At 71.6% G+C, this 56,335-nt stretch carries 49 protein-coding genes and 1 pseudogene (1 of these 50 cut by a window edge); 22 read left to right on the forward strand and 28 right to left on the reverse strand.

Features of this window, described 5'->3' with window-relative positions:
• Positions 1-795 precede the first annotated feature (795 nt).
• The gene (rlmN, locus tag ACS5RC_RS04655; RefSeq protein WP_478342672.1) at positions 796-2,079 is read left to right on the forward strand and encodes a dual-specificity RNA methyltransferase RlmN; all 1,284 of its coding nucleotides are present in this window, start codon (positions 796-798) and stop codon (positions 2,077-2,079) included.
• Positions 2,080-2,089: 10 nt separating this feature from the next.
• Here the strand turns inward: rlmN and ACS5RC_RS04660 are convergent, their stop codons facing one another.
• The 6 genes from ACS5RC_RS04660 to ACS5RC_RS04685 form a co-directional block, all read right to left on the reverse strand.
• On the reverse strand, positions 2,090-2,446 hold the full coding sequence (locus ACS5RC_RS04660) for a VanZ family protein (protein ID WP_478342673.1): 357 nt from the start codon (positions 2,444-2,446) through the stop codon (positions 2,090-2,092).
• Positions 2,447-2,677: 231 nt separating this feature from the next.
• A complete protein-coding gene (locus ACS5RC_RS04665; protein WP_478342674.1) occupies positions 2,678-3,964 on the reverse strand; it encodes a TRAP transporter large permease in 1,287 nt (428 codons plus the stop codon).
• Positions 3,961-4,590 carry a TRAP transporter small permease gene (locus ACS5RC_RS04670; protein ID WP_478342675.1) on the reverse strand — a complete coding sequence of 210 codons (630 nt, stop codon included), beginning with the start codon at positions 4,588-4,590 and terminating at the stop codon, positions 3,961-3,963. Before ACS5RC_RS04670 ends, ACS5RC_RS04665 begins: the two co-directional genes overlap by 4 nt.
• A 295-nt stretch (positions 4,591-4,885) precedes the next feature.
• On the reverse strand, positions 4,886-5,914 hold the full coding sequence (locus ACS5RC_RS04675; RefSeq protein ID WP_478342676.1) for a TRAP transporter substrate-binding protein: 1,029 nt from the start codon (positions 5,912-5,914) through the stop codon (positions 4,886-4,888).
• 87 nt (positions 5,915-6,001) lie between these two features.
• Entirely contained in the window at positions 6,002-7,183 is a 1,182-nt protein-coding gene (locus ACS5RC_RS04680) for a CaiB/BaiF CoA transferase family protein (RefSeq protein ID WP_478342677.1), read from the reverse strand.
• Positions 7,180-8,034: an HTD2 family dehydratase gene (locus ACS5RC_RS04685; protein ID WP_478342678.1), complete on the reverse strand. Its 855-nt coding sequence runs from the start codon at positions 8,032-8,034 to the stop codon at positions 7,180-7,182. The genes ACS5RC_RS04680 and ACS5RC_RS04685 overlap by 4 nt, the downstream gene beginning before the upstream one ends.
• A 144-nt stretch (positions 8,035-8,178) precedes the next feature.
• On the opposite strand from ACS5RC_RS04685, the gene ACS5RC_RS04690 reads away from it, so the two are divergent.
• The 5 genes from ACS5RC_RS04690 (at position 8,179) to ACS5RC_RS04710 (ending at position 15,472) form a co-directional block, all read left to right on the forward strand.
• Positions 8,179-9,117 carry a LysR family transcriptional regulator gene (locus ACS5RC_RS04690; RefSeq protein ID WP_478342679.1) on the forward strand — a complete coding sequence of 313 codons (939 nt, stop codon included), beginning with the start codon at positions 8,179-8,181 and terminating at the stop codon, positions 9,115-9,117.
• A gap of 237 nt (positions 9,118-9,354) precedes the next feature.
• Positions 9,355-11,148 carry a metallophosphoesterase gene (locus ACS5RC_RS04695; protein WP_478342680.1) on the forward strand — a complete coding sequence of 598 codons (1,794 nt, stop codon included), beginning with the start codon at positions 9,355-9,357 and terminating at the stop codon, positions 11,146-11,148.
• Positions 11,149-11,342: 194 nt separating this feature from the next.
• On the forward strand, positions 11,343-12,131 hold the full coding sequence (locus ACS5RC_RS04700; RefSeq protein ID WP_478342681.1) for a spermidine synthase: 789 nt from the start codon (positions 11,343-11,345) through the stop codon (positions 12,129-12,131).
• A 45-nt stretch (positions 12,132-12,176) separates the two neighbouring features.
• The gene (rsgA, locus tag ACS5RC_RS04705) at positions 12,177-13,181 is read left to right on the forward strand and encodes a ribosome small subunit-dependent GTPase A (RefSeq protein ID WP_478343407.1); all 1,005 of its coding nucleotides are present in this window, start codon (positions 12,177-12,179) and stop codon (positions 13,179-13,181) included.
• Between the two features lie 1,007 nt (positions 13,182-14,188).
• The gene (locus ACS5RC_RS04710; RefSeq protein WP_478342682.1) at positions 14,189-15,472 is read left to right on the forward strand and encodes a hemolysin family protein; all 1,284 of its coding nucleotides are present in this window, start codon (positions 14,189-14,191) and stop codon (positions 15,470-15,472) included.
• Between the two features lie 6 nt (positions 15,473-15,478).
• Here the strand turns inward: ACS5RC_RS04710 and gltX are convergent, their stop codons facing one another.
• Positions 15,479-16,846: a glutamate--tRNA ligase gene (gene gltX / locus ACS5RC_RS04715; RefSeq protein WP_478342683.1), complete on the reverse strand. Its 1,368-nt coding sequence runs from the start codon at positions 16,844-16,846 to the stop codon at positions 15,479-15,481.
• A gap of 363 nt (positions 16,847-17,209) precedes the next feature.
• Entirely contained in the window at positions 17,210-17,383 is a 174-nt protein-coding gene (locus tag ACS5RC_RS04720; RefSeq protein WP_478342684.1) for a NepR family anti-sigma factor, read from the reverse strand.
• 422 nt (positions 17,384-17,805) lie between these two features.
• Between ACS5RC_RS04720 and fdnG the strand changes: the two genes are divergently transcribed.
• The 4 genes from fdnG (at position 17,806) to fdhE (ending at position 23,632) form a co-directional block, all read left to right on the forward strand.
• Positions 17,806-20,886: a formate dehydrogenase-N subunit alpha gene (gene fdnG / locus ACS5RC_RS04725; protein WP_478342685.1), complete on the forward strand. Its 3,081-nt coding sequence runs from the start codon at positions 17,806-17,808 to the stop codon at positions 20,884-20,886.
• A gap of 14 nt (positions 20,887-20,900) precedes the next feature.
• Positions 20,901-21,833, forward strand: a complete 933-nt coding sequence (gene fdxH, locus ACS5RC_RS04730; RefSeq protein WP_478342686.1) for a formate dehydrogenase subunit beta — start codon at positions 20,901-20,903, stop codon at positions 21,831-21,833.
• A 104-nt stretch (positions 21,834-21,937) separates the two neighbouring features.
• Entirely contained in the window at positions 21,938-22,660 is a 723-nt protein-coding gene (locus ACS5RC_RS04735; protein ID WP_478342687.1) for a formate dehydrogenase subunit gamma, read from the forward strand.
• A 3-nt stretch (positions 22,661-22,663) separates the two neighbouring features.
• The gene (gene fdhE / locus ACS5RC_RS04740; RefSeq protein WP_478342688.1) at positions 22,664-23,632 is read left to right on the forward strand and encodes a formate dehydrogenase accessory protein FdhE; all 969 of its coding nucleotides are present in this window, start codon (positions 22,664-22,666) and stop codon (positions 23,630-23,632) included.
• A 42-nt stretch (positions 23,633-23,674) separates the two neighbouring features.
• Here fdhE and ACS5RC_RS04745 read toward each other — a convergent pair whose 3' ends face one another.
• The 3 genes from ACS5RC_RS04745 to aptA all read right to left on the reverse strand — a co-directional run bounded on the left by ACS5RC_RS04745 (position 23,675) and on the right by aptA (position 26,062).
• Positions 23,675-24,001 (reverse strand): hypothetical protein, encoded by a 327-nt coding sequence (locus tag ACS5RC_RS04745; protein ID WP_478342689.1) that lies wholly within the window; start codon positions 23,999-24,001, stop codon positions 23,675-23,677.
• 112 nt (positions 24,002-24,113) lie between these two features.
• A complete protein-coding gene (locus ACS5RC_RS04750) occupies positions 24,114-24,599 on the reverse strand; it encodes an SRPBCC family protein (RefSeq protein WP_478342690.1) in 486 nt (161 codons plus the stop codon).
• 131 nt (positions 24,600-24,730) lie between these two features.
• Positions 24,731-26,062, reverse strand: coding sequence for an omega-aminotransferase AptA (gene aptA, locus ACS5RC_RS04755; RefSeq protein ID WP_478342691.1), 1,332 nt, complete (start codon positions 26,060-26,062; stop codon positions 24,731-24,733).
• Positions 26,063-26,217: 155 nt separating this feature from the next.
• Between aptA and ACS5RC_RS04760 the strand changes: the two genes are divergently transcribed.
• The 3 genes from ACS5RC_RS04760 (at position 26,218) to ACS5RC_RS04770 (ending at position 29,113) form a co-directional block, all read left to right on the forward strand.
• Complete coding sequence (locus ACS5RC_RS04760; protein WP_478342692.1) at positions 26,218-26,766, forward strand: cupin domain-containing protein; 549 nt, start codon at positions 26,218-26,220, stop codon at positions 26,764-26,766.
• 152 nt (positions 26,767-26,918) lie between these two features.
• A complete protein-coding gene (locus ACS5RC_RS04765; protein WP_478342693.1) occupies positions 26,919-28,226 on the forward strand; it encodes an MFS transporter in 1,308 nt (435 codons plus the stop codon).
• A 17-nt stretch (positions 28,227-28,243) separates the two neighbouring features.
• Positions 28,244-29,113 (forward strand): amidohydrolase family protein, encoded by an 870-nt coding sequence (locus ACS5RC_RS04770; protein WP_478342694.1) that lies wholly within the window; start codon positions 28,244-28,246, stop codon positions 29,111-29,113.
• 41 nt (positions 29,114-29,154) lie between these two features.
• Here ACS5RC_RS04770 and ACS5RC_RS04775 read toward each other — a convergent pair whose 3' ends face one another.
• Together ACS5RC_RS04775 and ACS5RC_RS04780 are read right to left on the reverse strand one after the other, a co-directional pair.
• Positions 29,155-30,561, reverse strand: coding sequence for an amidase (locus ACS5RC_RS04775; RefSeq protein ID WP_478342695.1), 1,407 nt, complete (start codon positions 30,559-30,561; stop codon positions 29,155-29,157).
• Between the two features lie 105 nt (positions 30,562-30,666).
• Complete coding sequence (locus ACS5RC_RS04780) at positions 30,667-32,307, reverse strand: ABC transporter substrate-binding protein (RefSeq protein WP_478342696.1); 1,641 nt, start codon at positions 32,305-32,307, stop codon at positions 30,667-30,669.
• Between the two features lie 192 nt (positions 32,308-32,499).
• Here ACS5RC_RS04780 and ACS5RC_RS04785 point away from each other — a divergent pair, with 192 nt between their 5' ends.
• On the forward strand, positions 32,500-34,044 hold the full coding sequence (locus tag ACS5RC_RS04785; RefSeq protein WP_478343408.1) for an acetolactate synthase large subunit: 1,545 nt from the start codon (positions 32,500-32,502) through the stop codon (positions 34,042-34,044).
• A gap of 32 nt (positions 34,045-34,076) precedes the next feature.
• Here the strand turns inward: ACS5RC_RS04785 and ACS5RC_RS04790 are convergent, their stop codons facing one another.
• Complete coding sequence (locus ACS5RC_RS04790) at positions 34,077-35,471, reverse strand: amidase family protein (protein WP_478342697.1); 1,395 nt, start codon at positions 35,469-35,471, stop codon at positions 34,077-34,079.
• A 297-nt stretch (positions 35,472-35,768) separates the two neighbouring features.
• Here ACS5RC_RS04790 and ACS5RC_RS04795 point away from each other — a divergent pair, with 297 nt between their 5' ends.
• Positions 35,769-35,927: a hypothetical protein gene (locus ACS5RC_RS04795; protein WP_478342698.1), complete on the forward strand. Its 159-nt coding sequence runs from the start codon at positions 35,769-35,771 to the stop codon at positions 35,925-35,927.
• A gap of 7 nt (positions 35,928-35,934) precedes the next feature.
• Here the strand turns inward: ACS5RC_RS04795 and ACS5RC_RS04800 are convergent, their stop codons facing one another.
• Together ACS5RC_RS04800 and ACS5RC_RS04805 are read right to left on the reverse strand one after the other, a co-directional pair.
• A complete protein-coding gene (locus ACS5RC_RS04800; RefSeq protein ID WP_478342699.1) occupies positions 35,935-36,855 on the reverse strand; it encodes a metallophosphoesterase family protein in 921 nt (306 codons plus the stop codon).
• 61 nt (positions 36,856-36,916) lie between these two features.
• A pseudogene (locus tag ACS5RC_RS04805) lies at positions 36,917-37,462 on the reverse strand (VIT1/CCC1 transporter family protein); the annotation flags it as partial.
• 233 nt (positions 37,463-37,695) lie between these two features.
• Between ACS5RC_RS04805 and ACS5RC_RS04810 the strand changes: the two are divergent.
• Genes ACS5RC_RS04810 through lpxK form a run of 3 tightly spaced genes read left to right on the forward strand, consistent with a single transcriptional unit; the run spans position 37,696 to position 40,717 of the window.
• A complete protein-coding gene (locus ACS5RC_RS04810; RefSeq protein WP_478342700.1) occupies positions 37,696-38,433 on the forward strand; it encodes a lysophospholipid acyltransferase family protein in 738 nt (245 codons plus the stop codon).
• Positions 38,430-39,734, forward strand: a complete 1,305-nt coding sequence (locus tag ACS5RC_RS04815; protein ID WP_478342701.1) for a 3-deoxy-D-manno-octulosonic acid transferase — start codon at positions 38,430-38,432, stop codon at positions 39,732-39,734. The genes ACS5RC_RS04810 and ACS5RC_RS04815 overlap by 4 nt, the downstream gene beginning before the upstream one ends.
• Positions 39,734-40,717 (forward strand): tetraacyldisaccharide 4'-kinase, encoded by a 984-nt coding sequence (gene lpxK, locus ACS5RC_RS04820; protein WP_478342702.1) that lies wholly within the window; start codon positions 39,734-39,736, stop codon positions 40,715-40,717. Before ACS5RC_RS04815 ends, lpxK begins: the two co-directional genes overlap by 1 nt.
• A gap of 51 nt (positions 40,718-40,768) precedes the next feature.
• Here the strand turns inward: lpxK and ACS5RC_RS04825 are convergent, their stop codons facing one another.
• From ACS5RC_RS04825 to ACS5RC_RS04855, 7 genes are all read right to left on the reverse strand, one after another.
• Positions 40,769-41,644: an RNA polymerase factor sigma-32 gene (locus tag ACS5RC_RS04825; protein ID WP_478342703.1), complete on the reverse strand. Its 876-nt coding sequence runs from the start codon at positions 41,642-41,644 to the stop codon at positions 40,769-40,771.
• A 361-nt stretch (positions 41,645-42,005) separates the two neighbouring features.
• Positions 42,006-42,602, reverse strand: a complete 597-nt coding sequence (locus ACS5RC_RS04830) for a CarD family transcriptional regulator (protein ID WP_478342704.1) — start codon at positions 42,600-42,602, stop codon at positions 42,006-42,008.
• 494 nt (positions 42,603-43,096) lie between these two features.
• The gene (gene fdxA / locus ACS5RC_RS04835; protein ID WP_478342705.1) at positions 43,097-43,435 is read right to left on the reverse strand and encodes a ferredoxin FdxA; all 339 of its coding nucleotides are present in this window, start codon (positions 43,433-43,435) and stop codon (positions 43,097-43,099) included.
• A 206-nt stretch (positions 43,436-43,641) separates the two neighbouring features.
• Entirely contained in the window at positions 43,642-43,950 is a 309-nt protein-coding gene (locus ACS5RC_RS04840; RefSeq protein ID WP_478342706.1) for an RNA-binding S4 domain-containing protein, read from the reverse strand.
• Positions 43,951-43,966: 16 nt separating this feature from the next.
• Positions 43,967-47,401: a helicase-related protein gene (locus ACS5RC_RS04845; protein WP_478342707.1), complete on the reverse strand. Its 3,435-nt coding sequence runs from the start codon at positions 47,399-47,401 to the stop codon at positions 43,967-43,969.
• An 84-nt stretch (positions 47,402-47,485) separates the two neighbouring features.
• Entirely contained in the window at positions 47,486-47,875 is a 390-nt protein-coding gene (locus ACS5RC_RS04850; RefSeq protein WP_478342708.1) for a hypothetical protein, read from the reverse strand.
• 5 nt (positions 47,876-47,880) lie between these two features.
• Positions 47,881-48,861, reverse strand: a complete 981-nt coding sequence (locus ACS5RC_RS04855; protein ID WP_478342709.1) for a DUF3108 domain-containing protein — start codon at positions 48,859-48,861, stop codon at positions 47,881-47,883.
• A gap of 325 nt (positions 48,862-49,186) precedes the next feature.
• Here ACS5RC_RS04855 and rpmB point away from each other — a divergent pair, with 325 nt between their 5' ends.
• A complete protein-coding gene (rpmB, locus tag ACS5RC_RS04860) occupies positions 49,187-49,486 on the forward strand; it encodes a 50S ribosomal protein L28 (RefSeq protein WP_478342710.1) in 300 nt (99 codons plus the stop codon).
• 96 nt (positions 49,487-49,582) lie between these two features.
• Here rpmB and cobT read toward each other — a convergent pair whose 3' ends face one another.
• From cobT to ACS5RC_RS04875, 3 genes are all read right to left on the reverse strand, one after another.
• Positions 49,583-51,490, reverse strand: coding sequence for a cobaltochelatase subunit CobT (gene cobT, locus ACS5RC_RS04865; protein WP_478342711.1), 1,908 nt, complete (start codon positions 51,488-51,490; stop codon positions 49,583-49,585).
• 71 nt (positions 51,491-51,561) lie between these two features.
• Positions 51,562-52,545 carry a cobaltochelatase subunit CobS gene (cobS, locus tag ACS5RC_RS04870; RefSeq protein WP_478342712.1) on the reverse strand — a complete coding sequence of 328 codons (984 nt, stop codon included), beginning with the start codon at positions 52,543-52,545 and terminating at the stop codon, positions 51,562-51,564.
• Between the two features lie 259 nt (positions 52,546-52,804).
• Positions 52,805-53,431 (reverse strand): J domain-containing protein, encoded by a 627-nt coding sequence (locus ACS5RC_RS04875; RefSeq protein ID WP_478342713.1) that lies wholly within the window; start codon positions 53,429-53,431, stop codon positions 52,805-52,807.
• 129 nt (positions 53,432-53,560) lie between these two features.
• Between ACS5RC_RS04875 and ACS5RC_RS04880 the strand changes: the two genes are divergently transcribed.
• Both ACS5RC_RS04880 and arfB read left to right on the forward strand, forming a co-directional pair.
• Positions 53,561-53,836 carry a BolA family protein gene (locus tag ACS5RC_RS04880; RefSeq protein ID WP_478343409.1) on the forward strand — a complete coding sequence of 92 codons (276 nt, stop codon included), beginning with the start codon at positions 53,561-53,563 and terminating at the stop codon, positions 53,834-53,836.
• Between the two features lie 80 nt (positions 53,837-53,916).
• The gene (gene arfB / locus ACS5RC_RS04885; protein ID WP_478343410.1) at positions 53,917-54,339 is read left to right on the forward strand and encodes an alternative ribosome rescue aminoacyl-tRNA hydrolase ArfB; all 423 of its coding nucleotides are present in this window, start codon (positions 53,917-53,919) and stop codon (positions 54,337-54,339) included.
• 123 nt (positions 54,340-54,462) lie between these two features.
• Here arfB and ACS5RC_RS04890 read toward each other — a convergent pair whose 3' ends face one another.
• On the reverse strand, positions 54,463-55,221 hold the full coding sequence (locus tag ACS5RC_RS04890; RefSeq protein WP_478342714.1) for a YoaK family protein: 759 nt from the start codon (positions 55,219-55,221) through the stop codon (positions 54,463-54,465).
• Between the two features lie 49 nt (positions 55,222-55,270).
• On the reverse strand, positions 55,271-56,233 hold the full coding sequence (locus ACS5RC_RS04895) for a class I SAM-dependent DNA methyltransferase (RefSeq protein ID WP_478342715.1): 963 nt from the start codon (positions 56,231-56,233) through the stop codon (positions 55,271-55,273).
• A 69-nt stretch (positions 56,234-56,302) separates the two neighbouring features.
• Between ACS5RC_RS04895 and ACS5RC_RS04900 the strand changes: the two genes are divergently transcribed.
• Positions 56,303-56,335, forward strand: the start of a protein-coding gene (locus tag ACS5RC_RS04900; protein ID WP_478343411.1) for a ligase-associated DNA damage response exonuclease. The gene runs 1,032 nt beyond the window's last position; only the first 33 of its 1,065 coding nucleotides appear in the window; it begins with the start codon at positions 56,303-56,305; its stop codon lies off the right edge, out of view.

A 56,335-nucleotide genomic window follows, 5' to 3' on the forward strand; every position in this document is an offset into this window, starting at 1 on the left:
AAGTTGAAGAGCTCGATCTTGGCCGATCACAAATCTCGACGGAAGCACATCGAGCAGCCGTTTCCAGATGCTCGGAGCTTCCAAAGAAGATCGTGTCGGCCTCGTCTCTTGATGCTCCGACCCCGGACCGAAGTCCGAAACCCGGAGCCGCAAGGACAACAACGCCGTCCACGCTTCTCTTTCTCAGATCAACTTGTCAAAGAGCGCCGGGTCACCCCCACGAGGGAGTAAAGTCCCGGATGGAGCCGAAGCCCCGAAACCTATCTCGACGAACATCGATACCGGCTCGAGAGCCTGCACCCGCTTGTCCGTCTGGAGGAACCGTGCTACCGACCGCCCCGAGGGCTGGTCCGTCGCTGCGGTGGTGGGCCGTCTAGAGCCCGCCGCCCTCCGTGTCAACCCGGGGTCCGAACCGCCGAGGCGGGGAAGATCCGGGGTTCACACCCTTCTGGAGACAACAACAGAGGACCGCCCGGCTCTCACCGGAGCATCCCGTCCGTCGTTGTCAGAAGAAGCGTCGGCGCCCGGTCCACTCTCGCGGCCGGCGCCGATGACCAGGGGTATACGGATCCCCACGCCGCCCGTCAACACCCAAAACGACAGCGGGACGAAAAACACGCGACAGGACCGTGACGGGCGCCGGCGCGCAGCCTCGGGCCAAGCACGGCCTTTCCGCGGCGGGAGTATAGCTACGCGCGCGCTGCCGAGCTGCCGGCCGGGTGCCGCATTCGCGTTCCGGGGCCGGATGGACTATATCGGGGCCCACAATCCTCATTCCGGAAGACCACGAGAGCCATGGCGACGGCGTTCGACACCGCCCGGCGCGCGGACAGCGCCGTTCCTGCGATCGAGAAGCTGCCGGAGTTCCGGCCCGAGCCGCTTCCGGGCCAGCGCGTCTCCCTCGTCGGGCTCACCCGCGCCGAACTGAAGGAGCGGCTCCTCGCCATCGGCGTGCCCGAGCGCGAGAGCCGGATGCGGGCGGGCCAGCTCTGGCACTGGGTGAACTTCCGCGGCGCCACCGATTTCTCGGCCATGACCAACGTGGGCAAGGGCCTCAAGGCGCAGCTCGCCGAGGCCTACACCCTCGACCGGCCGGAGGTGGTGAGCCAGCAGGTCTCGCGCGACGGCACCCGCAAGTGGCTGCTGCGCATGGCGCCGACCGGCCGGCACGACCACAATCGCGGGGCCGAGATCGAGTGCGTCTACATCCCGGGCCCGGACCGGGGCACGCTCTGCGTCTCCTCGCAGGTCGGCTGCACCCTGACCTGCTCGTTCTGCCACACCGGCACGCAGCGCCTCGTGCGCAACCTCTCCACGGCCGAGATCGTGGCGCAGCTCGTCACAGCCCGCGACGAGCTCGGCGACTGGCCGGGCCTGATCCCGTCGCGCGACGAATCCGGCGGCGAGGCCGGCCGGCTCGTCACCAACATCGTGTTCATGGGCATGGGCGAGCCCCTCTACAACACCGATGCGGTGATCGACGCCCTCGGGGTGCTATCGGACCCCGAGGGGCTCGGCCTCTCGCGCCGGCGCATCACCGTCTCGACCTCGGGGGTGGTGCCGCAGATCCCGCGGCTCGGCTCCGAGGGCAACGCCATGCTGGCGATCTCGCTGCACGCCGTGCGCGACGAACTCCGCGACGAGCTGGTGCCGCTCAACCGCAAGTACCCGATCGCCGAGTTGCTCCGGGCCTGCCGCGACTATCCGGGCCTCAGCAACGCCCGGCGCATCACCTTCGAGTACGTGATGCTCAAGGGCGTCAACGACACGGATGCGGATGCGCGCGAGCTGGTGCGGCTGCTGAAGGGCATCCCCGCCAAGATCAACCTGATCCCGTTCAACCCCTGGCCGGGCAGCCGCTACGAATGCTCCGATTGGGGTCGGATCGAGCAGTTCTCCGAGATCGTGTTCAACGCCGGCTACGCCTCGCCGGTGCGCACCCCGCGGGGGCGGGACATCCTGGCGGCCTGCGGCCAGCTCAAGAGCGAGACCGAGAAGCTGCGCGCCCGCGCCCGGATGCTGATGGAGGACGGGATGGGCGCCGAGGGCTTCTACGCCGCCCCCGAGGCGAACGACTGAGCCGGCCCGGTCAGGCGGAATCCGGGACGCGGGCCGGACGCCGGCCGATCCGGCCGAGGGCGAAGGCGAGGCAGGCCCCCGCGCAGGCGGCGGCCGACTTCACCAGGAAATCCGGCACGCGCCCGTGCCGCGTCGGCGACAGCACCTGCCCGATCTCGAGCGCGCCCGCGAGAGCCACCACGCCGACGAAGACCAGCAGGCGGTGGCGCGGATAGGCGAGCGCCGCCACGAGACCGAACAGCGCGTAGGCGAGCGAACGATCGAGGCTCGGCGGTCCGAAGGTCGGCCGCAACGCGAGCGGCGACAGGGTGACGACGACCAGCCCGCCGGCCAGGGCCCAGACCGCGAGGCGGAGAACGATGCGCATCGCTCCTGTCTCCACCGCGCCCGGCGCCGGGTCAACGGGCAGCCGGCCCGGTTGCGCGGGAGAATGCGGAGGATGGGGCGGCCCGACGCCCCAGGGTGCCCGACGTGCCGGCGCGCGAGCGCCCGCCATCGCGCGACAGGCCGGGCGCAGCCCTCGGGGCCGAGGGTGCTCGTGGCGCCTCGCCGGGCGTCACCGGATCGGCCCGTTCGCCGAGGGCGTCCGACCTCCTCCCTACGGCATCAATCCGAGATAGCGCGGCAGGAACAGCGACAGGCCGGGCCAGTAGGTCACGAGCAGGAGAAAGCCCAGCATGGTCAGCAGCCAGGGCCAGACCGCGACGGTGAGTTCGGTGATGCCCATCCGGGCGATGCCGCTCGCCACGTAGAGGTTGAGGCCCACCGGCGGGTGGCAGAGGCCGACCTCCATGTTGACCACGATCAGGATGCCGAAATGGATCGGGTTGATCCCGAGCTTCATCGCGATCGGGAACAGGATCGGCGCCATGATCAGCACGATCGAGGACGGCTCCATCACGTTGCCGGCGAGCAGCAGGAGCACGTTGACGGCGAGCAGGAAGGCGATCGGGCCCATGCCGGTGCCGAGCATCCAGTCGGCCATGGTCTGGGGAATCTGCTCCGAGGTCATCAGGAACGAGAACAGGGCCGCGTTGGTGATGATGTAGAGCAGCATCGCCGACATGTTGGCCGAGTCGAGCAGCACCTTGGGCACGCGCGAGAGCGGCATGTCGCGGTAGACGAAGACCGCCACCACGAAGGCGTAGACGGCCGCCACCGCGGCGGATTCTGTCGGCGTGAACAGGCCCGAATAGATCCCGCCGATCACCACCAGGATCAGGAACAGGCCCCAGAAGCTCTTGCGGAAGGTGACGAGGCGCTCGCCCCAGCTCGCCTTCGGCAGGCGCGGGTAATCGAACTTGCGGGCCCGGTACCAGGTCGTCATCCCGAGCAGGAAGGCGAGCAACAGGCCCGGCACCACGCCGGCCATGAACAGGGCGCCGACCGAGGAATTGGTCGAGACCGCGTAGAGCACCATCACGATCGAGGGCGGGATCAGGATGCCGAGCGCGCCGGAGGTGGTGATGACGCCCGCGCCGAAGCGCTTGGGAAAGCCCTGCGCCACCATCGCGGGCATCAGGATCGAGCCGATCGCCACCACGGTGGCGGGCGAGGAGCCCGAGACGGCGGCGAACAGCGCGCAGGCGAACACCGCCGCGAGGCCCAGCCCGCCGTAGTAATGCCCGACCATCGCGGTGGCGAAGTTGATCATCCGCCGCGCCACGCCGCCATGCGTCAGGAAATTCCCGGCCAAGATGAAGAACGGGATCGCCATGATCTCGAACTTCTCGATGCCGGTGAACAGCTTCAGCGCCACCGCCTCGATCGGCACGGTGGTAAGCGTGAACAGGAAGGTCAGCACGGTCAGGCCGAGGGAGATCGAGATCGGCATGCCGGTGAGCATGAGGCCGAAGAGCAGCCCGAAGATGATCGCCGCGTTCATGCCCGGCCTCCCGTGCGGCTGGTGGGCGTCACCGCCCGGGGATGGAGATCGTCCTCCGCGACGTAGTGGGTGATGTCCGAGGGCGTCTCGATGCCCTCGACCGCGCCGTGGTCGTGGCGGGGCAAGGCGCCGGTGCGCCAGAACGCGACGGCGACCTGGAGGAAGCGGAAGCACATCAGGTAGGAGCCGAGCGGCACCGCGAGGTATACCAGCCACATCGGCACCTCGAGATCGGGCGAGGTCTGGTCCGTGTGGGCGATCTTCCAGACGAAGATCGCCCCGAGCGTGCCGACGATGGCGGTGAACAGCGCCCCCGCGAGCAGGCCGAATTCGACGAAGAGCTTGCGGCGCGGCCCGTCGAAGCGGTTGATCAGCACGTCGACGCCGACATGGATGCCGGTGCGCACGCCGTAGGCCGCGCCGAACTTCGCCATCCAGACGAACATGTAGATGCAGAGTTCCTGCGCCCAGGCGAGGTCGAGGGATAGCAGGAAATCCTGCAGTCCCGGGATCGCGAAGCCCGCGAGGTAGCGGTGCAGGACGGCCACGAAGATCAGGAGCGTCGCGCCCCCCATCAGGCTCGCGATCAGCACCTCCTCGAGCCGGTCGAGGATCTTGGACAGCATGGGCGGGACGCTCCGGGGCGAGATCGGTGAGTGGGCGGGAAGGCGGTGCCGGCACGGTCACAGGGCGTGCCGGCATCCCGCACGTCCCCTCCCCCGCGGGGGCGGGAGCGCAGTCCGACGACGGGGGTGCCGGCTCGCCTGAGGACCGCGCGTCACGACAAGGACTTGGGGACGCCGGCCCGATGCGTTCGGGCGCATCCGTCCAGGCAGGTCCGGCCGGGGGGCCGGATCCCCCCTCCCCTCCTGCGGGGGGCGGGCCAGGCCCGGGTCCGGACCGTCCCGGGCCCGCGCGGCCTCAGGACTTGTTCGGGTCGAAGCCGGTGGCTTGGTAGAAGGACTGGATCACGTCCTTGCCGATGCGCGAGGCCATGTCGCGGTGGACGCCCACCAGCGCCTTCTTCCAGGCCGCGACCTGCTCGGGCGTCGGCGTCTGAATCTCGGTCCTGCCGGTCTTGCGGATCGCCTCCAGGGCCTCGGCGTTCTCGGTCGCCGCGATGGTGTTGGCGTAGGCGCTGGCCTCGGTCATCGCCGCCTCGAGCTGGCCGCGGATGTCGGCCGGCAGGCCGTCCCAGAAGCTCTTGTTCACGATCACCGCGTAGCCGATGTAGCCGTGGTTCGACACGGTGAGGTACTTCTGCACCTCGTGCATTTTCTGCGTGTAGATGTTCGAGCTGGTGTTCTCGGTGCCGTCGACGACGCCGGTCTGCAGCGCCTGGTAAACCTCCGAGAAGGCCATCACCTGCGGGATGGCGCCCAGCGCGCGGAACTGCGCGTCGAGCACCTTCGAGGACTGGATCCGCATCTTCTGGCCGCGGAAATCGGCCACGTTCAGCAGCGGCCGGTTGGCCGTCATCTGCTTGAAGCCGTTATCCCAGTAGCCGAGCCCGATGAAGCCCTTGGGCTCGAGCTTCTTCAGCAGGCTGGCGCCGAGCGGGCCGTCGACGACCTTCCGCAGGGCCTCGCGGTCGGGAAGGATGAAGGGCAGGTCGAAGACCTCGAACTCCTTGACGCCGAGGGGCCCGAACTTGGCGAGCGAGGGCGCGAGCATCTGGACCGAGCCGAGCTGGAGCGCCTCGAGCTCCTCCTTGTCCTTGTAGAGCGTCGAGTTCGGGTAGACCTCGATCCGGACCTTGCCGCCGGTCTTCTGCTCGGCAAGCTCCTTGAACTTGTCGGCGGCGCGACCCTTCGGGGTGTCGCTCGCGGTGACGTGGCTGAACTTGATCACGATCGGGCTCTGCGCCTGCGCCGGCGCGAGGCCGAGCGCTGTGCCCAGTGCCAGGGTGAGGCCGAGCACGAGGTGTCCGACAGGGGCCCCGAAGCGCATGACGTTGTCTCCCGATATCTTGATTTGACGTCGCAGTGTTCTGCGTTGTCCGAGGCTTAGGCGGCCGTGGCGTCGGCCGCAACAGGGTCAGACCACCTTGTTCGCCCGAAGATCCGCAATATCGCCCGCGCCGAAGCCCAGCTCGGCCAGGATCGCGTCGGTGTGCTGCCCGAGCCCCGGCACGGGGTCGTGGCGCGGCGGGTAGGATTCGGTCCGGCCCGGCGGCAGCAGGCTTGGCAGCGGGCCCACGGGCGAGCCCATCTCGGCAAACCGCCCGCGAGCGCGGAGCTGCGGGTGCGCCCAGATGTCGGCCATCGCGTTCATGCCCGCATTGGCGATGCCGGCGGCGTCGAGGCGCGCCATCGCCTGCTCGCGCGTCAGGCCCGAGAAGGCCTGGGCGATCAGCGCGGCGAGTTCGGCCCGGGCGGCGCTGCGCCGGGCGTTCGTGGAGAAGCGCGGATCCGCGGCGAGATCGGGCGCCTCGAGCACCCGCTCGCAGAACACCGCCCATTCGCGCTCGTTCTGGAGGCCCAGCAGCACGCTGCGCCCGTCGCCGGTGGGAAACGGGCCGTAGGGGTAGATCGTGGCGTGCGCCGCGCCCGCCCGCGGCGGCGGCTCGGCGCCCTCGAAGGCGTAGTAGAGCGGGTAGCCCATCCACTCGACCATGCATTCGAGCATGGAGACGTCGTAATGCGCGCCCGTACCGGTGCGGCCGCGCTGGATCAGCCCCGCCATGATGCTGTGGAGCGCGTACATGCCGGCGGCGATGTCGGCGATGGAGCAGCCGGCCTTGGCCGGCGCCTCTCCGTCGCCCGTGACCGAGAGGAAGCCGCCCTCGGCCTGGATCAGCAGATCGTAGGCCTTCTTGTCGCGATAGGGCCCGTCCGCGCCGTAGCCCGAGATGTCGCAGGCGACGAGGCGCGGGTTCTTCGCCGAAACCTCGGCGTAGGAGAGTCCGAGGCGGGCGGCGGCGCCGGGGGCGAGATTCTGCACCAGCACGTCGGCCTTCGCCACCAGCCGGTCGAGGATGGCGCGGGCCTGGGGCGCCTTCAGGTCGAGGGTGAGGCTCTCCTTCGAGCGGTTGGTCCAGACGAAGTGCGAGGCGAGGCCCCGCACGCGCTCGTCGTAGGCGCGGGCGAAATCCCCGACGCCCGGGCGCTCGATCTTGATCACGCGCGCGCCGAGGTCGGCGAGGTGGCGGGTGCAATAGGGGGCGGCGATGGCGTGCTCCAGGGAGAGCACGGTGATGCCGTCGAGGGGGCGCATCATGAGAAGCTCGCCTGCATGCCGACGCGCCCGTCCGCCGTCAGGGTCCAGCCCTCGCCGCCCGCCTCGGTCAGGCGGCCCGCGATCGTCAGCGGCGCCCCGTCGAAGACGGGCCCGAGGCCGCGGAAGCGGAAGCGCTCGGGCGCCCGCCCGTCCCGGAGCCGCGCCGCGAGATGGAGGAGCCAGGTCGCCTGGAGGGGTCCGTGCACCACGAGGCCCGGATAGCCCTCGGTGCCGGTGGCGTAGGAGCGGTCGTAGTGGATGCGGTGGCCGTTGAAGGTCAGCGCCGAGTAGCGGAACAGCAGCGTCGGGGTCGGGTCGACGCTGTGGGCGAGCGCGGCCTCGGGCAGCCCGCCCGCGGCCTCCGGCGGCGGACCGCTGCGGCCCGGCGTCATCGCGCGGTAGACGATGTCGTGGCGCTCCGAGAGCGCGAGGCCGCGCTCGGTCTCGAAATCGTGGTGGACGGCCACGAAGCAGAGCGGCCCAGTGCTGCCGTGCTTCAGGCTGACGTCGCCGATGCGCGAGCGCCGGATCACCCGGTCGCCGACGCGGAGCGGATCGTGGTGGCGGATCTCGCCGCCCGCCCACATCCGCCGCGGCAGGGGCACGGGCGGCAGGAAACCGCCGCGGGCGGGGTGGCCGTCGGGCCCGAGCGCGCGCATCGGCGCGATCGCGGGCGACAGGCACCAGTGGATCGCGAGCGGCGCCGCCTCCCCGGGCTCGGGCTCGCCCGGATCGAGGTCGAGCGTCGCCCGGAAGGCCTGGACCATCCGGGCCGAGACGACGTCCTCGGCGCTCTCGGCGCGGCCGATCCAGCCGCGCAGGTGGTCGAGGTCGAGGGGCGTGTCGGGCATCGGGTCGGCGCTCTCCGGCCGCCGAACTATGTCAGCGGTTCGGGCGCCCGCCCAAGACAGCTTTCTTCTCGCCCCCATAAGCGGATGCTATGCGGGGGCCCCTCCCCTGCCGGCGCCGGCATCGCCCGCGAACGAGCCCGCCCCTTGGACCTTCGCCAGCTTCGCTACTTCGTCGCCATCGTCGAGCACGGCTCGTTCTCCCGCGCCGCCGAGGCGCTGCGCGTGGCCCAGCCGGCGCTGAGCCAGCACATGCGGCACATGGAGGGCGAGCTCGGCCTCGCCCTGCTCCATCGCGGCCCGCGCGGCGCCGTGCCGACGGAGGCGGGCGAGCGCCTGCTCGGGCATGCCCGCGCCATCCTGGAGCGCTTCGCCGAGATCCCCGACAGCGTGCGCGGCGCCGACCGGCCGATGGTCGGGGACGTGCGCATCGGCCTGCCCGGCACGGTGAGCGAGATCCTGAGCGTGCCGCTGATCGAGCGGGCGCGGGCCGAGCATCCGGGCATCCGCCTGCGCATCGCCGAGGCGATGAGCGGCTTCATCCTCGACTGGCTGCACCGCGACGCCATCGACCTCGCGGTGCTCTACAACCCGGCCTCGCCCAAGGGCCTCGTCCTGCGCCACGCGCTCACCGAGGACCTCTGCCTGTTCGCCACGCCCGCGCTCGCCGGGCCCCGCGCCGAGGGCCCGGTGCCGCTCGGCGAGGCCGCCGGGCTCGACCTGATCCTGCCCGGCCTCTCGCACGGGCTGCGCGATCTGATCGAGGAGGCCGCGCTCGCCGAGGGCGTCGCGGTCGGCCCCGGCATCGAGATCGACAGCTACGCCCGCATCAAGGAACTCGCCGCGCGCGGGCACGGCTTCGGCATCCTGCCCCGCGTCGCGGTGGCGGCCGAGATCGCGGCGGGCCGCTTCCGCGCCTGGCCGATCGCCGACCCGCCGCTCCGGCGCCGGATCTACCTCGCCCACGCGGCCGAGCGCCCGCTCTCGGCGGCCGCCGAGGCGGTTTCGCGCCTCGCCTGGGACCTGCTCGGCGAGCTGGTCCGGTCCGGGCGCTGGCCGGCGGAGCTCGCCGAGGGCGGGGCCTGACCCGAAGCCGGGCTTTCCGCGGGCCTCGTGCTCGGCGCCGTCGCCGAGCTGTCGCGCCGATCCGACCCCCTGCGGGCCGCGGTGCAGGCTTTCCTCGCGCGCGTCCGCGCCGCCTGATCCGGCCCCCGGCCGCTCCGGGCGGAGGCAGCCGGGCCGGGCCTCCCGCCCGACCGTGAATTGACACCCGAAAGTCGATTTCCGATACTGTCTACCCGAACGCCTGTTGGGTCTTCGCGCATGGGTGAGCTTCCGGATCTCGGCGCGTTCCCATCGATGACGCGGTGGTTCAACCCAATTCTGCTGTGCAAGCTGCTGCTGCGCGTCGTCGTCAGCGGCCTGTTCGGGCAATATGCCGACCGCCGCCTGATCATCGCCGCCCTCGACACGGTCCCGCCGGAGGAACACCTCCGCCGGGCCGACCTGCGGCCGGTCCTCCGGCCCGACCCGGACGGCGCCATCTGGATCGATTACGTCTCCGATCTCGGCGACGGCTTCGACGCCACCTACGCCATCGCGTATTTCCTGGCCCAGCCCGCTCTGGAGGCGGAGGGCGTCCCGCTGCCGCGGGGCCAGATGCTGATCATGGGCGGCGACCAGGTCTACCCGACCTCGAGCCTGAAGGATTACAAGACGCGCCTGCGCGAGCCCTACGGCCTCGCCTTCCCGTCCCACGCGGAGAAGCCGCGACCGCCGGTCTACATGGTGCCCGGCAACCACGACTGGTACGACGGGCTGACCGCGTTCCTCGCCCTGTTCTGCCGCGAGAAGCCGTCGAAGCTCGGCCATTGGCGGACGCGGCAGCGGCGCAGCTACTTCGCCCTCGCGCTGACCGAGGATTGGTGGGTCTGGGCGATCGACATCGCGCTCACGGAGGACATGGACCAGCCGCAGGCCGAGTATTTCGTCGCGATGGCCCGGCAGATGCCGGACAACGCCAAGGTCATCCTCTGCACCGCCGAGCCGGGCTGGTACGAGGGCGACCGCAAGGCGGCCTCGTTCAAGTGCCTCGACTACGCCGCCTGGCTCGCCCACAACGCCAAGAGCGCCCAGGATCCGGAGCGCTCGAAGAACCTCAGGATCGTCGCCTGCCTGTCCGGCGACACGCACCATTACGCCCGCTACACCAGCAGCTTCGCGACCCAGTTCGTGACGTCGGGCGGCGGCGGCGCCTTCCTGCACGGCACCCAGAGCCTCAAACCCACGATCAGCCTCGACTGGCTGCAGGACAAGCACGCGACCCTCGAACTCGCGGCCTGCTACCCCTCGGTCGACCAGAGCCGCGCGCTGCTGGCGGGCAACGCGCGCTTCGCCCTGACGAACGCCGATTTCTCGATCGTGCTCGGAGTCGTCTACTGGGTGCTCGGCTATTGCCTGGCGATCCGGCTCCGGCCGGACAGCGTCGTGATCAGCTTCGCCATCCTGGCGGCCGGGTTCTGCGCCTACGCCGCGCATCAGGCGAAGGCCCGGCGCGGCCGGGCGATCGGCTTCGCGCTGCTGCACGCGGCCTGCCACTGGCTCGCCATCCTGCTCACCAGCGTCGTGGCGCTGCGCCTCGCCGGCCTCGGGCCCGGTGCGGCGGATTACGGCTGGCGCACGCTCTTCGGCATGATGATCCCCGGCCTCGCCACCGGCTGGCTCGTCGGCGGCACCCTGTTCGGCCTGAACCTGTGGCTCACGGCCCGGTACGCCGACATGAACCACAACGACGCCTTCAGCGCGATGCGCCTCGACGGCTACCGGCATTTCCTGCGCATCCGGATCAAGGGCGACGCCTTGACGATCTACCCGCTCGGGATCGACCGGGTGCCGAGCCGGGCCGAGCTGAGGCCGAACCCGGCCGCCGCCGCGACGCCCGGCGCCGCGCTCTTCACCCCGCCGCCCGGCACCCGGATGAGGCTGATCGAGCCCCCGATCGTGATCCGGGCCGCGGAGGTCCCGGCCGTCGCCGGTGTGGTCGATCCGCGGGAATTGGGCACCGCGACCCCCGGGGAGACGCCCTCGGGTCCGCACGCGACCCCTGCGAGCCCGTGAAGGTCTGCGCGGGGCGGCTTCCGGCCCGTCCGGGTTCGGCTGGCCCAACCGGACAGCCGACGCTCCCCCCGGGGAAAGCGGCCGGACGCTTTGCGCCGAGGGCCGACCTCGGGCATCGCGGGCCGGGCATCCGCCCCTCGTCCGGCGGCGGGGTGCTATAAGACCGTCCCCTCGGTCCCATCCTCAGGAAGTCCATGGCACCCTCTTGGGTCGAAATCGATTCCGGTTCTGTCCCGGGAGAAAGCGTCACCCTCCGCCTGATGCGGCGCGGCGAGGCGTTCGCCATTCTGGTCGGGACCGCCGAGCTGATGCACAATCACGAGCGGGAATCGGAACGGGCTCTCGCAAGCCTCGCTTGCGCGCGGCTCCAGGCTCGCCCGCAGGCCACGATTCTCATCGGGGGGCTCGGGATGGGCTTCACCTTGCGGGCGGCCCTGGACGCGCTCGGCCCCGATGCGCAGGTCGTGGTCGCGGAGCTGGTGCCGGCCGTGACGGCCTGGGCGCGCGGCCCTCTGGCCCATCTGTTCGCAGGAAGCCTCGACGATCCGCGGGTCCGATTGGTCGAGACCGACGTGAACCGCCTCATTCAGTCGGGTCCAGCCCGGTACGACGCCATCCTGCTCGATGTCGACAATGGCCCCGAAGGCATGATGCGGCGCGCCAACGACCGCCTTTACGACGTGTGGGGTCTGAAGCGGGCGCATTATGCCCTTCGCCCGGGCGGCATCCTCGGGGTCTGGTCGGGCCGACCCGATCGCAAGTTCAAGGCGCGCCTGAGACGGGTAGGCTTTGCCGTCGATGAGGTGCGTGTCCGGGCCGGCGGAGGCACGACGGGCCCCCGCCACGTGGTCTGGATCGCGACCCGCTCGAACGCGGATGCGCGGCCGCATGACCGGCAGGCCATCGCAGCGACGCCGGGCTCGACGAGGCCGCCGGGACCGGTCCCGGGCGAGGCCAACGAGGCAGCGCCGTCTTTCGCGTGAACCGGCGCGCTGGCCATGCAAGCGGCGGCGTGTCAAGCCGCAGGGATGATCGCCGCATCGCTCCCGCCTGCGCCGCCCGCGAGTTTCGGGTGGTCCGATTTCTTCGAGGCCCAGCGCGAGCCCGGCGACGCCGGTCGGGTTCCCATGCGGGTCGCCCGGGTTCACCGGTCCCGCCTGACGGCCCTGTCCCTGGACGGGTCCGTCGACCTGTCGCTCCCGCCCCATAGCGGCACCGGCGACTATGCCGTCGGCGATTGGGTGCTGGTCGATCCGCACACGCGGACGCTGCAGCGCCGCCTGGCCCGCAGGACCGTGCTGGAGCGGCGGACCGAAGGCAGTCAGACCCCGCAACCCGCGGCAGCCAATATCGATACGCTCTTCATCGTCACGTCCTGCAATGCGGAGTTCAACCTGGCACGGCTGGAGCGGTATCTGGCTCTGGCCAATCAGGGCGGCACGCGACCCGTCATCCTGCTGACCAAGGCCGACGAAGCGGCCGATCTCGACGCCTACCGGCGCGGAGCGGCCGGATTGCAGCGCGGGCTCGACGTCGTGCCCGTCAATCCGCGTCTGCCGGAGGCGGTGATCGCCTTAGGCCCCTGGTGCGGCACGGGACAGACCGTGGCACTGGTCGGCTCCTCGGGCGTCGGCAAATCGACCCTGGTCAACACCCTGGTCGGCCCGGGCGCGGACCTCGCTCAGGCGACCGGCGGAATCCGCCAGCACGATGCCAAGGGCCGTCACACCACGACGTCGCGCTCGATGCACGCCATCGCGGGCGGCGGCTGGGTGATCGACACGCCCGGGATGCGAACGTTGCAGGTCAGCGACGCCACGGACGGGATCGCGACCCTGTTCGCCGAGATCACCGAGCGCGCCCCCGCCTGCCGGTTCCGGGACTGCACGCACGCCCATGAACCCGGCTGCGCGGTGCAGGCCGCCGTCGCCAGCGGGGCGCTGGACCCCGAGCGCCTGCTCCGCTGGCGCAAGCTCGTCAGCGAGAACCGGGACCACGCCGGCCCTGGATCGCGCATGCGGCGAAAACACTAGCCTGCGCGACGGGCGGTCGGTGCCGCTTCACACCGTCCACGAAGAGGCGATCGGCCGGGTCCGCACCGACGAGTCCGGGGCCTCCCCTCCCCGCACCGCAGGCGACCGGAGCCGGGGATCGTCATGAGCGACCGTGCCACTCTCCGCCCCCTCGCATTCATCCCGCGCGGAGGGGGACCGCCCGTCCCCTCCCCTGCGGAGCGGCTGGAAAGATCCTGCGCCTCGACAGGACAGGCCCGCGTGCCCCTGAACGATAACCCGGCCCCGTCGGCCCTTCGACGCGAGAGGACGGCCCTCCCGGAGGTCCGGGAGACCGGCCATCCTAAGACATTATTCTTGACATAGGGGAACAAAGGGGGTACAGGTTTCTCCGCGCGCTGTCCCGTCGGCGCGGCGGGTCTCCCATCCGCCGCGCCGGCGCGCCGGGAGCCTGGACCGGATGACCGCCGGGGCGGGTGCGAGGACAGCGCGGCGGTTCCCGCGTCGCCGGCCGGTCAGCCGGCGCCCCGGGCGCCTCTGCGCGACGCCGAGCCGCGCTCGGCCTGGAAGCCCCGGATCAACACGGGCGCGGGGCCGATAGTGCGGAGCCCAGGTCGTAGGAACCGATGCCGGGTCCAATACGGGGCCCGGTGCACGACGCGTCAAGTCTGCCGAGGATGAGGCTACGATCGCCGGACAACGGCGATACCAGGCCGTCCGAGATCGGGGTCGATGCAGGCGGGTAGAGTAAGAAGCCGCGACGCCAAGACGGACCGGACCGGGCGGGATGCCCCTCCGGCCCGCGGGGCGCCGGGGGATCGGTTCACGCGCGACACATGGATTTCGGGTTCCCCGGCGTCCCGCGTCTCCCATCCAGCCAAGCCTCCGGCGCAGCCCCGCGCGCGGAGACGATGTTGCGTGGGGCGACCCGTTGACCGCGGGATCGGGCGACGCCATCTCGGGGTCGCCCGTTCCCGTCGAGAGGAAGCCCGGGTCGCCGCGGCGGCTCCGGCTCTACGTGTCCCCGCTTGTTCGAGCTTGCCATCGCCGTCGCCCTCATCGCGCTGAACGGCGTCTTCGCGCTCTCCGAACTCGCGGTCGTGTCGGCCCGGAAGAGCCGGCTGCGCGCCTTTGCCGAGGCGCGGCGGCCGGGCGCCGCCGCCGCGCTGGCGCTCGCCGAGGAGCCCGGGCGCTTCCTCTCCACCGTGCAGATCGGCATCACCCTGATCGGCATCCTCTCGGGCGTGGTCTCGGGCGCGGCGCTGGGCGACCGGGCGGCCCTCGTCCTGATCGATCTCGGCATGGCCAAGGGCTGGGCCGAGACGCTGGGCTACGGGATCGTCATCGGCATCATCACCTACCTATCGGTGATCATCGGCGAGCTGGTGCCCAAGCATCTGGCGCTGCGCGATCCCGAGGGCATCGCCTGCCTCGTGGCGCCGGGGATGCGGCTGGTGGCGCTCGCGGGCAAGCCCGCCGTCTGGCTGCTCGACGCCTCGACCCGGGCGGTGTTCCGCCTGCTCGGCCAGGAGACCGAGAGCGCGAGCGCGGTGACCGAGGAGGAGATCCGCAGCCTCGTGGCCGAGGCCGAGACCGCGGGCGTGATCGAGACCGACGAGCGCCGGATGATCGCGGGCGTGCTGCGCCTCGGCGACCGGGCGGTGCGGGGGGTGATGACGCCGCGCACCGACGTGCACTGGATCGACCTCGCCGACGACCCCGAGGCGATCCGGGCCCAGATCCTGGCGAGCCCCCATTCCCGCCTGCCGGTGGCGGAGGGCAGCCCCGACGGCATGATCGGCGTGGTGCAGCTGCGCGACCTCATCGGCACCTTCGCGGCCGGCGCCCCGCTCGACCTGCGCCGCCACGTCCGCGCGGTGCCGGTGCTGCCCGACACCCTCGACGCCCTCGACGCCCTGGGCCGGCTGCAGGATTCGCCGGTGCCGATGGCCCTCGTCCACGACGAGTACGGCCATTTCGACGGGCTGGTGACCCCCGCCGACATCCTCGACGCCATCGCGGGGGCGTTCCGCTCGGAGACGGCGGAGCAGGACGCGGTGCGCCGGGCCGACGGCTCCTGGCTGATCGCCGGCTCGATGCCCGCCGACGAGATGGCCGACCAGCTCGGCCTGCGCCTGGAGCCCTCGCGCGACTACGAGACGGCCGCGGGCCTCGTCATCGCCACCCTGCAGCGCCTGCCGGAGACGGGCGAGACCTGCGAGATCGCCGGATGGCGCTTCGAGGTCGTGGACCTCGACGGGCGCCGCATCGACAAGCTGCTGGCGACGAAGCTGGAGAACGTCGCGGCCTGAGCGGGTTCAGGCCGCCTCGCCCGCGAGCCGCCGGGCGGCGCGCGCCCGCCCGATCAGCGGGAGCAGGCCGGCAAGGTCGGGCCCGTGGTCGAGCCCGGTCAGCGCGAGGCGCAGCGGCATGAACAGCGCCTTGCCCTTGGCCCCCGTGCGCTCGCGGATCAGGGCGGTCCAGGCCTTCCAGGTCTCCGGGCCGTAGGGCTCGGGCGGGAGGGTCTCGATCGCGGCGGCGATCAGGCCCGCATCGGTGAGCACCGGGGCCACCGGTCCGGCCACCACGGCCCACCACGCGGCGGCCTCGCCGACCCGGCCGAGATTGGCCCGCACCGCCAGCCAGAACGGCTCGACCTCGGCCTCGGGGATCCCGAGGGCGGCAAGGCGCGGGGCGGCCTCGGCATAGGGCATGGCGTGGACGAGGCGGGCGTTGATCCCGTCGAGCTCGTGGGGATCGAACCGGGCCGGGGCGCGGGAGATCTGGGCGAGGTCGACGAGGGCGGCCAGCGCGTCGAGATCCGCCACCGGGCGCACCGCCTCGGCCGAGCCCGTGAGCACGGCGAGCGAGCGCACGGCGGCGGGCTCGTAGCCGGCCTCCCGCAGGGAGCGCAGCGAGAGGTGGCCGAGGCGCTTCGACAGCCCCTCCCCGTCGGCCGTGGTCAGCAGGTTGTGGTGGCCGAAGACCGGCACGGGTGCGCCGAGCGCCTGGAAGATCTGCACCTGCACGCCCGTGTTGGTGACGTGGTCCTCGCCCCGGATGACGTGGGTGATCCCCATCTCGGCATCGTCCACCACGGAGGGCAGCGTGTAGAGGTAGCTGCCGTCGGCCCGGATCAGCACCGGGTCGGAGAGCGAGGCGCAATCGACGTGCGCCGGCCCGCGCACGAGATCCTCCCAGGCGACGCTGCGGGGCTCGAGCTTGAAGCGCCAGTGCGGCCGGCGGCCCTCCGCCTCCAGGGCGGCGCGCTCCGTCTCCGTGAGCGCGAGGGCGGCCCGGTCGTAGATCGGCGGCAGGCCGCGGGCGAGCTGGCGCTTGCGCCGCCGCTCAAGCTCCTCGGCGGTCTCGTAGCAGGGATAGAGCCGCCCCTCGGCCCGCAGCCGCGCCGCCGCCGCGTCGTAGAGCGCCACGCGGTCCGATTGACGGGCGAACAGGTCGGGCACGATGCCGAGCCAGGCGAGGTCCGTCTCGATCGCCGCGGCGAAGTCGGCGGTCGAGCGCTCGCGGTCGGTGTCGTCGAGGCGCAGCAGCAGGCGCCCGCCTCGGGCCCGCGCGAAGAGCGCGTTCAGCAGGGCGGGCCGGGCGTTGCCGATATGCAGGAAGCCGGTCGGCGACGGGGCGAAGCGCACTAGGGGCGCGGGGTGGGACGAGTCGGGGGGAATCATGCCCGACCCTCTACGCAGCAACGGCGCTCGTGTCACATGCCGGGTCGCCCCGGTGGCCGGACTCGGGATCAGCGGAAGCGCGCGGCCGGCGCCCCGCTCCCGCGGCGTGCCCCCGCTGCATCAGCCCGCGAAATCCCCGCGCCGCGCCGCCCTGCGCGGCCAGAAAACCGACCGCTGTGGCCGGGTCGGCGGGTACAGCGGCGGGCGCCGACAGGCCGTCGGCCGTGCGCCGACCGATGCGTCCCGCATCGGCGAGCCCTCATCCGAGACAGAGACCCATGACCGTGATCGCCCTGGTGCTTGTCGGCAATCTCCTGTTGGCCGGTCTGTTCTCTCTCGTCGCGGTGGCGCTCGATTGACGGGTCAGGACCGGGGCTTGTCGAGCTGGGCGATCAGCGCTTCGAGGCGCTGGCTCACCGGCGCCGCGAGCGTGTCCGCGTAGAGGCTGCGCAGATTCTGGCCGAGATGGCGCCGCACGCTCGGGCTGAGCGGCGCGGCCGGAGGCGGTTCGGGGGTGAGACTCGGCTGCTTCGGCATGGCGATGGGACGCTCCGGCGCTGCGCAGCCCCAGGTGTCGCAAAGCTTGGTTAAGACTGCGTCACCGGCGCCGGCCGAAGGGGATGCAGGGGGCCTGCCGGACACGCCGAGGGGCGAGGGTCAGGAGCGGCTCGCACAGCGGAGCGAGCCCGGCGCCGCCGGGTCGAGCCCGGCATTTCCCGGGACAGGCCGGGATGTCCGCAAGGTGGTGCGACGACGCCCCTGCTCTTGCCGGATAGTCGCTACGCTGCGACGCACAATCGGACGATCGTTTTCCTAGTGGATTGAAAGCGTTGATAAAACGTAGCCCTCGGCCGCGACAGAAAACGGCGCTGTGTCATGCAACCGCACTTGCCTCGGGGAGCGGATCCTGGGACAGGTTGGAATTAGACTAGCTCGTCCTATTCGGGGAAACAGACACGATGACGGTCCAGGTCTCCAGACGCGGCCTGCTTAAGGGGGTCGGTTCCGGCCTCGCGGGCGGCACGCTGGGCGCCCTCGGCTTCGGCGGCCTCGAGCCGGCGATGGCTGCGGCGGTGCGCCCGTTCAAGCTCGCGCAGATGCGCGAGACCCGCAACACCTGCCCCTACTGCTCGGTGGCGTGCGGCGTCATCCTCTACAGTCTGGGCGACAAGTCGAAGAACGCCCGCTCGGCCGTGATGCATGTCGAGGGCGATCCCGACCATCCGGTCAACCGCGGCACGCTCTGCCCGAAGGGGTCGGCGCTGCTCGACTTCGTGCAGTCCGAGACCCGCACCAAGTACCCGCTCTACCGCGCCCCCGGCACCGCCGAGTTCAAGCGCGTCTCCTGGGACTTCGCCCTCGACCGGATCACGAAGCTCCTGAAGGAGGACCGGGACCGGAACTTCGTCGCCAAGAACGGCGATCTCACGGTCAACCGCTGGATCACCACCGGCTTCCTGGGCGCCTCGGCCACGACCAACGAGACGGCCTGGGCGACCTACAAGGTCGTCCGAAGCATGGGGGCCCTGGTCTTCGACAACCAGGCACGCGTTTGACACGGTCCGTCGGTCGCCAGTTTGGCGCCCTCCTTCGGACGCGGTGCGATGACCAACCTCTGGATGGACATCAAGCACGCGGACGTGATTACCGTGATGGGCGGAAACTCCGCCGAAGCGCATCCGTGCGGATTCAAGTGGGTCGTCGAGGCAAAGGCGCATAACAACGCCAAGCTCATCGTCATCGATCCGCGCTTCACCCGCACCGCGTCGGTGGCCGATCTCTACTGCCCGATCCGGCAGGGGACGGACATCGCATTCCTGTCGGGCGTGACCAAGTACCTGCTCGACAACGACAAGCTGCAGCACCGCTACGTCTCGGCCTATTCCAACGCCGGCTACGTCGTCCGCGAGGGCTACGCCTTCGAGGAAGGCCTGTTCGCGGGCTACGACGCCGACAAGCGGGACTACGACAAGTCGACCTGGGACTACGAGATCGGTCCCGACGGCTACGCCGTGGTCGACGAGACGATGCAGCATCCCCGCTGCGTCATGCAGCTCCTGAAGAAGCACGTCGCGATCTACACGCCCGAGATGGTCGAGCGGATCTGCGGCTCGCCCAAGGAGACCTTCCTGAAGGTCTGCGAGCTGATCGCCACGACGTCCTCGCCCGATCGGGTGATGACCTCGCTCTACGCGCTCGGCTGGACGCACCATTCCAAGGGGTCGCAGAACATCCGCGCGATGTGCATCGTGCAGACGCTGCTGGGCAACATCGGCATGCTGGGCGGCGGCATGAACGCGCTGCGCGGCCATTCCAACATCCAGGGGCTGACGGATGTCGGGCTGATGAGCAATCTCATCCCCGGCTACCTGAACATCCCGGTGGAGAAGGAGCCGACCTACGCCGACTACGCGGCCAAGCGGCAGTTCAAGCCGCTGCGCCCCGGGCAGACGAGCTACTGGCAGAACTACAACAAGTTCTTCGTCTCGTTCCAGAAGGCAATGTGGGGCGACAAGGCCACCAAAGAGACCGACTGGGCCTACGACTACCTGCCCAAGCTCGACGTTCCGACCTACGACGTCATCCGCGGCTTCGAGCTTGCCAAGCAGGGCAAGATGACCGGCTACGTCATCCAGGGCTTCAACCCCCTGATGTCGTTCCCGAACCGCGCGAAGATGGCCGAAGCGCTGGCCAAGCTGAAGTTCGTCGTGGTGATGGACCCGCTCAAGACCGAGACCGCTCGGTTCTGGGAGAACCACGGCGAGTACAACGACGTCGATCCGTCCAAGATCCAGACCGAGGTCTTCGAGCTGCCGACCACCCTCTTCGCCGAGGAGGAGGGCTCGCTCTCGAATTCCAGCCGCTGGCTCCAATGGCACTGGCAGGCGCAGGATCCGCCGGGCGAGTGCCGCTCCGACATCGAGATCATGGCGGCGATCCACCTGCGCATGAAGGAGATGTATCGGAAGGAGGGCGGCGCCTTCCCGGATCCGATCGTCAACCTGACTTGGAACTACGCCATCGCGGATTCGCCCACGCCGGTCGAACTCGCGCGCGAGCTCAACGGCTACACGCTTGCCCCGACGCAGGACCTCAACGGCCAGACCCTTCCCGCCGGGCGCCAGCTCGACGGGTTCGCCCAGATCAAGGACGACGGCACCACCGCCTGCGGCTGCTGGATCTACTCGGGCTGCTACACCGAGAAGGGCAACACCATGGCCCGCCGGGACAACACCGATCCGGGCAACCGCGGCATCGCGCCGAACTGGGCCTTTGCCTGGCCGGCCAATCGCCGCGTGCTCTACAACCGCGCCTCGTGCGACCCCGAGGGGAAGCCCTGGTCGGAGAAGAAGAAGCTCATCGAGTGGAACGGCAAGCAATGGGTCGGGTTCGACGTGCCGGATTACGGCGCGACGGTCGCTCCGAGCCAGGGCGTCGGTCCGTTCATCCTGAACCAGGAGGGCGTCGCCCGCCTGTGGACCCGCGGCCTGATGCGCGACGGGCCGTTCCCGACGCATTACGAACCGTTCGAGTCCCCGGTGCAGAACGTCGCCTTCCCGAAGATCAAGGGGGCTCCCGCCGCCCGCATCTTCAAGGACGACCTCGCCGATCTCGGCACCTCGGAGGAGTTCCCCTACGCGGCGACGAGCTACCGGCTCACCGAGCACTTCCACCAATGGACCAAGCATTCCCGGATCAACGCGATCCTCCAGCCGGAGGCCTTCGTGGAGATCTCGGAGCAGCTGGCCCAGGAGAAGGGCATCCAGAAGGGTGGCTGGGTCCGGGTCTGGTCGAAGCGCGGCTCGCTGAAGGCGAAGGCCGTGGTGACGAAGCGCATCAAGCCGTTGATCTGCGACGGCAAGACCGTCCACGTCGTCGGCATCCCGCAGCACTGGGGCTTCATGGGCCTCACCAAGAAAGGATGGCACCCGAACTCGCTCACACCGGTGGTCGGCGACGCCAACACCGAGACGCCCGAGTTCAAGGCCTGGCTCGTCAACATTGAGGCGACGACGCCTCCGGCCGACGCCGTAGCCTGAGGGGAGCATGAATCATGGCTGACTACAGCTCCCTCGACCTCCGGCAGCGCTCCGCCTCCACGGAGACGCCGCCGGCCATCCGCGCCCACATGGAGGTCGCCAAGCTCATCGACGTGTCGAAGTGCATCGGCTGCAAGGCCTGCCAATCGGCCTGCGAGGAGTGGAACGACCTGCGCGACGACATCGGTGTCAACACCGGTGTCTACGACAACCCGCACGACCTCACGCCCAAGACGTGGACCCTGATGCGGTTCACCGAGTACGAGAACCCCGAGACCAACAATCTCGAGTGGCTGATCCGCAAGGACGGCTGCATGCACTGCACCGAGCCGGGCTGCCTCAAGGCCTGCCCGTCGCCCGGCGCGATCGTTCAGTACTCGAACGGCATCGTGGACTTCATCGAGGAGAACTGCATCGGCTGCGGCTATTGCGTGAAGGGTTGCCCCTTCAACATCCCGCGGCTCTCCGAGAAGGACCACAAGGCCTACAAGTGCACCCTGTGCTCGGACCGGGTCGCGGTCGGTCAGGCTCCGGCCTGCGCCAAGGCCTGTCCGACGGGGGCGATCATGTTCGGCACCAAGCAGGCCATGATCGAGCAGGCGCACGACCGGGTCGAGGACCTGCAGTCGCGCGGCTTCAAGAATGCCGGCCTCTACGATCCGGCCGGCGTCGGCGGCACGCACGTGATGTACGTGCTCCACCACAACGACAAGCCGAGCCTCTATGCCGGCCTGCCGAACGACCCGAAGATCTCGCCCCTCGTCGCCTTCTGGAAGGGCGGCGCCAAGGTGTTCGGCCTCGCCGCGATGGGCTTCGCGGCGGTCGCGGGCTTCTTCCACTACGTCACCGCCGGCCCGAACGAGGTGGTGCCGGAGGAAGAGGAAGAGGCGGTCGAGATCGACCGGGAGAAGCGGCGGAACGGGCACGACGAGGCCCGGCCGCACTGAGCGAGACGGGGCCGGGCATTCGCGTGCCCGGCCCGAACGTTCGAGCCCGAATACGGCCCCGTGCCACCGCGCCCCATTCCCCGCACCCTGCCGAAGCGGAAGCGATGACGATCCACACAGACGTCCGGGACGGCGAGACCCGCCCCCTCCGGGAAGCCCGCACCGAGGCCCCCGAGATCCTCTACGTGCCGCGCTACACCGGGCTGCAGCGGGTGAACCACTGGATCACCGCGATCCTGTTCAGCCTGCTGACGCTGTCGGGGCTGGCGATGTTCACGCCCTACCTGGCCTTCCTCACGGGCCTGTTCGGCGGTGGGCAGGCGACGCGGGCGTTCCATCCCTGGCTCGGGGTCGCCCTGGTGGTGAGCTTCGCGCTGCTGTTCATCCGGTTCTGGCGGCTCAACATCCCGAACCGGGACGATGTCGAGTGGTCGAAGCACATCGGCGACGTGGTCACCAACCGCGAGGACCGGTTGCCGGAGCTCGGCAAGTACAATGCCGGGCAGAAGGGCGTGTTCTGGGGGCAGACGGCCCTGATCGGGATCATGTTCGTCACGGGCTTGGCGATCTGGTACCAGTACTTCGCAAACTGGACCACGATCGAGACCCAGCGCTGGGCGCTGCTGATCCACTCGCTGGCAGCCGTCATCGCCATCGCCATCATCGTCGTGCACATCTACGCCGGCATCTGGGTCCGCGGCACCGGCCGGGCGATGGTGCGCGGCAGCGTCACCGGCGGTTGGGCCTACCGGCACCACCGCAAGTGGTTCCGGCAGATCGCCGGCAGCAAGATCGAGCACGGCCCGGTCGACAAGCGCGGATCGTAGATCTTGGCCCGTTTCTTCAAGCGCGCGTCCAAGGCCGACGAGGGCCCCGAGGCGGCGGCACCGAAGCCGCCGCGCGAGATCCAGCCGCAGCCCGAGAAGATCGGCATCGCGGGCTCGGTCCCGTTCGTGAAGCTGCCCGATCCCGCGACCCTGTTCGCGAACCGCGCGAAGCGCCTGCGCACGGTGGCGCCCGAGAACCCGCTCGGCGCCTACTTGGCCTTCCTGGCCCAGATCGCCGAGGCGCAGGCCGCGGTCGCCGCCGAGCGTGCCGGCGCGCCGGCGCGCGAGCCCGTGGCCGACACGGCGATGCGGATCGAGCACGGCATGCCGCCGCTCTCGCGCCACGTCCTCGACACCACGTTTCCGGACTGCCTCTCGGCACTCCTGGCGCGGCTGCATCTCGGCACGGCGCCCGAAGCCGCTCGCGCTGCGCTCGAGGCTCTGCGCGGCGCGTCCCCGGAGGAACGCCTGGATCTCGCCGTGCAGGTCTTCGAGGGGGCGATACCGGTCGAGCGCATCGCGGAATGCGTCTACGTGGCCGCGGCGCTGCAGATCGGTCTGGCCGAGGAGGCCGCGCGCCTCGACGCCAAGGCGCTCAAGCCCGTCGCCGACGGGGTCTGCCCCTGCTGCGGCGGCGCTCCGGTCGCCAGCCTGATCGTCGGCTGGACGCCGGCCGACAAGGCGCGCTACCTCGCCTGCTCGCTCTGCGCTACGCAGTGGAACCACGTCCGCATCCGCTGCACCGCCTGCGGTGCGGGCGAGGGCGTCAGCTATTACGGCCTCGACGAGGTCTCGAAGGATGTCCAGGTCGAGACCTGCTCGACCTGCCACAGCTACATCAAGCACCTGCACCAGCACCGCGACCCGACGCTCGATCCGATCGCCGACGACGTCGCCTCCTACGGCCTGGATCTCAAGATCGCCGAGGAGGGCTTTCGCAGGGCCGGCCTGAACCTGCTGTTCGTGACCTGACGGGGGCGAGGCCGACCGCTCGTCGCGGCCGGCCGAGGCGGCTCAGGGATAGCCGTAGCGGCTCTTGGCGGCGGCGAGCAGATGCAGCGCCTCGCCGTCCCGACCGGCGGCGCAGGCCGCGGAGGCCTTGGCCAGATCGGCGCGGAAGCGGTCGCCGACGGGCGTGTTGAGATTGCCGGTCGCGACATCGCTGTCGACCACGGCCTGGGTCCGGGCGATGGCGGGGCCGCAGCCCGAGCCCGGCGGCAGGACGAGCGGAGGCGGGCTCGCGGCCGCGACGACCGGCGGGGCGACCGCCTTGGGCTGACAGGCGCCGATCCCCGTGGCGGCGAGGAGTGCGAGCGTGAGGCGGAGACGTTGCGTCGACACGGCACGGGTTCCCTGAAACGGCGCAGCTTGGCGCCGCCAGGGTTTTGAGCCGCGCCGCCGCACCGGTCAACCGGAGCGCCGGCGCGATCGAGACCGCTCTGCTTCGACCGGCCTACTTCGCCTTGTCGGCGAGCGCCGTCAGCCCAGACTCGTAGATGCCGGAGATCACGTCGGTGGCCACGCTGTCCGGCACGCCCTTGGGCGTGAAGCTGCCCTGCCAGCTCACCGTCGAGCCGGAGCCGGACGGCGCGACCGCGAGGGTCGAGCGGTAATCCTGCACCGGCAGCGGGCCTTCGAGGATGGTGTAGGTGTAGCTCATCACCTTGTCGTCGCGGGAGACCTGCTGCTCGACGAGCGTGCCGCCGCCCTTGAGGCTGAGGGTGCGGACCTTCTGGCCCTCCTTCTCCGAGGGCACGCACTTCTCGACTGCCGGATGCCACTGGGCAATGCCGCAGAAATCGCCGATCGTCTGCCAGACCTTGTCCGGTGCTGCGGCGATGGCGGCCGACTTCTGCACCTCGAGCGCTTGGCCGGACACGGTGCCGGCGAGCAGGACGAGGGTCGGCAGGGCGAGGCGCAGCATCGTGGGAGTCTCCATCCGTTGGCATTCCGCGCGGGGACGGGCCCCGCGCCGGCTCTCTGGCCGCGGGGGAGCTAGGCCTGAAGACGCGGCCTGGCAATGGCTCGCCCGGACACGTGTCGGACACCCGTGCGGGCGAGATTGGCCGGTCAGGCCGCCCGGTCGATCGCCGCACCCAGGATCTGCACCATCTCGCCGATCTGCGCGCGCTCGAGGATGAGGGGGGGCGACAGGGCGATGATGTCGCCGGTCACCCGAATCAGCAGGCCGCGCGCGAAGCAATCGACGAAGATCTCGTAGGCCCGGCGTCCCGGCGCGTCGGGCCGCGGGGCCAGCTCGATCCCGGCGATGAGGCCGATCGTGCGGATATCGGTGACATGGGCGCGCCCGCGCAGGTCGTGCATGGCCTGCGCCCAGTCCTCCGACAGATCCGCGGCTCGCGTGAGGAGCCCCTCCTGCTGGTAGATATCCAGGGTCGCGAGCCCGGCCGCGCAGGCCACCGGATGGCCCGAATAGGTGTAGCCGTGGAACAGTTCGATCCCGTCGGGCCCCTGCATCAGGGCATCGTGGATCCGCCGGCTCGCGAAGACGGCCCCCATCGGGATGGTGCCGTTGGTGATGCCCTTGGCGGTGGTCACGAGATCCGGCACCACGCCGAAGAAATCCGTGGCGAAGGGCGCGCCCAGGCGCCCGAAGCCGGTGATGACCTCGTCGAAGATGAGCAGGATGCCGTGGCGGGTGCAGATCTCGCGCAGGCGCTCGAGGTAGCCCTTCGGGGGGATCAGCACGCCGGTCGAACCCGCGACCGGCTCGACGATGCAGGCCGCGATGGTCTCGGCCCCGTGGAGCGCCACCAGGCGCTCGAGGTCGTCGGCGAGGTCCATCCCGTGCTCGGGCTGTCCCTTCACGAAGCCGTTGCGGACGGGATCGTGGGTGTGGCGCAGATGGTCCGTCCCGGGAAGCTGCGGGAAGGCGCGCCGGTTCGAGACGATGCCGCCGACCGAGATGCCGCCGAAACCGACGCCGTGATAGCCCCGCTCGCGCCCGATCAGCCGGGTGCGGCTGCCCTGTCCGACCGCCCGCTGGTAGGCGAGCGCGATCTTGAGCGCGGTGTCGACCGATTCCGAGCCGGAGCCGGTGAAGAAGATCCGGTCGAGGCCGGCCTCGGGACCACCGGGCGCGATGGCGGCGAGCCGCTCGGCGAAGGCAAAGGCGACCGGGTGGCCCATCTGGAAGGTGGGCGCGAAATCGAGCGTGCCGAGCTGGCGCTCCACGGCCCCGGCGATGGCGCGACGCCCGTGGCCCGCGTTCACGCACCAGAGCCCGGCGGTGCCGTCGAGGACGCGGCGCCCGTCGTCGGCGGTGTAGTGCATGCCCTCGGCCGCGACGAGCATGCGCGGTGCCGCCTTGAACTGGCGGTTCGCCGTGAAGGGCATCCAGAAGGCGTCGAGCGCCGGGGAGTTGCGCAGGGGCTCGGACATGCGGACGCTCTCGGGTGCGATCGGGACGGCGCCGAGGAGAGGCTTTTCGGGAGCCCGCAACAAGTCCTTTTCTGGCCCGGGCCAAGCTCTTGAAGACGCGGGTTCGCACGGCACGGTGTTGCGCTATCTTCAACACCCGCAACAGGGGTGGGCCGATGAGCGTCGATGTCGGGGAGCGGCTGCGCTTCGTGCGGATCCGGCACGGGCTGTCGCAGAGGGCCCTTGCCAAGCGCGCGGGCGTCACGAATTCGGCGATCTCGCTGATCGAGTCGAACCGGGTGAATCCCTCGGTCGGCGCCCTGAAGCGCATCCTCGACGGGGTGCCGATCGGCCTGGCCGACTTCTTCGCCGTCGAGCCCGAGCAGGACCGCAAGGCCTTCTACGCGAGCGACGACCTCACCGAGATCGGCCGGGGCGGCATCTCCTATCGGCAGGTCGGCGAGACCCTGTTCGGCCGCGCCCTTCAGATCCTGAAGGAGCGCTACGAGCCGGGCACCGATACCGGGCGCATCCTGCTCTCGCACGAGGGCGAGGAGGGCGGCATCGTGCTCTCAGGGCGGCTGGAGGTGACGGTGGGGGAGGAGCGGCGCATCCTCGGCCCCGGCGACGCCTACGCCTTCGACAGCCGGCGCCCGCACCGCTTCCGCTGCGTCGGGCCGCAGCCCTGCGAGGTGGTGAGCGCCTGCACCCCGCCGAGCTTCTGATCGCGGCGACGGCCTCGCCCGCCGACGCGGATCCAGGTTCGGCGGCATGCAGGGCCGCCGGAATGTCCCGCCCGATCCCGCCCGGACCCGGTAGGCCGCATCCCGAGCCCATGCTACCGAGGACTGGGCAGGATGATCCTTGCGGAGGCGGCATGAGTTCGGCGGCGGGGCCCGACGGGGCGGCGGGGCTTGAGCGGGTCGCGATCGCGGATGCGAGTCTCGGGGCCTTCTACGGCAGCATGACGCCGCGGGAGCGCCACACCTTCTGGGCCTGTGCCGCGGGCTGGGCGCTCGACGGCATGGACTTCATGATCTACCCGCTGGTGATCGGCACGATCATCACCCTGTGGAAGGTCGATCCGGGCACGGCGGGGCTCGCCGCCACGGTGACGCTGCTGGCCTCGGCGCTCGGCGGCTGGATCGCCGGCTTCATGGCCGACCGCATCGGCCGCGTGCTGACGCTGCAGATCACCATTCTGTGGTTCTCGGTCTTCTCGCTGATCTGTGCCTTCGTGCAGAATTTCGAGCAGTTGCTGGTGGCGCGCGCCCTGCTCGGGCTCGGCTTCGGCGGCGAGTGGGCGGCGGGCGCCGTGCTGATCGGCGAGACGATCCGCGCCGAGTTCCGCGGGCGCGCGGTCGGGTCGGTCCAGTCCGGCTGGGCGGTCGGCTGGGGGGCCGCGGTCCTGTCCCAGGCGGTCCTGTTCTCCTGGCTGCCGCCCGAGAGCGCGTGGCGCTGGATGTTCGTGATCGGTGCGCTGCCCGCGCTGCTGGTGTTCTACCTCCGCCGCTACGTCGAGGAGCCGCAGGTCGCGGCCGAGTCGCGGGCCCGGGCCGCCGCGGCGGGCGATTCCCCGCGCATCTGGGAGATCTTCTCCGGGCCGCTCCTGCGCACCACCATCCTCGCCTCCCTGGCCTCGGCCGGCTGCCAGGGCGGCTACTACGCGGTGACCACGTGGCTGCCGCGCTTCCTCACCACCGAGCGCGGCCTCTCCGTCGTATCCTCCACGGGCTATCTCGCCGCCCTGATCCTCGGGTCGTTCACGGGCTACCTCGTCGGCGCATGGCTCGCCGACCGGCTCGGACGTCGCCCGCTCTTCCTGATCTTCTCGCTCGGTGCCATCGCGGTGATCGCCGCCTACACGCAGCTGCCGCTCTCGAACAATGTCCTGTGGGTGCTGGGCTTCCCGCTCGGCTTCTTCGCCTCCGGCTACTTCTCGGGCATGGGCGCCTTCCTGACCGAACTCTACCCGACGCGCCTGCGCGGCTCGGGCCAGGGCTTCTGCTACAATTTCGGCCGCGGCCTGGGAGCCCTGTTCCCGGCCCTCGTCGGCTATCTCGCGGCGCGCACGGGGCTCGCCTCCGCCATCGCGATCTTCGCGGCCATCGCCTACGGGGTGTTCTTCGTCGCCGCCTTCGCGCTGCCCGAGACGCGCGGCCGCGTGCTCCACGCCGACACCTGAGCCGGGAGGATCGCGCCATGCCGGACATCCGCGACTGCCCGCCCCCCGATCCACACCCCTCGGGGCCGACCCGCTACCGGGTCCCCGCCGGGGCGGTCGATACCCACGCGCACGTGATCGGCGCGCCGCCCGCCTACCCGCTGGTGGCCGAGCGCAGCTACACGCCCCCGGAGGCCGGCGCCGCGCGCTACCTCGCGATGCTCGACGCCACCGGCATGGCCAACGGCGTGCTGATCCAGGTCAGCGTGCACGGGACCGACAACCGGCTTCTGCTGGAGACCCTGCGGGCGCATCGCGAGCGCCTGCGCGGCGTCGCCGTGATCCCGCCCGACCTGCCGGAGCACGACCTCGCCGATCTCAAGGCCGCGGGCATCGTGGGCCTGCGCCTGAACGTGCTGTTCGGCGGCGGCGTCGGTTTCGCCGACCTCGAGCGCTACGGCGCGCTCGCCCGAGAGATGGGCTGGCATCTGCAGTTCCTGCTCGATGCCCGGCAGCTGCCGGAGCTGGCACCGCGCCTGTCGCGCCTGCCGGTCCCCTTCGTGGTCGACCATATGGGCCACATGCCGACCTCGGCCGGGCTCGCCGATCCGGGCTTCGAGACCCTCGTGGGCCTCGTGCGCGACGGGGCCTGGGTGAAGCTCTCGGGCGCCTTCCGCACCTCCGTGACGGGACACCCCTACGCCGACACGATCCCGTTCGCCCGCGCCCTCCAGGCGGCGGCGCCCGGGCGCTGCCTCTGGGGCTCGGACTGGCCGCACGTGGCCGCCTGGGACGGCCCGCCGCGCATCGCCGACCTCCTCGACCGCGTCGCCGATTGGGTGCCCGAGGAGGCCGACCGGCACCGCCTGTTCGTCGACAACCCGCGCGCCCTTTACGGTTTCGTCTGAGCGCGAGCCCGTGGTCTTCGGGCCGCGGCTCGTCCCGCCCGTCAGCCCGCGAGCAGGGGCGGCAGATTGAGGTGCCAGTCGGTCGCCCCCTGGAAGGCTTGGCCGATGCGCAGAGCCGTGGCCTCGTCGTAGCCGCGGCAGGTGATGAGGAGCGAGGTCGGCAGGCCTTGGGCCGAGAGGCCGTTCGGCAGGGCGAGGCCGCAGAGGTCGAGAAGGTTGCCGAAGCGGCAGAAGCGGGACGGCAGGTGGTTCTCGTCCACCGCATCGAGGGGAATCGCGGGCGTCTCGGTGGTCGGGGTCAGCAGCGCGTCCACGTCCGCCCAGGCCTCGGCGAGGGCCCGCTTCATCGCCTCGCGCTGCCGGATCGTGGCGAGGTAATCCTGCGCGGAGAGCCGCGCCCCCGCGAGGATCCGGGCGCGCACGGCCTCGCCCAGCGGCGAGGCCGGGTCCTCGGCGAGGGCGCCGTTCGTGAGGTAGGCCTCGGCGTTGGTGATCGCGCTGAGGGCGAACAGGTCGGCGAAGCGGAACGGCAGGTGGATCGCCACGATCTCGGCGCCGAGCCGGGCGAGGTCGTCCAGCGACCGGTCGTAGGCCGCGAGCACCGCGGCATCGACGCCCTCGCGCTCCGAGAGGGGCATGCGGGCGAGGCGCAGGCCGCGGATCCCGCGGTTCAGGACCGGCATCGGATCGGCCGGCTCGATCCCGCGCGTCGCGGGGTCGAGCGGGTCGGGCCCGGAGATCGCCCGGTAGAGCAGCGCCACGTCCGCGACGGTGCGGGCCATCGGGCCGGGCGTGTCGAGGGTGGTCGAGAGCGGGACGATGCCGTGGGTCGAGACGCGCCCCACCGTGACCTTGAGGCCGGTGAGCCCGCAGAACGAGGCCGGCAGGCGAACGGAGCCGCCGGTATCGGTGCCGATGCCCCACGGCGCCATCCGGGCCGCGACGGCGACGCCCGTACCGCTGCTCGATCCGCCGGGCGTGCGCGCCACCTGCGGGTCCCACGGATTCCAGGGCGTGCCGAGATGGGGGTTGGTGCCCCAGCCGCCATAGGCGAACTCGACTGTGTGTGTCTTGCCCAGGACGATCATGCCCTGCGCGATCAGGCGACGGGCGATCGTGGCGGTGCGGGTGGCGCGGCGCGTCCGGTGCGCGGCCGAACCGCCCATGGTGATGCGGCCCTCGAGGTCGATCAAGTCCTTGAGCACCACCGGCACGCCGTGCAGGGGGCCGACCGCATGGCCGGAGCGGATCGCCCGGCAGGCCCCCTCGGCGGCCAGCCGGGCGTCGTCGGCGAAGACCTCGGTGAAGGCCCGGAGCGTCGGTTCCTGGGCGGCGATGCGTCGGAGATGGGCCTCGACAGCGTCGACGGGCGAGACCTTGCGGGCGGCGATGGCCTCGGCGAGCGCCCCGGCCGGGAGGAGCGAGAGGTCGTCGGTGCTGTCCGTCATCGCCTTACGCCTTTGCCAGATCGGGCCGGAATGCGGGGGGAAGGCCGCTCTGTTCGAGCGTCGATCCGCCGTCGTCCCGTCGGGCCGGGACCGCACGGGGCCGGATCACGGCATGCTCACGAGGGTCAGGTCCACGAACCAGGATTGGGGCGAGACGAAGCCCGTGACCTTGCGGGACATCGCCCGCGCATTCAGATCGTGCACGACATAGAGCCAGGGCGGATCGTCGACGAGACGCTCGTGCGCCCTGCGCGTGGCCGCGGCGATCACCGCGGCGTCCGTGGATCCCGCGAGCTGCCGCATCGCGCCGTCGAAGGCCTCGTCCTTCCAGTTCGGGAAGTTGAAGCCGTTGGGCGGGAAACGGTCGGAGGCGAAATAGCGCGCCATCACGCCCGCATCCGAGGAGGGCGAGGAGATGTTGAGCGCCATCGCGCCCTGGAGGCTCGGGCTGTCGGGGGCCGCCCGGCCGGCGGTGAGCAGCACCTGCCACTCGACCACGTTGAAGCGCACATCGACGTCGCAGGCCTGCTTGAGGTTCTCCTGCAGGAACTCGTTCATCGGCATCGGCAGCATCTGGCCGGAGCCCGAGGTCGAGACCATCACCGGGAAGGCGAGGGGTTTGCGCGCGTCGTAACCCGCCTCCTTCAGCAACGCCCTGCCCTTGTCGGGATCGAAGCCGTAGCGATTCTCCGGCGCGCCGAAATCGGGATCGCCCGGCTTCAGCCAGCCCACGGCCGGCTCGGCGGTGCCGTTCAGCAGGGTGACGATCCCGGCCCGGTCGATGCAGTAGTTCAGCGCCCGGCGCACCCGCGCATCCCGGAACGGGCTCTGGGCGGCACCGATGTTGTACATCCAGGGCCAAACATGCGGGTAGGAGCCGGTGGTCACGCTGAAGCCCGCCTGCTTCAGGGACGGGATGCCGTCGGCGGCCGGCACCTCGATCCAGTCGACTTGGCCCGAGCGGAGGGCCGCCAGCCGCGCATTCGCCTCCGGGATCGGCATCAGCCGCACCCGGTCGACCTTGGCGCGCTTGGCCTCGTCCCAGTAGGCGGGGTTGCGGGCGAGATCGACCGCCTCGCGCGGGCTGACGGCGGTGATCCGGAACGGGCCGGTCCCGGCCGCCGGAAGGGCTGCGACCCGGCCCCAGTTGCGGCCCGCCGTCTCGAACGAGGCGGGCGCGGTGAACAGGATGTAGGTCGCCATGTAGGGGAAGTAGGAGGCGGGCTGCGTCGTGGTCAGCGCGACGGTCCGGTCGTCGATCTTGCGGTAGCTCGCCAGGATCGGTACCCGCGCCTTGGTGATGCCCGAGGCCGGCGCCTCGAATTGCGGGCTGTCGCTCCTGAAATAGCGATCGAGGTTCCAGATCACCGCGTCGGCGTCGAAGGGCGTGCCGTCGTGGAAGCGGACGCCCTCGCGCAGGTGGAAGATCCAGGTCTTCGGATCGTCCGACGCCTGCTCCCAGCGCGTGGCGAGGCCCGGCCTCAGGGTCGCGGGCCGGTCGGTGCGGGTGAGGTCCCACAGCACCAAGCCCTCGAAGATCGGGTAGCCCAGGAAGCGCATGCCCTCGAAGCCGTTGTTCGGCAGGCCGGTGGTGGTGGGGATGTCGGCCGCCGTCATCGCGATGCGCAGGGTGCTCTCGGCCCGCACGGATACCGGGACCAGGGCGCAGAACAGCGCGGCCAGGGGCAGCACAGCCGAGGACAGGGCGGCAGAGCGAAGAGCGGCCAGGGCGGATCTGATCGTCATCGGCGTTCACACAGGCGTTGCGCGGGCCGCGGCGCGGACGCCGCCCCGACCGCAAGACCCGCGCCACGGCGCGTTGCGGCGCGTGCAGGCCCGGCGCGGCACCGGGGGCTTGCCGCGGCGCGCGGCTGCATCACCATGAGGCCTGAGGCCGGCGCGACCCGGCGAGGGAGGATCATAGCCTTGGCCGACGCGATGAACGGCGCCGAGAGCCTCGTGCGCACCCTTGTGGCGGGCGGCGTCGAGGTCTGCTTCACCAATCCGGGCACCTCCGAGATGCATTTCGTGGCGGCCCTCGACCGGGTCGACGGCATGGCCTGCGTGTTGTTCCTGTTCGAGGGCGGCGCGACGGGGGCGGCCGACGGCTACAGCCGGATGGCCGACAAGCCGGGCTCGACGCTGCTGCATCTCGGGCCCGGCCTCGCCAACGGCTGGGCCAACCTGCACAACGCTCGGCGCGCGCGCTCGCAGATCGTCAACATCGTCGGCGAGCACGCGACCTATCACCGGGCCTACGACGCGCCGCTGACCTCGGACATCGAGACGCTCGCCGGCACGGTCTCGGCCTGGGTGCGGACCGGCCGCAGCGCGGCAGCGGTAGCCGAGGACGGCGCGGCGGCGATCGCGGCCGCCCGGACCGCGCCGGGGCGGATCGCGACCCTGATCCTGCCCGCCGATACGGCGTGGGAACCGGGGCGCGGGATCGCGCCGGTGCCGCCGGTCCCCGAGCGGGCGCGGGCGAGCGAGGACGCGGTGGCGCGGGCCGCTGCAGCCCTGACGGCGGGCGAGCCGGCGCTCCTCCATCTCGGCGACCGGGCCGTGCGGGGCGAGGGCAAGCGCATCGCGGCCCGGATCGCGCGCAAGACCGGGGCGCGGCTCCTCGCCATGCAGGCCAACGCCCGCATCGACCGCGGCGCCGGCAGCGTGCCGATCGAGCGCCTGCCCTACCCGATCGATCAGGCGATCGAGACCCTGAAGCCCTATCGCCGTGTGGTCCTGGTCGGGGCGACGGAGCCGGTCGGCTTCTTCGCCTATCCGGGCAAGCCGAGCGTGCTGACTCATCCCGATTGCGAGACGCTGACGCTCGCGAGCCCCGACGAGGATCAAATCGAGGCCCTGGAGCGCCTGGCCGAGGCGGTGGGCGCCGCCGGGACGGTCGCCGTGCCCGAGCCGGCACGCCCGACCCTGCCCGGCCGCGGCCCGCTCGCGGACGACGCGATCGGGCAGGTGCTCGGCGCGCTGATCCCCGAGGGCGCGATCGTCTGCGACGAGTCGCTCACCACCGGCCGGAATTTCTTCGCCGCCACGCACGGCGCGGCGCCCCACAGCTGGCTCCAGCTCTCGGGCGGCGCGATCGGCGTCGGCATCCCGATGGCCACCGGTGCGGCCATCGCCGCCCGCGACCGGCCGGTGATCAACCTGCAGGCCGACGGCAGCGCGCTCTACACCGCACAGGCGCTGTGGACCCAGGCGCGCGAGCGGCTGAACGTCGTCACGCTGATCTGGTCGAACCGGGCCTACGCGATCCTGCGCGGCGAACTCGCCAATGTCGGCGCCAGGAACCCCGGGCCGAAGGCGCTCGGCATGCTCTCCCTCGACGAGCCGCCGGTGGACTGGGTCTCGCTGGCACGGGGCTACGGCGTCGAGGGCCGCCGGATCGAGACCCTGGAGGCGCTGGCGGATGTGCTCGGCCACGCTCTCGGTCGGCGCGGACCCTTCCTGATCGAGGTGGCGCTCTGACGCCGCCGGCCTGAGGCCCAGAACGGATCGGCTCAGGCCGGATCGACCGGCATCGGCGGGGCGCCACCCGCCTCGATCGCCTCGGCCGCGGCGAGGCAGAGATCCTCGCGGAAGCGCGCGGCCACGAGTTGCACGCCGACGGGCGCCGTGCCCGCGAGCCCGGTGCTGACGGTCAGCGCCGGCATCCCGATCAGCGGCAGGCCGACCTGCAGCAGGTTGGCCTCGAAGGCATGGGCGACCGCTGCCGGCCCCTGCCGGTCGAGGCCGTCCGGGAAGGGCAGCGCGCCCGAGACCGGCACCAGCAGGACGGGATGCGCCTCGAGGAAGAGCGACCAAGCGCGCGCGAGGGTGAGGCGCCGGGTGAGCGCCCGCGGGATCGCGTCGGCGGGCAGGGACTCGGCCATCGGCTCGAAGGCCTCGAGCAGCGCCAGCGCGCCGGGATCGTCCTCGCGCTCGGCCGCCCCCTTGAGCGCCGCGTAGCCGTCGCCGAGCCAGAGCTGCAGCTGAAGCGCGCTCGCCTCGCGCACCGGCGGCGTGTCGGCGATCTCCTCGACGATCCATCCGGCCGCTTCGAGGCGGCAGGCCGCATCGCGCAGCGCCGCCTCGACCTCCGGCACGATCGCGAGTCCGTTGGGCCGCAGGCACAGGGCGGCACGGCGCGGGCGCGGCGGTCCGTCGAGCGGGGCCGGGACCCAACCGGGGTCGCGGGGATCGGGCGCGCTCATGGCCGCGAGCGCGAGCCGGAGGTCTGCCACCGTGCGGGCGAGCGGGCCCGAGACCGCCATCAGTTGCGGACCGATGCCGCGCTCGGGCGAGGACGCGTTCCAGGCCGGCACCCGGCCGAGGCTCGGCCTCAAGCCGTGCACGCCGCAGGCATAGGCAGGATAGCGGATCGAGCCGGCGATGTCGGTGCCGTGCGCGATCGCCCCGATCCCGGACGCGACCGCGGCGCCCGCCCCGCCGGAGGATCCGCCCGGCGTCAGCACCGGATCGCGCGGGTTGCGGGTGTCGCCGTGCAGGAGGTTGGTGGTGAACCAGCGCAGGGAGAAGGCCGGCGTATTGGTACGCCCGAGGATCACCGCCCCGGCGCGCCGGAGATTGGCGACCACGGGGCTGTCGGCCTCGGCCACGAGGTCGCGCTGCAGCCGGACCCCGTTGGTGGTGGCGTGGCCGCGCTGGTCGACGTTGACCTTCACGGTGACGGGTACGCCCGCGAGGGGTCCGGGATCGACGCCGTCGGCGAGCGCCGCGTCGATCGCGTCCGCCTCGGCCAGAACCGCGTCGGGCCGGGACTCGACCACCGCGTTGATCCGGTCGTTCACCGCAGCGCAGCGCGCGAGCGCGGCCTCCGCCGCCGCGCGGGCGCTGACGTCGCGCGCCCGGATCCGGGCGGCCAGATCGGCGGCGGAGAGGCGCCAGAGGTCCATGGATCGCTCAATCGTGGTCCGCGCGGGCACGCGCCGGGCCCCATCCTGGCTCCGACGCGCCGAACCGGCAAATCGGGGGCACCGGGCAACCGTCTCCCGCACGCCCATTCCATGCTGCGCTGCAACGGAAATACTTAGGTATGCCAGCCGCGAATCACTTGCCTTGCTAATCCTTTTGGGTAACGTCTCGATCTCGCCACAATCTCACCCGGACCGAGAGGAGAAATTTTCTTCGGAAAGCTTCAGGTCGAGAAAATTATACGCCCCGATCACCGCTCGAAACGCAGGATGGCTCCGATGTCACAGATGATCCGCGTACAACCGACCCAGGACGGAACCTACACCGTGTACCGCGGCAGCACGGCGCTGATCTCGGGCCTGACCCGCCTGCAGGCCGAGCGCTACGAGGCGAGCATCGCCCGCATGCAGGGCAACATCCCGGCCGCCGTCGCCTGAGCCCGCCTCAGCCGAGCGTCAGCGGACCGAAATCGCCGACGCTCCCGCTCGCATCGAGCCCGCGCTGGCGGGCCGAGATCGCGTAGCGATCCCCCACCCGTTCGAAGCTGTAGACGAGGTAGGCCGCGCGCCTGGCCGGCGCCGGGCCATGCGCACCCGGCCGCGCCGAGGCCGAGGCGGCGCCGACCACCGGCACATGGCTCCCGCGCGGGCCCGCGACCCGCGTGCTGCTCAGGACATGGTTGTGGCCGTGCAGGATCAACTCGGCGCCGGCGCGGGCGATCATCGCGGTGAACGCCGCCGCGTCCTTGAGCTCCCGCCCCGCCGAGGCGCCCCCCGGATGGGGCGGATGGTGGATCATCACCACTCGGCACGGACGCCCGGGCTCAGTCCCGAGCGCGCCGAGGAGCGCTTCCGCCGCCGCGATCTGGGCCGGGCCGAGCCGGCCGCTGGCCACGAAGGGCTTCGTCGGGATCGCCGTCGAGAGGCCGACGAGGGCGAGCGGGCCGCGCCGCCGCAGGTAGGGGAAGCGTCCGGTCTGCCCGTCATCGCCCGCGGTCCAGCCGCGGCAGGCGGCGAGTAGGCCTTCGAGGGAGCCGCGCACGTAGGCGTCGTGGTTGCCCGGCACGAAACTCACCGCCTCCGGCGCGCCCAGCGCCTCGAGGAAGACCCGGGCGGTCTCCCACTCGCTCGGCAGGCCGATGTTGCAGAGGTCGCCGGTGCAGGCGATGTGATCCGGCGCCTGCGCGCGCAGATCCGCCACCAGGGCGGCCAGGACCGCCATGTCGTGGCTGCGCGAGCGCCCGCGCTTCCAGTTGGCGTAGCCGGTGGCGCGCTTGCCGAGAAGCTGGTGCAGGCGCGGGCGCGAGAGCGGCCCGACATGCGGGTCGCTGAGGTGGCCGAGTCGGAAGGGGCTGGCGTCCGGCATCGGGCGCAGCGCATCGCGGCTCGGAGGCCGCGCGTCAAGCCGTCGCCGCGGGCCCGTCGCCTCAGGCGCTGCCGATCAGCATGCCGGTGGCCAGCACGAGGGCGCCGCCGAGCAGGATCTGCAGCGCCGCGCGCCCGAACGGCGTCGCCATGTAGCGCGTGCGGACGGCCGCGATCACCACGAGCTCCACCACCACCACGAGGATCGCCAGGGCCGTCGCCAGCGCGAAGGCGTTCGGCCAGGAATCGGGAATCGCATAGGGCAGCGTGTGGCCGAGGCCGCCGAGCGCCGTCATCGCGCCGCAGACGAGGCCGCGCACCCACGGATCGCCCCGCCCCGTCACCTGCCCGTCGTCGGACAGGGCTTCGGTGAAGCCCATGCTGATGCCCGCGCCGATCGAGGCGGCCAGGCCGACCAGGAAGGTCGCCCCGTTGTGATGGGTTGCGAAGGCGGCGGCGAAGATCGGCGCCAGCGTCGAGACGGACCCGTCGATCAGGCCGGCCAATCCCGGCTGGACGTATTGCAGCACGTAGGCGCGATGCCGCTCGGTGGTGCCGTCGTCCATGAGGGGTCCGCTCGCTCCTATCGCCATGCCGGCCTCCTGTTTGTATCGATTCCAATCTATAGACTGGAATCGATACAAACAAGGCGCTTTCTGCAGGGTGAGGGCCTTCCGCTCCGCCGGCCCGCGCCCGGATCGTCCCCGGCTCGGTTGCGTGCCGGTCGGCCCCGGGGGTAGATGGCGACCGCCGGGCCGCGCCGGTCTCCGCTCGTCGCGTATCCCCTCCCCGGCCACCGCCCTCCGGGCCGTCCCGAAGGTCCGGGCCTCAGAAGCGAGACATGAGCGTCCTCAAACGCATCAGCCGGCATCCGGCCGTCCAGAACGTCCTCGGTACCCTCGCTGCCGCCTATCTCGGGCTGGTGCGGCGCACGAACCGCTTCACGGTCGAGCCGGCCGAGTCCGCCGCGTGGCTCGACCCGCACACGCCTTTCGTCGCCGGGATGTGGCACGGCCAGCACATCATGGTGTCCTTCGCCCGGCGCCCCGGCGAGCGCGTCGCCACCATCATCTCGCGCAACCCCGACGGGAACATCAACACCATCGCCCTGACCCGCATGGGCGTGCGGGTGATCCGCGCCTCGGGGGCTCGCGGCCGAGAGGTGCGGGACGCGCGCGCCAAGGGCGGCGCCGAGGGCCTGCGGGCGATGATCAAGGCGCTCAGGGCCGGCGAGACGGTGGCCTTCAGCGCCGACGTGCCCAAGGTCTCGCGCCGGGCGGACGCCGGCATTCTCACCCTGGCGCGCTTCTCCGGCCGGCCGATCGTGCCGGTGGCGGTGGTGACGAGCCGCCATCTGCGCTTCCGGAGCTGGGACCGGGCCTGCCTCGGCCTGCCCTTCGGCCGCGCGGCGGTGGTGTTCGGCGAGGCGATCTACGTGCCGCGCGAGGTCGAGCCGGAGGTATTCGAGAGCCTGCGCGCCCGGCTCGAGGCCGAGATGAACCGGGTCCATGACCGCGCCTACACGCTGGTCGGGCGGCCCGACCGGGTCGGCGCCAACTGGTTCGGACAGCCGGCATGAGGGCGCCCCCGCTGACCCTGCCGCTGCGCGCCTACCGGGTCGGACTGCGCCTCGGCGAGCCGGCCGTCGCCGGGCTGCTAGCGTGGCGGGCCCATCGCGGCAAGGAGGATCGCCGCCGCCTCGCCGAGCGCCGCGGCCTGCCCGGCCGGGCGCGGCCGATCGGCCCGCTGGCCTGGATGCACGGGGCGAGCGTCGGCGAGGCGCTCTCGCTCGTCGGCCTCGTCGAGGGCATGATCGCCCGGGGCTTCTCGGTGCTCGTCACCACGGGCACGCGCTCGGCCGCCGAGCTCATCGGCACCCGCCTTCCGTCGGGCGCCGTGCACCAGTACATGCCCCTCGACGCGCCGCGCTGGGTCGCGCGCTTCCTCGACCATTGGCAGCCCGATCTGGCGCTCGTCGCCGAATCCGAGATCTGGCCGAACGTCATCGTCGACCTGCACGCCCGCGGGGTGCCGCTGCTTCTGGTCAACGGGCGGATGTCGGAACGCTCGTTCCGGAGCTGGGCGCGCACGCCCCGCACCGCGAGGGCCCTGCTCTCGCGCATCGCCGTCTGCCTCGCACAGACCCGGGACGATGCCGACCGCTTCATCGGGCTCGGGGCGCCCCGGGTGAGCGTGGCGGGGAACCTCAAGTACGATTCCGCGGTGCCGCCCGCCGACCGGCAGCAGCTCGGCTATCTCGGCGCGATGATCGGCACGCGCCCGGTCTGGATCGCGGCGAGCACCCATGCGGGCGAGGACGCGGTGACCGCGGACGTCCATGCCCGGCTGCGCGACCGCTTCCCCGACCTCCTCACCATCGTGGCGCCGCGCCATCCGCGCCGCGGGCCGGAGATCGCCGCCTGCGCCGAGGCCGCGGGCCTGCGCAGCGCGCGCCGGGCGGCCGGTGGACGCCCGCATCCGGGTATCGACCTCTACGTGGCCGACACGGTGGGCGAGCTCGGGCTGTTCTACCGCCTCAGCGCGCTGGCCTTCCTCGGCGGCTCGCTGGTGCCTCACGGCGGCCAGAACCCGATCGAGCCCGTGCGGCTCGACACGGCCGTGCTGCACGGCCCCCATGTCCAGAACTTCACCGAGGTCTACCGCGCCCTCGACGCCGCCGGCGGCGCCCTGGCCATCACCGACACGGCCGAACTCGCCGCCACGGTCGGCGATCTCCTGGGCACGCCGGCCCGGCGCGATGCCGTCGCCGAGGCCGGGCAGCGGGCGCTGCAGCCCTTCGAGGGCGCGGTGGAGCGCACGCTGGCGGTCCTCGACCCCTTCGTGGCGCAGATGAAGCTCGCGGCCCTGCAGCAATCCTGATGCGGCCGCCTGGCTTCTGGGCGCGGTCCCCGAACCACCCGGCGGCGCGGCTGCTGCGCCCGCTCGGGGCGCTCTACGGCAACCGCACCGCCGCACGGATGGACCGCCCCGGTGCAGCGCCCCCCTGCCCCGTGCTCTGTGTCGGCAACGTCACCCTCGGCGGCGCCGGCAAGACCCCGGCGGCCCTGGCGCTCGCCGGGATCCTGCGCGAGCTCGGGGCACGGCCGGCCTTCCTCAGCCGGGGCTATGGCGGGCGCCTCACCGGTCCGATCCGGGTCGACGCCGCGCGACACGGGGCCCGCGAGGTCGGCGACGAGCCGCTGCTCCTCGCCCGCCAAGCCCCCACCGTCGTCGCCCGCGACCGGGTCGCCGGGGCGACGCTCTGCCGCGCAGCGGGCGCGGACGTGATCGTGATGGATGACGGGTTGCAGAACCCGAGCCTCACCAAGACGCTCGCACTCGCGGTTGTGGATGCGGGCGCGGGCCTAGGCAACGGGTTGCCCTTCCCGGCGGGCCCGCTGCGGGCTCCGCTGGAGCGCCATTGGCGCCATCTCGGCGGCCTGATCCTGATCGGCGGGACCGGCCCCGGCGAGGCGGTGGCCGAGCAGGCCGCACGGCGCGGGCTGCCGGTGCACCGGGCGCGGCTGGTGCCGGACGGGGACGACGTCGCGGGGCGTCACCTCCTGGCCTTCGCGGGGATCGGCCGTCCGGAGAAATTCTTCGCCACGCTCCGGGAGAGCGGGGCCGAGCTCGTCGGAACGCGGAGCTTCCCCGATCATCACCCCTACGGCTCGCGGGCGATCGCCGCGCTGCTGCAGGCGGCGGAGCGGCTCGGAGCGGAGCCGATCACCACGGAGAAGGACGCGGTCCGCCTGCCGCCGGACCTCGCCGGGCGCGTGCGGGTGCTGCCGGTACGACTCCGCTTCGATGATGTGGACACGATCCGGGGGCAGCTCGCACCGCTCGTCGCGGGCCGCGCATAAAAAACCCGGCCTGTCGGCCGGGTCTCGATGCCGTCGGATGCGTGAGGCTATTCAGCCGACATAGGGGCTGCCGGTGGCGGCCGGGAATTTCTCGGCCAGGGCGCGGCGCAGCTTCTCCAGCGCCCGGTTCTCGATCTGGCGCACGCGCTCCTTCGAGATGCCGAGCCGGTGCCCGAGGGCCTCCAGCGTCGCCTGATCCTCGGCCAGACGCCGCTCGCGCAGGATGCGCAGCTCGCGCTCGGACAGGACCCCGAGAGCCTGCTGCAGCCAGCTCAGACGGCGCTCGCCATCCACGGTGGCGGTCACGGTCTCGTCGGGCAGCGCCGCGCCATCGACCAGGAAGTCCATTCGCTCGGAGGAGACCTCGCTCTCCTCGCCCACGGGGGCGTTGAGCGACATGTCGGGTCCGGAGAGCCGCGCGTCCATCAGGGCCACGTCCTCGCGGGAGACGCCGATGGCGGTGGCGATCCGGCGATGGATCTCGTCGCCGACCCGCTCCTCGGTCGATTGCATCAGCCGGGCGCGCAGGCGCCGCAGGTTGAAGAACAGCGCCTTCTGGGCCGAGGAGGTCCCGCCGCGCACGATCGACCAGTTGCGCAGGATGTAGTCCTGGATCGAGGCGCGGATCCACCACGTGGCGTAGGTCGAGAAGCGCACGTCCCGCTCCGGCTCGAAGCGGGCGGCGGCCTCCATCAGGCCGACATGCCCTTCCTGGACCAGATCGGCCATGGGCAGGCCGTAATGACGAAAACGCCCCGCCAGGGCGATGACGAGGCGCATATGGGCCGAGATCAGACGGTGCAGCGCGCGCTCGTCGCGATTTTCCTTCCAACGGACAGCGAGGCCACGCTCCTCTTCCCGTGCCAGGAAGGGTGCCTCCATGGCGGTTCGAATGAATTGCCGCCGGATACCCGCGATTTCCGCCATCCCCGCCCGCCTCTTGTGTCGAGTGCTGATACGGCGTCGACGGAGCGTGGCGGAACGCACGGAACCGCCTTTGCCGACACCAGGCACAGGCTCAACGGAATGGCGCAGACGAAGGTTCCGCATGCACGAGATGTTTGCGTGCAAGCGCAGAGAGGCTCCGTTTTCCCCGAAACCTCAGGGCAGACGGAGCGCGCGTCGCCGGCGGCGAACCCGGTGCGACCGCCTTATCACCAACATGTGTTCGCGATCGGATCCTGCCAGTCCCCCGAAGGTAAAACCTGTGGCCAATCGCGACCGGGCATGAAAAAGGCCCGGCAGCGGCTGCCGGGCCTCGACGATCGCGATGTTGGGACGGACCGCCTCAGGCGGCCTCCTCCTGGATGTCGTCACCCTCGGCTTCGGCCTCCGGCTCCGCCTCAGCTTCGTTCTTGGCCCGGCGCGGCGACTTGGAGAGGCTCTGCTCGATGAGCTTGAGCGCCTCGGTCTCGGTGATGCGGTTCACCGAGGAGATCTCGCGCACGACGCGGTCGAGGGCAGCCTCGTAGAGCTGGCGCTCGCTGTAGGATTGCTCGGGCTGGGCCTCGGAGCGGAACAGGTCGCGGACCACCTCGGTCACCGAGAGCAGGTCGCCCGAATTGATCTTGGCCTCGTATTCCTGCGCGCGGCGCGACCACATGGTGCGCTTGACCCGGGCGCGGCCGGTCAGAACGTCGAGGGCCTTCTTGACGGTCTCGGGCTCGGAGAGCTTGCGCATGCCGACGCTGTTGGCCTTCGCGGTGGGGACGCGCAGGACCATCTTGTCCTTCTCGAAGGAAACGACGAACAGCTCGAGCTTGTAGCCCGCGATTTCCTGCTCCTCGATCGCGACGATGCGACCGACACCGTGAGCCGGATACACTACGGCCTCGCCGGTCTTGAACCCCTGGCGGCCTGCCGTGGTCTTCTTGGCTGTCGTCATGCGAGAAGGGCCTCCGAACAACGCACGGGCTCGTCTGGGCCCGCGCCGAACCGTTTCACCCGGGGTGGGACACCGGGTATCCACCACCGTCGCCGGACCGTCCCCATGGAACGGACCCGGCATTCCCAGGTGCGGCCGGCGCACGGCAAGAGGGAACGACCACCGAAGGCGCGCCTTCAGGGGTCGATCGCATGCACCCTCATTCCAAGTCGGTTCGGAATTGCGTCAGAGCGCGGAGGAAGCACGTCAGGCACGAGCGACGGCAGGCCGATTGTGTACCACAATCGACCCGACAAATCAAAGCGCGCTCGTGGGTTTCGGACACGCGCTCCGCGGCGCCGTCCGACTTGTGCATGTCCCCGTCACTGTGTCGTGCGAGGGATTCGCGACCCTGCCACGCATCCGACGCAGAGCAGCGCCGCTCGTCGCAGCGCCCCTCCCACGCTCAAGCTTCGATCGGGCTCGGGGATCCCAGCCGATGCCCGGCCGCGGGATCAGTCGCCGGAGCCGGGGTTGGGCGAGAAATGCGCCTCGAACTTGCCCGCGACCCCGTCCCACTCCTTGGCGTCGCCCGGAGCGTCCTTCTTCTGGGTGATGTTCGGCCAGGTCTTGGCATAGTCGGCGTTGAGCTTGAGCCAGGTCTCGAGGCTCGGCTCGGTGTCCGGCTTGATCGCTTCCGCCGGGCATTCCGGCTCGCACACGCCGCAATCGATGCACTCGTCGGGGTGGATGACGAGCATGTTCTCGCCCTCGTAGAAGCAGTCCACAGGACAGACTTCCACGCAGTCCATGTACTTGCACTTGATGCAGTTGTCGGTGACGACGTAGGTCATGGGCCGATTTTCGTCCTCGATCCGCGCGCTCCCGTGAGAGCGATGCCGGGGGCTCGAACAGCCTCCCGATCCGGCGGGTTTCGTTCACGCAGGGCTATGGCAGGCCACGGTGAGGCCCGAGTGGGAGAAGGCTCTAGCGGCTGCCCGGAGGGCTGACAAGCGCGGCCCGATGCGTCCTGCGCGCGCTGGCCCACCCTGTGGCCCGCTTACACCGATTCCAGGGGGGAGCCGGGCTCCGGCGGCGTGCCGGGGGCCAGCAGGTCGGCGTAGAGGCGGCGCGCCTCCGGGGCCGGGCCGCGGCGCTCGCCGAGGTCCAGAACCCGGATGCTCGCGGTGACGTGCGCGGCGGCGACGGTGACGACGTCGCCCACGGCGAGGCCTTTCGCGGGTGCGTCGACCCGCCGGCCGTTGATCCGGACATGGCCGTCGCTGACGAGTCGTGCGGCGAGCGAGCGCGTCTTGGCGAAGCGCGCGAACCACAGCCACTTGTCGACCCGGCACTGCCCGACCTTCATGCCGCGGAGGGCCTCCTCACCGCTTGTTGCCCTCGCCCTCCAGCTGCGCCTTCAGAGCGGCGAGCTTGGCGAAGGGGGAATCCGGGTCCGGAGCCCGCTCGCGCCGGGGTGGGCGTGCGTCGGGCCGCGGACCGGCCGGCCGGTTGTCGTCGCGCCGGTCCGGGCGGGGCCCCTCGAAGCGCTCGCGCCGGAAGTTGCCGTGGCGCTCCGCGCGCCCGCCCTCGGGCCGGTCGCCGCGCGGCGGACGCTCGCCGCCTTGCGGGCGCTCGCCGCCCTCGGCCTGGACGCGGTTCTGCTGGCCGTGATCGGGGCGGTTGCGCTGTCCCTGCGGCCGTCCCTCCTGCTGTCCCTCGCGGCCCCGGCCCTGGCCGCCGCGCGGCCTCTGCCGGGCATGGGCGGGACGCTGATGGCGCTGAAGATGCCAGACCTCGACCAGGACCGGCTCGGCGCTCTCCTCACCGGCCTCGGGCACGGACTCGGGCGCGGCGGAAACGGCAGCGGCGACCGCGGGCTCCTCGGCCGGCTCGGATGCCGCCTCCGCGGCTTCGGGCCGCGGCTCGGCGGCGGTCGCGTCGTCCTGGGCTCCGGTGTCCACCGGCATCTCGGCGGCGGCCTCGGTCAGCGGCTCAGTGCCGGATTCGGGCTGCGCATCGGCGGACGGAGCCGAGTCGGATCCGGTCTCGGCGGCCGAAGCCTCCGACGCAACCGGCTCGGCCGAGGCAGCCTCGGGCTCCTCGGCCGGCACGGAAGCGGCCTGGGCGGCCTCGATCGCGGCCGTCTCGGCCGGTGCGGTCTCACCAGGCTGGGTCTCGGCGGAGACTGCCTCGTCGGGGTGGGTGGCAGCTTCGTCCGCGGGCTGGGCTGCGGCCTCGCCGACGGGCTGGGCCTCGTCCGCGGGCTGGGTGGCAGCCTCGCCGGCGGGCTGGGTGGCGGGGCGCGCCGCCGGCACGGTGGCGGCGGCGGGGATGAGCGGCACGGTGATGGCCGGGCCCGGGCGGCTCTCGGCGACGTAGCCGAGGGATTTCAGGATCGAGGCGAAATCCTCGCCCGAGCAGCCGACGAGGGAGGTCATGCCGACGGTCGCGACGAAGCCCTCGCCGTCCGCGGTGCCGGGCGGCGGCTCGCCCGCCGTGGTGCCGGGCCGGTAGGCCACTGCCGGCCGGATCAGGTCGGCGAGGCGCTCCAGGATGTCGACGCGCACGGCCCGCTCGCCGCAGACGCGGAATCCCGCGGCGCGGTAGAGGCCCTTGGCGATCTCGGGATCGACCTTGATCGAGGTGCGGCCGGAGCCGGCCAGATGGGCGATCTCGTCGAGGCCGCGCTGGTCGAGGCCGCCGTTGCGCAGGGCCCAGAGCTGGGCCGCGAGCGTCCGGGGCGCCGGCTTGAGCAGGGCCGGCAGGAAGATGTGATAGGCACCGAAGCGCACCCCGTGGCGGCGCAGCGCCCCGCGGCCTTCCTGGTCCAGGGTGCGCATCTCCTGCGCCACCTTCGCGCGCTCGAGCACGCCCAGCGCCTCGACCACCTGGAAGCCGATGCCCTTGGCGAGCCCGGTGAGGTCGGCCGCGGTCTCGATCTCGATCAGCGGGCCGAGAAGACGCACCACGTAGGCCTTGAGCCACGCGTTCAGCCGGGCCTCGACCTTCTCGCGGGCAGGGCCAGCGAGGCTCTCGTCGGCCAGGAGCCGCACCTGCGGTGCGAACAATTTGTCGCCGGCGGCGAGCTTGGCCACCGGCGCGCCGGTCCAGCGGATGATCCCGTCATGCGCGAGCACCAGCGAGGCGTCGGCCGCGGCCGAGAAGCGCTCGGCCCGGGCCTCGATCTCCCCGGCGAGCCCCTTCTCGGCGGCGCTGCGGAGCGTCTTGGCCTCGTGGCCCTCCGCGTTGGCATCGGGCACGAACAGGAATCCGTGCAGGTGGCCGACGTGTTGACCCTCGACGGTGACGTCACCGTCGGCGGTGATCTGGGCTTCCAGCATCGTGTTCTCTCTCAGGCGCCGCATCAGGACGCTGGTGCGCCTGTCCACGAAGCGGCTCGCGAGGCGTTCGTGCAGGGCGTCGGACAGCCTGTCCTCTACCCGACGCGTCTCGCCCTGCCAATGTTCAGGATCGCGCAACCAATCGGGCCTGTTGGCGACGAACGTCCAGGTGCGCCCCTGGGCGATCCGGCGCGAGAGGGTCTCGATGTCGCCGTCGGTGCGGTCGATCATCGCCACCTGCTCGGCGAACCACGTGTCGGGGATGCGCCCGGCCATGCCCTTCATCAGGAAGCGGTAGAGCTGCGCCACGAGCTCCGCGTGGGTCTGCGGGTGGACCTTGCGGTAATCGGGCACGCCGCAGACGTCCCAGAGCCGGCGCACGCCCGCCGCGGAGCGGGCGAGGTCGCGCACGTCCTCCTCCCGCATCAGGATCTCCAGCGCCTGCTGGTCCTCGCCCATCGGCGCGCGGGTGAGGCCCGCCTCGCGCGGATGGGTGTCGAGGCTCGCCTGAAGAGCCTCGGGCGAATCGAAGACGAGATCCGGGTTGCGCCATTGCAGGATGCGCAACGGGTCGAAATCGTGGGCTTCCAGCCGCTCGACCAGTTCCGGCTCGAAGGCCGGGCAGCGGCCCGTGGAGCCGAAGGTCCCGTCCGCGAGGTGGCGCCCGGCGCGGCCCGCGATCTGGCCCATCTCGGCGGGCGTCAGCTTGCGGAAGCGCGTGCCGTCGTACTTCCAGTTCGCCGCGAAGGCGACGTGGTCGACGTCGAGGTTGAGGCCCATCCCGACGGCGTCGGTCGCCACGAGGTAATCCACGTCGCCCGACTGGTAGAGCTCGACCTGCGCGTTGCGGGTGCGGGGCGAGAGCGCGCCGAGCACCACCGCCGCGCCGCCGCGCTGGCGCCGGATCAGCTCGGCGATGGCGTAGACCTCCTCGGCCGAGAAGGCGACGATCGCCGTGCGCCGCGGCAGGCGCGAGAGCTTCTTCTCGCCCGCGAAGGTGAGCTTCGACAGGCGCGGCCGCGTGGTGGTGTGGACGTTCGGGATCAGCGATTGCACCAGCGGCAGCATGGTGCCGGAGCCGATCAGCAGGGTCTCCTCGCGGCCGCGCTGGTAGAGCAGCCGGTCGGTGAAGACGTGGCCGCGGTCCATGTCTGCGGCGAGCTGGATCTCGTCGATCGCCACGAAGGCGACGTCGAGGTCGCGCGGCATCGCCTCGATGGTGGCGATCCAGTAGCGTGGCCGGTCGGGCTTGATCTTCTCCTCGCCGGTGACGAGCGCCACCTTGTCGGCCCCGACGCGGGCGACGACGCGGAGATAGACCTCGCGGGCGAGCAGCCGCAGCGGCAGCCCGATCATGCCGGTCGGGTGGGCCAGCATGCGCTCAATGGCGAGATGGGTCTTGCCGGTATTGGTCGGGCCGAGAACCGCCGTGACCCCGCGGGCGCGGTCGTGCGGGGGGAGTGAGCGGCGAGGCATCAGGGGGCGGATGGTCCCTTCGGCGGTGGGCCGGCTGATGCGCGGCGCGCAAAAAGCCCTGTGCGGACGGTCCCTGCGGCGCTGTCAGTCGCTCGAGAGCGGAGGCGCCCGCCTGCCGCGCCGGAACCGGTCCCCATATGGGGTGCCGGCCGGGCCCGCGCCACTCTCCCGGGCGGATTCGCCCGACACGCCCGGCAGGCCGTAGATCTCGACCCGCACCGGCGGGTGCGGGGCCGCGAGGTCGGCGCAGAGCGTGTCGGGAACCGCTGTCAGCGGCCCGCGCCGCGCCGGCCGGCCTTCCACCACGGTAGCGGAGGAATAGGCGTCGCCCCCGCAGGCGCTGCCGGCCTCGAGCGGCGCGGCCCGGACGGCCGCGCCCGGGATGGCGGCGAGGGTCAGGGCGACGCAGACGGCCCGGATGACCGGGAGGATGCGGCGGGCGAGGCCGCCCCAGGCGCCGGCGCGGATCCGCACGGGCCCTAGCGCGCGTCGAGGCTCGCCACCGAGGCAGCGGCCGGCGCGCTCGCGGTCGCCGCCTGGACGGGCGCCTCGGCGGCGCCGGTGCGGGTCCAGCGCGTCGCCTCGATGATGTTGGTGCCGATGCTGGTGCGCACCGAGATCCGCAGGGGCACCAGCACCCGCGTCCCCTCGACCGGCGCGAGCCAGACCGACATGTCGCGGTTCTCCTCCATGAAGCGCACGCCCGGCCGGTCCGGCCGGTGCCCGGCGATCGCTTGGTAGCGCGCGTTGCAGACAAGGACGGGACCCGCGTAGCCGGGCTTCTCGACGGAGCGCGTCTCGGCGTAGCTCAGCACCACGTTGAACCGGGTGGCCCCGTCGAAGACCGGCAGGGTGCGGTTGCAATTCTCCGGGTCGATCAGGTCGCCGCGGGCGTGGGCAGGCATCATCAGCGCGCTCACCGGATCCATGATGCCGCGCTTGTTGGCGGCCGTGACCGGAACCCGGTCCTGCATGTCGATCAGCGGGGGGGTCACCTCGGCCTGGGTGACGTTGCCGCGGCTCAGGGCCATGCGCACGGCGATGCCGGAATTCGCCGTCTTGGTGGCGATGGCGAAGGCGCTGGGCTGCGGGCCGGCGGCGAGGGTGCCGGACGCCTGGGCCGAGCCCTGTCCGCCGGTGATCGCCCCGACGAGTCCGGTCAGCGTCGCCGAGACGTCGGTGCGGTAGCGGGCGCCGTCGATCGCGCTGGAGAGCCGCGCGGTGCCGATCGGCAGGCCGGCGAGGTTGATGCCGTAATCGACCGCGAGGGTGGTGCCGCCCGCGCGGGCGGGGCGTGGGCGCGCCTCGGCGGGCGCCAGGGCCAGAACGGCCGCGCCGGCGAGAGCGATCCCCAGGAAGGGCCGCCGCGTCGGCGAAACGGTCGGCCGATCGGTCTGCCTGTCAATCGGCCGGTCGGTCAGCCGGTCGGTCGGCGCAGTGCGGAAGGGCTGGGCGCACATGGTCCGAAACGATCCTCAACGCTCGCGACGGGCATCGTCGGCCGCCCGCGGGACAGGGAGCCTTTATCTCCAACCCATGGTTAACAGACCGTTGGGCCGGAGGTGAGGGCCTGCCGGCCACAGCGCCGGGCTTCCGGCATCAGCGGGGGCCGGACGGGCACGGGAGCAGCTTGACGAAGGACGCCCCCGTCCCCTATAGGCTCGCGCCTTCAACAGGACTCCGCTGGACCTGGAATCACGCTTGGGCGAGGCCCGCGGCGGTGCTGCGATGCCGTCATGGTCCGGGTTCTGACAGCCCACGGAACGAGACGGGATATTTGAGACAATGGCGCGCCGCTGCGAACTCACCGGCAAGGCTGTTCAGGTCGGCCACCTCGTGAGCCACTCGAACCGCAAGACCAAGTGCCGGTTCCTGCCGAACCTGTGCAACGTCACCCTGCAATCCGACGCCCTGAATAAGAGCGTCCGCCTGCGCATCACCGCGCACGCGCTCCGCTCGGTCGAGCACCGCGGCGGCCTCGACGCCTTCCTGGTCAAGGCCGGCGAGAGCGACCTGTCGCAGACGGCCAAGCTCCTGAAGCGCGAGATTCACAAGAAGCTCGCCGAGGCCCCGGTCGCCGCCTGATCGGCGCCTAGCGGTCCATCCGACAAAGCCGCCGTCGCGGGAGCCCGCGACGGCGGCTTTGTCGTGCGTGGATATGGGTGCGGGCCGGCCTCGCTCTCAGCGGCGCCCGCCCGCGGCCCGCATCGGCGCCCGCACGGGCGCGGCGCCGCCATCCTCCTCGAACAGCTCGGCGAGCTTCTCCGTCATGGCGCCGCCGAGTTCCTCGGCGTCGATGATGGTCACGGCGCGGCGGTAGTAGCGCGTGACGTCGTGGCCGATGCCGATCGCCAGGAGCTCGACCGGCGAGCGGGTCTCGATGTCCTCGATCATCCAGCGCAGGTGCCGCTCGAGGTAGTTCCCGGCATTGACCGAGAGGGTCGAGTCGTCGACCGGCGCGCCGTCCGAGATCACCATCATGATCTTGCGCTGCTCGGGCCGGCCGAGCAGGCGCTTGTGCGCCCAGTCGAGGGCCTCGCCGTCGATGTTCTCCTTCAGCAGCCCCTCGCGCATCATCAGCCCGAGGTTCTTGCGCGCCCGCCGCCAAGGTGCGTCGGCCGCCTTGTAGACGATGTGGCGCAGGTCGTTCAGGCGGCCGGGCGCGGCGGGCTTGCCGGCCGCGAGCCAGGCCTCCCGCGACTGCCCGCCCTTCCAGGCCCGGGTGGTGAAGCCGAGGATCTCGACCTTCACGCCGCAGCGCTCCAGCGTGCGCGCCAGAATGTCGGCGCAGGTCGCCGCCACCGTGATCGGCCGGCCGCGCATCGAGCCGGAATTGTCGAGGAGCAGCGTCACCACCGTGTCGCGGAAGTTCGTGTCCTTCTCGTGCTTGAACGAGAGCGGCTGGAACGGGTCCGTCACCACGCGCACGAGGCGGGCGGGGTCGAGCTGGCCCTCCTCGAGGTCGAACTCCCAGGCGCGGTTCTGCTGCGCCAGGAGGCGGCGCTGCAGCCGGTTGGCGAGGCGCCCGACCACGCCCTGGAGGTGGGAGAGCTGCTTGTCGAGGTAGCTGCGCAGGCGCGCCAGCTCGTCCGGGTCGCAGAGGTCCTCGGCGTGGACGACCTCGTCGAAGCGGGCATTGAAGACCCGGTAATCGGGTCCGCGCATCTCGTTGCCGCCCCGCTGCGGCGGCCGCCAGGATTCCGAGGCCTCCTCGGATTCGGATTCCTCCGCCTCGTCGGGAAGCTCGCCCGACGGCGCGTCGGCAGCCTCCTGGGCGCCCTCCTCGATCTCGTCGGAGGCTTCCTCCGAGGTCTCGATCTCGGCGCGGTCGCCCTGCGACTGCTCCTCGGCCTCGCCCTCGCTGGGGCTCTGCTCGTCGTCCTGGGCCTCGCCCTCGTCGTCGTTCTCGTCGTCCTCCGGGTCGAACGGCGTCTCGTCGGCCATGTCGAGGGAGGAGAGCAGGTCGCGCACCGAGCGGGCGAAGCTGCGCTGGTCCTCGATCGCGCCGAGCAGCCCGTCGAGGTTGGGCCCGGCCTTGGCTTCGATGTGGTCGCGCCAGAGATCGACGATCCGCTGCGCGGCGGCCGGCGGCCGCTGGCCGGTCAGGCGCTCACGCACCATCAGGGCGACCGCGTCCTCCATCGGTGCGTCGGCCCGGTCGGTGATCGACTCGTACTTGCCGCCGCGATGGTAGCGGTCCTCGAGCATGGCCGAGATGTTGGCGGCCACGCCCGACATCCGGCGCGAGCCGATGGCCTCGACGCGGGCCTGCTCGACGGCGTCGTAGACGGCGCGCGCCGCCGCATTCTCGGGGGCGAGGCGGCGATGCACCCCGACATCGTGACAGCCGAGCCGCAGCGCCATGGAATCGGCGTTGCCGCGCAAGACCGCCACGTCGGCGGCGGAGAGCTTGCGCGGCGGCTCGGGCAGCCGGGCCTTGTCGCCGGTGAGCGCCGGCCGGTCGGTGGCGTAGGTCACCTCGATCTCGGAGCGCCGCGCGATCGCGCGCAGGCACCCGGCGACCGAGCGCTTGAGGGGCTCGGCCACGGGCTCGCGACGCTCGCCGGGCTTGCGGTTGGAGATGGACATGCGGGCCTACCGGTCGGACACGAGGTCGAGGGGACGCTCCGGGACCTCGCCCCGGATTCCCCCCATGCGGATCAGCTCAGGGCCACGTTCATCGCGCTCTCGGGCAGCTCCTTGCCGAAGGCGCGCTGGTAGAACTCGGCGACGAGCGCCCGCTCCAGCTCGTCGCACTTGTTCAGGAAGGTCACCCGGAAGGCGAAGCCGATGTCGCGGAAGATGTCCGCGTTCTCGGCCCAGGTGATCACCGTGCGGGGGCTCATCACGGTCGAGAGGTCGCCGTTCATGAAGGCGTTGCGGGTGAGGTCGGCCACGCGCACCATGCGGTTGACGATGTCCCGGCCCTGGTCGCTCCGGTAATGGGTCGCCTTGGACAGGACGATGTCGACCTCGCGGTCGTGGGGCAAGTAGTTCAGCGTGGTGACGATCGACCAGCGGTCCATCTGGCCCTGGTTGATCTGCTGGGTGCCGTGATAGAGGCCCGAGGTGTCGCCGAGGCCCACCGTGTTGGCGGTGGCGAAGAGCCGGAAGGCGGGGTGCGGGCGGATGACCCGCTTCTGGTCGAGCAGGGTCAACCGGCCCGAGAGCTCCAGCACGCGCTGGATCACGAACATCACGTCCGGGCGGCCGGCATCGTACTCGTCGAAGACCAGCGCGACGTTGTTCTGCAGCGCCCAGGGCAGGATGCCGTCCTGGAAGGCGGTGACCTGCTTGCCGTCCTGCAGCACGATCGCGTCCTTGCCGACGAGGTCGATGCGCGAGACGTGGCTATCGAGGTTGATCCGCACGCAGGGCCAGTTCAGCCGCGCGGCGACCTGCTCGATATGGGTCGACTTGCCGGTGCCGTGATAGCCGGTGACCATGACGCGGCGGTTGCGCGCGAAGCCCGCCAGGATCGCCAGCGTGGTCTCGCGGTCGAAGATGTAATCCGGATCGAGGTCGGGGACGTGCTCTTCGGGCTCGGAGAAGGCCGGGACCTTGAGGTCGAGATCGATGCCGAAGACCTCGCGGACCGAGACGTGGCGGTCGGGCAGCGCGGCGGGCTTGTCGTCAGAGAGCATACGGGACCTCGTGGGTGCGGGCTCCGGCGGGACGCGCCGGAGACCTCGCGGATTCTCGGACCGGGCAGCGGCCGGCCAGGGGCTGCGGCGCCGGACTTCCTTAACCGCCGTCGCGCCGCTGCGCCACGCCGGGGATCAGCTCCATATAGGCACCCGCGCGCCGTTGTCCGCCCGGCCCCGCCTCAAGACTGTCATGCCGTGCGCGGGACGGGGCAGGACAGCGGCCGGTGCATCGATCGTGCCGGGGCCCCTGCACGCCTCAGCACAGGCCGGCGGCGCGCAGCACGTCGTGGGCCCGGATGATGTCGCGCAGGCGGTCCTCGAACGAGCGGTCGCCGCCGTTCGCGTCCGGGTGGAAGCGCTTCACCAGCACCTTGTACTGCGCCTTGATGGCGGCCGTGTCGGCCCCCTCTTCGAGGCCCATCACGTCGAGGGCCTTGCGGACGGTGGCCGAATGGCGCGGGCGCTCCGGCTCGGCGCGCTTCGTCCGCCCGCGGGCCTCCCCGACGCCCTCGGCGCGCAGGATGCCCAGCGGGTCGACATAGGCCCAGTCGCGGGCGGGGTCGCCCTTCTGCTTGGCCTTGCCCTTCGCCTTGTCGTTCACGCCCATCGCCCAGGTCGGGCGGTGGCCGATGATGGCGTCCTTCTGGAAGGCCTGCACCGCGGCGTCGTTCATGCCGTCGAAGTAATTGTACGTCGCGTTGTAGGCGCGCACGTGATCGATGCAGAAGCGCCAGTACTGGCCCTCCGCGCGGCGCCCCTTCGGCGCGCGGTACAACCCCGGATGGGTGCAGCCGGGGCTCTCGCAGGCGGGACCGCTCCCCTTCGGCTCGTCGCAGGAGGGCTTGATCCGGATGCTGTCGAACAGGCGCGAGTTGAGATCCATGACGGGGCGATTATGAGGGGGCGGACCGGAGACACAAGGCCGGCGGGCCTGATGACGCATGCGGTGGAACGGGCTTGACGGGACGGGCCTCCGGCCCATCCCCGGACCCGGCCGGAATCGAGGATGGCGATGGACACGCTGCGGGACTGGATACAGGCGACGCTGGAGGCGGAACTCGCCCCGACGAAGCTCGACGTGGTGGACGAATCCCACCTCCATGCCGGCCATTCGGGCTGGCGCGAGGGCGGGGAGACGCATTTCCGCCTCGACGTCGTCTCGGCGGCCTTCGAGGGCAAGAGCCGGGTGGATCGCCACCGGCTCGTGAACGGGCTGCTGGACGATGCCTTCCGGCGCGGGTTGCACGCCCTGGCGCTCAAGGCCCGCACGCCCGCCGAGGCGGCTTGAGCCGCGCCCCCTGAAGGACGCGGCACAGGCCGCGCCCCCGTGAGAGACGCGGCCTCGGCCGCAACGGAGATATGGCGATCGTGGCGCTCGTCTGCACCCCCCAGATCGCCATCGACGAGGCGGAACTCGAGGAGAGCTTCGTGCGCGCCTCGGGTCCCGGCGGCCAGAACGTCAACAAGGTCTCGTCCGCCGTGCGGCTGCGCTTCGACGCCCGCCGGTCGCCCTCGCTGCCCGACGCGGTGGCGGTGCGGCTGATGCAGCTCGCCGGGCAGCGCCTGACGGTGGACGGGGTGATCGTCATCAACGCCCAGCGCCACCGCACGCAGGAACGCAACCGGGCGGACGCGCGCGAGCGCCTCGCCGCCCTGGTGGCCGAGGCGGCCGTGCCGCCGACCCCGCGGCGCCCGACCCGCCCGACGCTGGCCTCGAAGAAGCGCCGGCTCGAATCGAAGAGCCATCGCAGCGCGGTCAAGCGCATGCGCGGGGACGCGTCGGGCGATTGAGCGCCCCGCGCGGAGCGCCGGGCCGCGCCGCAGAGGTCGTGACCCAGGAGACGTCACCCGGCAGGCATCACCCAAGAGACACCGCGGACGAACCGCGCCGGGGCCGGCGCGTCGCCCTTCCGTTCAGTGGATCGCGTCGACCGGCTCGGCGTGCGGGGACGCGTCCGGCGCGGGCGAGGACCCCGCGACGAGGGTGCTGCCGGGCTTGGCCACGGTGAGGACGATCGCGATCACCGCGAGCAGCGCCGCGAGAGCGGCCGGGAACAGGAACGCGCTCTCGCCGAAGCGGATCTGGAGGATGCCGCCCAGCACCGCGCCGGCGCTGAGCCCCGCCCAGAGCGGCGCCTGGATCCAGAACGAGGAGGCCACCGTGCCGAGGAGGAGGTTGGCCATCCCGGTGCCGAAGCGCACCACCGCGCCGGTCACGTAGGTGAGCGCGATGCTGCGCCCGCCCTCGTCCTGCAGGATCGCGTTCTGCAGCCCGAGGGCCAGGACGATGGGATAGGCGTGCAGCGGATAGGCGAAGGTGCCCCACGGCATGATCAGGCCGAGGCCGAGCAGGATCGCCTCGAGGGTGAGCAGCACCGAGAGGCGCCAGCGCCCGACGAAGGCGGCGATCAGGGTGCCGAGAAAGGCGCCGAAGCAGAAGATCAGGATCGCCGAGGCGACGCGGGTGACGTTCTCCCAATCGGCATTGGCCACCGCAACGCCGAAACGCGTGGTGTTGCCCGACATGAACGACATGAACAGCTGGGAGAATTCGAGGAACCCGATCGAGTCGGCGCAGCCCGCCAGGGCCGCCAGCACGATGGCGAAGGGAATGCGGCTGCTGGGGCTTGCGGGAAACGACTTGTCCGCCGGTGCCGTCTTCGTCTCGCTCATGAAATCCTCTTCCCCGCCGGTTTGCCGCGGTCGCGTAATAAGCGACGGCCTACGGCGAGGTTTCATCCCCGACCGCGCGCAATTCGATTTTGCGCAGGACGATCAGCCGGCCGGGCACGCCGACGCCGCGCTCGCGCCGGATCGCGGCCGAAGCGAACACGACCGGGACGAGATTCGTGCTTGCGAACAGAGCCTTGAGGTAGGCGTCCGCGTGCGCGACCCGGCCGTCCGGACCGAGCACGGCGCCGTCGCCGGCATGCGATTGCACCGTGACTGCGGCCCATCCGCCCGGTTCGAGCACCCGGGCGATGCCGGCCAGCACTGGGGCGAGATCGGCGAGGTAGATGAACACGTCGGCGGCGACGCAGAGCGCGGCCGAGCCCGGCGCCTCGGCAGCCAGGAAGCGCGTCAGATCGCCCTCGGCGAGGCGGTCGTAGAGGCCCGGCTTGCCCCGGGCGATCGCCAGCATGGCGGGTGAGAGGTCGACGCCCGTGAGATGGTCGACCCGGTCGCGCAGGCGCTCCCCCGTCAGCCCGGTGCCGCAGCCGAGATCGAGCGCGACGGGGAAGCGGGCCGGGGCATCCGGCAGGGCGTCGAGGGCGGCGCGCAGGAGGTCGGGGCCGCGATAGCCGAGGCCCTCCACGAGATGGCGCTCGAAGCGGCCGGCGTAGCCGTCGAACAGCGCCCGGACATAGGCCGGGGACGGGGCGGCGGAGCCGGCGCCGAGCCGCGCGCCGTGGATGCCGGCACCGATCCGGTCCTCCGGGTCGAGGGCGCGCGCCGTGGCGAAGGCCGCCCGCGCCGCCCGCAGCAGGGGCTCGGACCCGTTCGCCGCGTGGAGGCATTCCCGGGCGCGCCCGAGCAGGAGCCAGGCCGGGGCGTAGCGGGGGGCCAGCGCCAGCGCCTGCTCGGCCATCTCGGCGGCGCCCTGCGCGTCGCCCTCCGCGAGGCAGGCCTCGGCATAGAGGTAGCGCCGGTCGGCGAGGAGGTCGCCGGAACTGTTCTGGGACATCGGGACATGGCTTGCGGGAGGACGGGCCCGGTGAACACCCGTGCCCGCCCGCCCTATATAGCCGCTCCCATGCCCCTCCGCGCCAGCGATCTCCTCACCCTC

This window comes from Methylobacterium sp. HJ2 (assembly GCF_056431005.1).

Coding starts and splice junctions, on each gene's coding strand:
- ACS5RC_RS04665 (WP_478342674.1), bottom strand. CDS start 3,964: ATGAACGCGGCGATCATCTTCGGGCTGCTCTTCGGCCTCATGCTCACC.
- ACS5RC_RS04765 (WP_478342693.1), top strand. CDS start 26,919: ATGAGTTCGGCGGCGGGGCCCGACGGGGCGGCGGGGCTTGAGCGGGTC.
- aptA (WP_478342691.1), bottom strand. CDS start 26,062: ATGTCCGAGCCCCTGCGCAACTCCCCGGCGCTCGACGCCTTCTGGATG.
- lpxK (WP_478342702.1), top strand. CDS start 39,734: ATGCGGCCGCCTGGCTTCTGGGCGCGGTCCCCGAACCACCCGGCGGCG.
- ACS5RC_RS04735 (WP_478342687.1), top strand. CDS start 21,938: ATGACGATCCACACAGACGTCCGGGACGGCGAGACCCGCCCCCTCCGG.
- ACS5RC_RS04760 (WP_478342692.1), top strand. CDS start 26,218: ATGAGCGTCGATGTCGGGGAGCGGCTGCGCTTCGTGCGGATCCGGCAC.
- fdxA (WP_478342705.1), bottom strand. CDS start 43,435: ATGACCTACGTCGTCACCGACAACTGCATCAAGTGCAAGTACATGGAC.
- ACS5RC_RS04800 (WP_478342699.1), bottom strand. CDS start 36,855: ATGCCGGACGCCAGCCCCTTCCGACTCGGCCACCTCAGCGACCCGCAT.
- rsgA (WP_478343407.1), top strand. CDS start 12,177: ATGATCGCCGCATCGCTCCCGCCTGCGCCGCCCGCGAGTTTCGGGTGG.
- ACS5RC_RS04780 (WP_478342696.1), bottom strand. CDS start 32,307: ATGACGATCAGATCCGCCCTGGCCGCTCTTCGCTCTGCCGCCCTGTCC.
- rpmB (WP_478342710.1), top strand. CDS start 49,187: ATGGCGCGCCGCTGCGAACTCACCGGCAAGGCTGTTCAGGTCGGCCAC.
- ACS5RC_RS04890 (WP_478342714.1), bottom strand. CDS start 55,221: ATGAGCGAGACGAAGACGGCACCGGCGGACAAGTCGTTTCCCGCAAGC.
- ACS5RC_RS04875 (WP_478342713.1), bottom strand. CDS start 53,431: ATGGATCTCAACTCGCGCCTGTTCGACAGCATCCGGATCAAGCCCTCC.
- cobT (WP_478342711.1), bottom strand. CDS start 51,490: ATGTCCATCTCCAACCGCAAGCCCGGCGAGCGTCGCGAGCCCGTGGCC.
- ACS5RC_RS04700 (WP_478342681.1), top strand. CDS start 11,343: ATGGCACCCTCTTGGGTCGAAATCGATTCCGGTTCTGTCCCGGGAGAA.
- ACS5RC_RS04720 (WP_478342684.1), bottom strand. CDS start 17,383: ATGCCGAAGCAGCCGAGTCTCACCCCCGAACCGCCTCCGGCCGCGCCG.
- ACS5RC_RS04790 (WP_478342697.1), bottom strand. CDS start 35,471: ATGGACCTCTGGCGCCTCTCCGCCGCCGATCTGGCCGCCCGGATCCGG.
- ACS5RC_RS04775 (WP_478342695.1), bottom strand. CDS start 30,561: ATGACGGACAGCACCGACGACCTCTCGCTCCTCCCGGCCGGGGCGCTC.
- ACS5RC_RS04895 (WP_478342715.1), bottom strand. CDS start 56,233: ATGTCCCAGAACAGTTCCGGCGACCTCCTCGCCGACCGGCGCTACCTC.
- ACS5RC_RS04675 (WP_478342676.1), bottom strand. CDS start 5,914: ATGCGCTTCGGGGCCCCTGTCGGACACCTCGTGCTCGGCCTCACCCTG.
- rlmN (WP_478342672.1), top strand. CDS start 796: ATGGCGACGGCGTTCGACACCGCCCGGCGCGCGGACAGCGCCGTTCCT.
- ACS5RC_RS04815 (WP_478342701.1), top strand. CDS start 38,430: ATGAGGGCGCCCCCGCTGACCCTGCCGCTGCGCGCCTACCGGGTCGGA.
- ACS5RC_RS04830 (WP_478342704.1), bottom strand. CDS start 42,602: ATGACGACAGCCAAGAAGACCACGGCAGGCCGCCAGGGGTTCAAGACC.
- cobS (WP_478342712.1), bottom strand. CDS start 52,545: ATGCTCTCTGACGACAAGCCCGCCGCGCTGCCCGACCGCCACGTCTCG.
- fdxH (WP_478342686.1), top strand. CDS start 20,901: ATGGCTGACTACAGCTCCCTCGACCTCCGGCAGCGCTCCGCCTCCACG.
- ACS5RC_RS04795 (WP_478342698.1), top strand. CDS start 35,769: ATGTCACAGATGATCCGCGTACAACCGACCCAGGACGGAACCTACACC.
- gltX (WP_478342683.1), bottom strand. CDS start 16,846: ATGATTCCCCCCGACTCGTCCCACCCCGCGCCCCTAGTGCGCTTCGCC.
- ACS5RC_RS04840 (WP_478342706.1), bottom strand. CDS start 43,950: ATGAAGGTCGGGCAGTGCCGGGTCGACAAGTGGCTGTGGTTCGCGCGC.
- ACS5RC_RS04825 (WP_478342703.1), bottom strand. CDS start 41,644: ATGGCGGAAATCGCGGGTATCCGGCGGCAATTCATTCGAACCGCCATG.
- ACS5RC_RS04770 (WP_478342694.1), top strand. CDS start 28,244: ATGCCGGACATCCGCGACTGCCCGCCCCCCGATCCACACCCCTCGGGG.
- ACS5RC_RS04845 (WP_478342707.1), bottom strand. CDS start 47,401: ATGCCTCGCCGCTCACTCCCCCCGCACGACCGCGCCCGCGGGGTCACG.
- ACS5RC_RS04855 (WP_478342709.1), bottom strand. CDS start 48,861: ATGTGCGCCCAGCCCTTCCGCACTGCGCCGACCGACCGGCTGACCGAC.
- ACS5RC_RS04695 (WP_478342680.1), top strand. CDS start 9,355: ATGGGTGAGCTTCCGGATCTCGGCGCGTTCCCATCGATGACGCGGTGG.
- ACS5RC_RS04880 (WP_478343409.1), top strand. CDS start 53,561: ATGGACACGCTGCGGGACTGGATACAGGCGACGCTGGAGGCGGAACTC.
- ACS5RC_RS04680 (WP_478342677.1), bottom strand. CDS start 7,183: ATGATGCGCCCCCTCGACGGCATCACCGTGCTCTCCCTGGAGCACGCC.
- ACS5RC_RS04810 (WP_478342700.1), top strand. CDS start 37,696: ATGAGCGTCCTCAAACGCATCAGCCGGCATCCGGCCGTCCAGAACGTC.
- ACS5RC_RS04685 (WP_478342678.1), bottom strand. CDS start 8,034: ATGCCCGACACGCCCCTCGACCTCGACCACCTGCGCGGCTGGATCGGC.
- ACS5RC_RS04785 (WP_478343408.1), top strand. CDS start 32,500: ATGAACGGCGCCGAGAGCCTCGTGCGCACCCTTGTGGCGGGCGGCGTC.
- ACS5RC_RS04660 (WP_478342673.1), bottom strand. CDS start 2,446: ATGCGCATCGTTCTCCGCCTCGCGGTCTGGGCCCTGGCCGGCGGGCTG.
- ACS5RC_RS04670 (WP_478342675.1), bottom strand. CDS start 4,590: ATGCTGTCCAAGATCCTCGACCGGCTCGAGGAGGTGCTGATCGCGAGC.
- ACS5RC_RS04750 (WP_478342690.1), bottom strand. CDS start 24,599: ATGGAGACTCCCACGATGCTGCGCCTCGCCCTGCCGACCCTCGTCCTG.